This window comes from Methanosarcina baikalica (assembly GCF_031461075.1).
Lineage (GTDB): Archaea > Halobacteriota > Methanosarcinia > Methanosarcinales > Methanosarcinaceae > Methanosarcina > Methanosarcina baikalica.
In genome coordinates, this window is the sequence record NZ_JAVKPK010000006.1 from 1 (window position 1) to 57671 (window position 57671).

Genomic DNA, 57671 nt, shown 5'->3' on the forward strand with positions numbered 1-57671 from the left:
AGAAAAAGACTCTACCCTTCGATACTCCGATTGAATCCCAAATGCAAGCTCAAGGGCTTTTTCAATAAGCTCTTCATTTCTGGACCCATAAAGATGCGGGACAAGCGAGGAAAGGATCTGGAATTTTGCATCTCCGTACTTAAGGTGGGAGGCGAAGTCAAAGATATTTTCCATAATTTCTTCTTTTCCCTTCCCTCGCAGATGACTGGCAAGCGAAGAAAGAACTATGGCTCTTTCGTCTTCATCTTGAATATTGGAGGCAGAGTAAAGGGCTTTTTCTATAAATTCTACCTTTCTTGGCTCTTCCAGAATCGGAACAAGCAGGGAAAGGACATCTGACCTTATATCTCCATATTGAATCCGGGAGGCAAAGTTAAGAGCCTTTTCCAGAATTTCTTCTTTTTCGGGCCCCTCCAGCTGAGAGACAAGCGCCAAAAGGGCCTTTGCTCTTTGAGATTCTTTTTGAATTTCAACATCTATTTGTGTAATTTCTGCAATTTTTGCCATTCGTATGGCAATGGCACTACTATCTTCAGTTATAATTCTCTGGTCAAGTTGAATGTGCTTATAATGTTGATGTGGCTTTCCGGCACTAGCATCGTTTTCGGTTGTAATTCTCAGGTCCAGAGCAGTAGTTTCAGTATCCGAAGTTTTAAACCGCTCTAAATCCTGAACAGTACTGTTTTTTGCTATTAATTTCTCAAGAAACGTATTAAATTCTTCAAGCACTTTATTTTTGTCAATTGAGTTCTGTTTTGAGCTTTGTATTATAAGCTTGACCGAGCTATCCCCAGCCATCATCCTCTGTATTGCCTCATCTTCCATAAAAGGTGAAATTTCTCTAGTTAAATCAGGGTACTTTTCAAACGATCTTAGAATCTCCTGAATAAAAACCTGCTTTACTTCCGGATCAGAAGGTGCAACCACCATATCTCCTGCGGCTTCTTTTAACTCAGAGCATTCTCTAGAACACAGTTTTTCCCACAGTTTTTTCTTAATCTCCCAAACATCAGGCCCTACTTTTTTGCCAGCTTCCTCAGCTGCTTTTTTAGATCCGATCACCAGATAAGGAATTACAGGTTCGATAGAATCTGTTACTTTTTGTGCCAGTTGCTTCATTCTTACATCCTTTTGCCGCATTGCTTCAGCCTTCTATTTAACAAAATATTATTTTTTTTATTTATAGTTTAGTTCCAAAATATACTGATAAAAGCAAGTGTAATACCTGTATCCAATTGTAGAATTCATTAACTCTAAAATCAATTGAATAATTATATCAGTTCTTAATCAAAAAATTCCGAAACAACATAGATTAGAGAATAAATAATACAACAAATATAATGAGACAAACCCTAACTTTAAAAACTTTTCTGAAATACTTAGCAACATCCACTGGACGAAGACTGAAGCATGGACGCAAGCCATCTAAAAATTGGTGTTTTTTCCAGACAGTTTATCACCTCCTTTGGAGTAAATAAGGAGTGAAGGCGATTGAGCGCCCAAAACTTTCCAGGTGACTTTACTTCTCCGGCTTAACTCCGGATTCTTTTTTACTTCCGGCTAAAATACAAAATCAATAGATATAAGAGGAGACCTGCCAGATTGAGATACAGGAAATAAAAAGGGAATAGAATAGTGGTTGGTGGAAATTCTTGAGTGAGCAACCAGGGATACATGCTAGGACTTTCAGTCAGGCCTCAGATGAGAGGATAAAGGCTGCAAGGCAGCTGGGAGCTTTTTTTGAAGTTTTTCCTGACAGAATGCAGGCTTTTGAAGATCTGTTAAGGCTTTGTTCTGATGGAAAAAGCGAAGTCCGGGAAGAAGCTGTCAACTCCCTTACAACGGTTTTTCCGAATGTGCCGGACAGGCAGCTTGCATGGGAGAGACTTGTGAACCTTACGGCTTATCCGGAAGAGACGGTAATGACGGCTGCAGTCAATGCACTGGTCAGTGTTTTTTCCCTCATGCCGGACAAAAATCGGGCATGGAAAGATCTTGTTGAGCTGATAAACTCAAAATCAAGTATGGAGGATGTGAACAGGGGAATTCTCCGCTCGCTTTCTTATTTGATACACGAAGTCCCTGATAAGCAGCAGATGTGGAAAGATCTGCTTGAGATGGCGTCTTCGGATGATTCTTATGTGCGCGAAAAGTCGGCTTCGCTTTTAAGTATGGTTTTTCCGGAACTGCCAAATGAAGGAAAAGAAGAGGCCTGGGACGAAGTACTGGAGCTGGCCACCGAATCTGTGGATGGGAAGGTTAGGGAGCAGGCTGCACGGGCTCTCGGCGCTGCTTATCCTGATATGCCGGATGAAATGAAGGACGAGACCCTGGAGACTCTGCTGGAACTTGCAGTGTCAGAAAGCCCTGAGGTTCAAAAGGAAGCACTTCTGGCTCTTCCTCCTGTTTTTTCCCATATCCCGGATAAAATAGAAGCCTGGAATGATGTACTCAGGCTTACGGGAGACGAGAGCGAACATGTACGAAAACAGGCTGTAGATGCCCTGGTTTTTATATTTCCTGACATGCCGGATAAGAACAAAGTATGGGTTGATTTCTTGAGTCTCACCAGGGAAGGGGACGAGTATGTAAGGAATGTAGCAGCTGATGCGCTAGCATCTTTATTCCCCAGCCTGGATGACAAAAGTTCACTCTGGAATGAACTTATAAAACTAACAGAGGATAAGGACGAACACGTCCGAAGAATGACTGCTGATACCCTCACCAAGGTTTTTCCGTACATGTCCTACAGGAATGAGGTATATTCTGAGCTTGTGCGCCTGGCTGAAAAAAAGGATAGCTCTGTACTCAGGAAAGTTGTAAATACGCTTGCCTCTGTTTATCCCCAGTTGTATAATAAGAACGGAGTGAGTGAAGGGGAATTGGAAGAACTGGGAAAACACAAATCGGGAGAAGAAATAAGTAAATCTGGGGAAATAAGTAAATCTGGAGAAACAAGTAAGTCTGGAGAAACAAGCAAGTCTGGAGAAACAAGCAAGTCCGAGGAAATAAGAAAGTCCGGGGAAAAAGAAGGAACTGATAATATGCAGGTTCAGGATAAGGAAACTAGAACGCCTGTTTCTTATTTCTCCGATTTTGCGGTTGATAGCAAAGAGTACATACGAAAAGATATAGCAGAGCTATTTACCAGGGCAGACTCTGGCCTTCCGGACAAAAACGAAATTATAGAAAAACTTATCAGCCTCAGTTCGGATCCGGACCCCCAGATGAGAAGAGGTTCAATAGAGTCTCTGCTTTCTGCTTATTCCCAATACGGCAAAACACAGGATATCTGGAGCGAAATTCTCAGGATGGCAGGGGAAGACGACACAGGTGCCAGAAAGAACGCTGCAGAGCTACTTCACTATATTTTTTTAGCAGATGAGGGGAAATCCGCAGTCTTTTTCGACCTGGTCAGGCTCACTGAAAGCCAGGATGTCCAGCTTCGGAAGAGAGCAGCGGAACTTCTTGCCGTCGCTTTTGCTTATTCTGAAAATAAACAGGAAGCCTGGGACGAGCTTGTGAGGCTTGCATCCGTTGAGGACCGGGAAGTCCGGAAGGAAGCCGTTCTTGCCCTGTCGTCCGGCTATACAGAGGTTCCTGATAAGGGAAAAGCCTGGAAGGACATGTTCCAGCTTTCCGGTCATAGCGATAGTTTTGTGCAGAGGGTTGCAACACGGGCGCTTGGATCTGCCTTTTTCCACGTGCCGGATAAGACACAGGCCTGGAGAGACTTGAAGGCGCTTACTGATAACCCGTACGTTTATGTCCGAAAATATGCTTTCCGCTCCCTTGGAAAAGCTTCTCTCTGGAGGGCATTAAGGGCTGAGAACGAAGCTACTTACATTTTCGGGCTGAAAGAAGCTGTCAAATACTTTAAAGAAGCAGCTGAAACATCTGTTGGCTTCCATATTCCTGAATTCTATTTCCCCTTTTATGAAGCTCTCTTATTCATTCTTTTCAGCGACAGGCCTGGCGTAGTAAAACTTGAAAGTGATAGGTACCTCTCGAAAATAACTGGTGAGATCAGGGAGCAGAAAGAAAACCACAAACTTCTTAAAATTCTTGAACAATTTGCAGGGCTTCTAAGACGCGCAGGAAATCTGACTCCAGGTGACCTGTCTGCGCAGAAGAAGCTGCTTGAAACATGTATTCTAACTTTTGATAAATTTTCAAGTCTCTTTGAGGAGATAGAGGGTGAAGCTATTCTTGCTCAAAAAACCGTGAACAAAGAAAAGATTGTGAAAAAAGATTATTCTAAACTTGGAAAGGAACTTCTTGAACGGGTCGAGAAAAAGAAGTCATCCTTGATCAAAAAATCCTGAAGAAAGAATCTTCCGCCCTGAAATGAGAAGTTTGAAAATAATGAAGAAATGCTTTATGGATCGCCACTAAGGGAAGACTCGTTTTGTTCTGATCGGATTTATTTTTGTTCTGATCGGATTTATTTTTGTTCTGATCGGATTTATTTTTGTTCTGATCGGATTTATTTTTGTTCTGATCGGATCTATATCTGATGCCGGTGTCAATACGTCTTCGAGAAATTCAGGCAAGTAAATTGTCTCTGCACCTTGGAGTTTATATTCTATCCTGCTAATTTCTCTTTCATGTACAGGGCAGAAATTGAACTGACGGATGCGGACTTTGAATTTGCAAAGCCTCCTCTTTCAAAAAAATATATTTGTCTTGTGTTCAAAAAATATCAGCTTGATTTTATCGCTTATTTTGGTGAAAATATGTTCTATGTTTCAAGGCAGAATTCGCCGCCCCTCCCTCCCTTATATCCCAGTGCACGATATCCTGAAGATATCGAACTTGTACTTGATTTCATGGCACGTGAGAGAATCCGCAGGATCAGCTGGGAGAAGGGAATGCTCTTTCGGTCCGCAGTTCCGGGACTTTCTGCTAACGGGAAGTAAGTTTATTTTAAGAAAATGAAGCCCTGAGGAACTGGGACTGAGAGCAAGGAATCCAGAGAAAAGAAGCTCGGATATATCTGTATCGAAGACAAATACCGGATTGATTTTTTCTTTTTGTTCGGGTTATTTATAGTTTCATTTCAATATAAAACATTACAAAATTTATCTTTATCGTAACTGGAGGGGTATTGAAATGATACATCAATGGGAGTATGATTCTCGCAGGCTTGATGGTTTTAACATGCCACAAATGATGAGCGAACTCGAAAGAATCGGAAACGAAGGATGGGAACTGGTTTTGATCAAGAACGATATTGATGAAGAAGGCAACGTAACTGCGATTTTCAAAAGGGAAAAGAGCGACACGATATCTATATAAAAATTCACGTTTTAATTTTACTCCCTTTTTGCTATTTTTACTTTTTTACTGCTAATTTTGAATTTTATATTAATTGTATTGTGAACTTATTTCTTATTTTTCCAGTATTTAGAAAAGCTATGCGATAAATAACAGGGAAAAATAACTACAATTTTGGAGGGAGTGGGGATATTATGGAGAACATCCCTACAATAAAAATAAAAGGCAGAAAAAATCCCGTATGCCAGAACGGGGGGCAAGGTGGTGATATAATGACGTGCGGGGAGAATTGGCAAGTCAAATACTTATAAAAACCATATCTATTGATATAAATAATATTATTCACTGATCCAGGCCTTTGCTTTATCAAATTCATTATTACTGAAAACTTTCACTTGGACAGGAATAATGAATTTAAATACGTTGACAGAATCATTTATCCAGTGAACATCAGAAATAACCGCAACTTTTTCGAATGAAAGTGTATGCCATGACACCTTTGCATCTTCTACGTAAGCATCCAGTGCATAATGCATAAAGTCCTTGTTCAATTGATAAAGCATACGAATCTTCTTGTGCCTTTGCAGTTTGTCTTTCATTGCAGGAATTAGTACAGTGTCGTAGTCTTCTCCCGTTATCGTTCCACTACCAATGATACCCAGAACATTGTCTGGCAAACCTTGCATAAGTTCCATCATAATATTTTCCTCCAAAACGAACATGAAATTCTTCGAATAACATGCACAAATAAATGAAAGTACTTTTCACCTTACCTTTTTTGAGTATTGATTTCATCGTTACCCTTAGGTAGGAAGTTTGTACTAATGACGCATATACGAGACTAACAAATATAGCTATTTTTATACATCTATCCCGCTCTTCTACAGCGTATACCATATGACTTATGCACTTGAGACACTAAATCAAATACAACAGCTTTTATGGTTAGATTTGTGTTTTAGACAATTGAATGTTTAATACTGTTGAAATCTCAGTTCAACCGCGTAAGTCCGAGTTATAATCTCCATCAATTAAGAATATTTGAAAAAAGGAGTATTTTAAGGATAGCGGAATCTATCTTTAAAATCAAAGAATAATGAATACGAAAAGTCAAAAAGAGGAATTAAATCGAGAAATTAGAGGAAAATATTTGAAAAATTCATGCGAAGAAAAACGTCAGAGGTAAAATTAAGATCCATGCTTGTCATCTCTTAAAAGCAGAGATTTCCAATACTTTAATCACGCAATTGGCCTGTCACCATGCTACTCTATATCCAAAAACCATGTCCTGACATCCTTGACACAGCCCGGAACTCTCGAATTCCCTAATAAACACTTCGGTTCTGAATTCGTCTTCGTCTACTCTATCCGCACATAATGGACATCTGCACTCTTCAACCATCGCAACTTCTCTCCCAAATTCTAATGATCTTAGAAAGCTTTTTTTCTATGTTCATATGGCTCTGTAGAAATCCTCTGAAACAAAGAATCTCCATCAATTTGAATTGAGTGGCTTGATACATTTTTATTCGTTTTCAGCCTCTTGGAACTGATTTTGAGAAGTTTACTACGCAGCCAAAACATTAATCATGCACGTGTGAAGATTATCCATATCTCCAGGCATCCCGGATATGCATCGCATTCATCCCGAGGCTTTGAGGCGGATATATATCGTTTTCTGGTGTATCTCCAATGGAGAGCACTTCCCAGGGCTCAAGCCCAAGACGGTCGAGGGCCATCCTGAAGAGTCTAGTGTCAGGTTTCTTTATACAGTGATCAGAGGACATGATTACGAAATTAAAGCGGTCATATAATCCCAGGAAGCGAAGCTCCTGTTCCGTAAAAACTCTCTGAGCATTGGAGACAATGCATTTAGGGACATTTCTGTATTTTTCGAGCAGGCGCAGGCTCTGAGGATAGGCTTCCAGTTTTTTTAAAGATGCGGTCCTGAATACTTTGGCAGTTTCAATTCCAAGCCAGTAGGGATCGATATCCATAAAAGCGTTTTCGGCACAGATCTCGGCAAAAATCTCTTCTATACGGATATCCGGGTGCCGCTGACCTGAATTGCCCAGCCTACCTATGACTTTCCATCTATATTCTTCTCTGAGTCTGTCAGGTTCGATCCGTACTCCTTGATAGATCAACCACTTGCTTACCCTTTCATTTGTTTCCCTGCTATCTTCATCAGTCTTGATATCAATGAGAGTTTTATAACAGTCAAAGACTAAACCTTTTATTTTTCCTTTTTGAAGCATAAGGATTCCCCGTTTTAATTTATCCCAAACAGTTAAGGATTTTGAATTTGCCTACAATATTTCTCAATTACTAATGAGATTAGTCTTCAGTTATATAGATGTTTTGACAATACCTATAGTAGAGCTAAATACACATATGTAGCTCCGTATTTCTATATAAATCCCCTCAGCATCAATTCTGAACTGATATATTGAAAATGAAAGGGGTTTAACCTGGAGTGGTGTTTTCATTATCATGGTGGGACCATAATGATAGAAAAGTCCACTCATGAAATGTGTAATACACCAACGATTATCTTTCAGGCGTTTATCGGGGTTCAGGAACTTCTTTTGGTTTTTAGGTGGATTTGTAGGTATCATCGAGAAGGTCGTCAGTCTTTTCCTTATATTCTTTTTTAGGGCTTATCCCAAAAGACAATTTACTCTTAATCATTAAGAATTTTCAGGATTGCTTTCATAGTCAGGACCGTGAGTGATTATTTCAAATACAATATTCAAGAAGCAAACTTTGAGTTTTAGGTTCATTTTTGGAATAACTATCCCAAAAAAATGTTCTTGACCTAATTTTGTCCTATTCTTTGTATCCTCTTCAAATTGTATGGGTAAAAGTAAATTTCACATATTTGCCGAGAATTTAAAAATTTAATTAAGTCTCAAAAACAGCCTCAAACAATGCATTTAACTTTACAACTGTATGACAAAAATATACTTTAACTTAAATTTCAAGTTTATTTGTAATATAAATATCTGACTCTGCAGACATGTAAGTTAGGACAGAAAAATTGTAATGGTTATCCCAAAGATTAAAACAAAAAAGGTAATCATTCAGCTACCTCTACTCCGAATTTATTTTTCTGCAACATTTAATGCTGATTATTTTCATTTGGTTATTATAAAAATAGCCACTCGTGTTTTAAATGAAACGTGAAGAGATTTTATATTTATACAACTCGAATTTTTAGAACATCACAAGGAACGGATGCTTCCTGTATCAAAAAGGGAGTGATATGCAGAAATTAAAACTTATGAAAATGAAACATTAAACTCAGAGGGTTATTCTGCTTCACTATCATCCTGACACAAAGGAGGCAAGCAATAAATGACAGAAAAGAATCCGAATACTGGGGAGCGGGAGCTTGTCATCACAAGAATTTTCGATAATTCACGAAAGCTCATCTTTAAGGCGTGTCCTGATCCAGAATGCGTGAAGCGCCGGTGGGGGACGAAAGACTTCACATCATCTGTTTCGAAGAAGATCATAGCAAAAGAAATGAAAAAATGCAGATTACTTAAATGCAGATTACTTGTTTGTGTGATATTTGTCGGATTATATCTCATGACGGGAGGAGGCATGGCTGAAGATACACAGAGCGAATCAGATGCCGGAATTGTAAAGACCGAAAATGGATATATTTCAGGGATAAATGAAAGCGGACTCCGGATATATCTTGGAATTCCATATGCCGCCCCTCCTACAGGTGATCTGAGGTGGAGACCTCCTGAGGCTGTAAAACCCTGGGAAGGAATTCGAAAGGCGGATAAGTTCGGGCCGACATGTCCCCAGGTAGTTGCACCTGCTTTTGGATCTGAATGGTCCCCCGGGAAAATGAGCGAGGACTGTCTGTACCTGAACGTCTGGACGCCGGCAGTGGATTCGAAAGAAAAACTGCCTGTGATGGTCTTTATCTACGGAGGGGCATACGTGCGGGGATCAAGCTCTCTTCCACTCTATAACGGAAGTGCCCTTGCAAAGAAAGGCGTCGTCGTTGTCACGCTTAATTATCGGGTCGGTGTTCTTGGATTCATGGCACATCCCCAACTGTCAAAGGAGTCACCTCACAATACTTCAGGCAACTACGCGCTCCTTGACCAGGAGGCAGCCCTGAGGTGGACCCAGAACAACATAGAAGCCTTCGGAGGAGACCCTACCCGCGTTACGATCTTCGGGGAGTCGGCAGGAGGGGCCAGTATTCTCGCTCAACTCGCTACCCAGCAGAGCAGAGGGCTCTACAGCCAGGCCATCGTAGAAAGTGGTCCCATCTGGAAGAGAGGGCCAATATTACCTGCTTATAATACAAAAGCTGAAGCCGAAGAGTACGGCCTGAAATTTGCCGAAAGCCTCGGATATTCTGGGCAGGATGCGATTCAACAGATGCGCAATAGAAGTGCTTTTGATCTGGTCAATGAAACACCATATATATTGAATTCCACATTCTGGGGTTTCCACAATGTTGGCTTCAAGCCTACTATTGATGGATGGCTGATCACAGAGGCCCCTGAAGAAATCTTCAGGCAAGGGCGGGAGAATCCAGTCCCGCTCATCATAGGGATCAATGCCGATGAAGGCACCTTACTGGCTGCGAATACAAATATGACAGTTTCTCAGTACGAGCAGTTCATACGGGACAGCTTTGGGGAAAACGCCAGCCAAATTTTAGCCAAGTACCCGGCAAGTACAAAGGAAGAAGTACAGCATCAAATGGAGAGGATCACGACAGATATCGACTTTGCTTCGGCAGCAAAGTTTGTTGCTGGGTCCATGGCCGATCTCAATCAGAGCACGTATCTGTATAAGTTCACATATGTCCTGCCCGGGCAGCCTAATGGTGCATACCATACCAGCGAACTCTACTTTGTGTTCCGGCCCAGCTATTGGAATCCGGATCCCACCAGCAGCAAGGTCTCAGATTATATGATGGATCTCTGGATCAGGTTTGCTAAGACTGGAAACCCCAATGGAGGGATCAATGTAACCTGGCCGGAGTACAACACTGAGAAAGACCAGTATCTTGATATTGGGGTGACTCCTGTGGTTAAAACCGGATATTGACAGGTCTTCATTTAGCAATCCCTTGCGGCTGTTTAAGACGGGGAAGTGCTCTGCAGACCGAGCTCCCTCCATTTTTAGGCATACCAGATCGTTGCCTAATTTCGGTCTCTTGATGGTTATTTCCTTGATCTAATTTTTGAGATTGAATTTGATATATTGTATAGGTAACGAGCAAAATATCCTATAGTGCATAAAATATTATATGCCAAAAAGGCTAAAATGGAACAAAAAATCCCGACCTCCTTATTTTTCAGAGGTAACTGGGTTGAAAAATCAACAAGTCACAAATAATTTTGATGAGATTATTGCAGACTGTAAAATGATTTTTGACGAGAAAAGAAGGTTTCATGCTAAATGGAATTTATACTGTCAAACTAAGGTTATTTGGAGAAGAGATTGCGTTCCCACCTGAAAATTCTGGAAGTCCCGAAAGGCACTTATTAGGTCTTGTTTAGGAAGAGGTTTGGTACTGGACTCACGGGTTGCGAGCTCTTAATTTTATCTCTTCACTTCTATAATATATTTTTCGGAGTAGGCGTTGAAGTATTTCTTGTGGAATAGGTCTTTGCTATGTGGTCTTGGTAGATGAGAACGCAAATTATACTATGTTCTCACCCTATATAATATTTTTAACACATAATGTTATTTCGGATATATTATGTTAGTACATACGTCTAATTTACTTTCATTGGTTTAACTTTATAGCATCAATCTATAAATCCTGCACGTAATCCTGCACGTAAATATTTGCACCTGATTTGCCCAACGTTCGGTAACAAAGAAAAACATTGACAAGCGCGGAAAAATTCACTCAAGACTCTACAACCAGCTACAACATCTCTAGTGCATCGATTCTGATATAAATCCATTTTAGATTGTTATTCCACCAAGCTTGGATCTTTGGACAATGTTTGCAGCTTGATTTCTAGAACGACTTAACCTGGTCAGATAATCTAACTCTTTTTGAGTAAATGATAATTTAGGGCGACGGCTTATACGAGGCATAAAGGTTAGTTATTGAACAATTAATATAATTATTTTATGGATTTATATCAGAATCGATGCACTAGTAACAAAGTGGATACTATAAGGTATGTTTGAACTAGATCTTTTTTTGTCTTTGATTTCCTCTCCTTTATCTGCCTCTTTTTTGTTTTTTATTTCCCCCCTCATTTACCATATTTTCTAGATGTTCGTTCATGCATATATTTATATTTGTTGTAAATGATTTAAATTGTGCATCTGTTATGTTGCCTACTGATTCCTTAAAAATCCATTGAATTGAAAAACGGTTAAAAGTCGGATCCTGGTTTTCTCTTCGGAATCGAATTTATGAGTACATGCATCTGCCATATTTTTTACTATCCTCTAAACCAAACCTGCCAGAATTTCATACCTGCACATTTGACTCCTGACAAGTATAATACTGTCGCGCTGTCAGTTGCACGAAGGCGCTGAATACTTTTGCCCTGCATGTAGATACCAGGCTTCCAGTCAGCCTCAATTTTGTGATAGTCTGATACAAGGAAAAGACTCATTGAAATGCAAGGTAGACCTGTTTACAGGATATAAAATTTAATTGATATATTTATATATTAAAAGACTCAAGAAATACCAATAACTCAGGGAATCGGGAAAGTCATCGTAACACTTATACATGTCTTACGACATTTACTCGCAGGTTCAGATGATGAAAGCAGTACTAGGCTTAGAAGACGGAACAATTATTAGGGGCACCGGTTTTGGTGCTGAAGGCACAGCTTGCGGCGAACTTGTTTTTACCACTCAATTCACGGGATATGAGGAGGCTTTAACAGACCCTTCCTACAAGGGCCAGATTTTAATGTTCACTTACCCTCTTATCGGAAACTATGGTGTCAACGGGGAGCGCGTCCAGTCCGATAACATCCATGCGGAGGGGCTTGTTGTCAGGGAAGCCTGCAAGAAACCCTATCATTACAAATCATCACGTTCTATCCATAAATTTTTAGAAGATGAAGGGAAACCAGGGATTGAAGGCGTTGACACCCGGTCGCTTACCATCGGGGCAAGGGAACGCGGGACAATGCGGGCAGCCCTTATCACCGGCAGCGACGACGGGGAAGAAGCCGTGGAAGTGGCAAGGAACTTCCCGCAGATAACGGACGAGGAACTCATATCCCTTGTAACCTGTAAAGAGCCATATTTCATTCCCGGAGCAGAAGGCGCCTGGAAAGGCATCGGCAAGCGCAAACATGCGGTTGTAGTTGACCTTGGGATAAAACGCAATATTATAAACAACCTGCACAAGCGCGGAATTGACCTCACACTGGTTCCTGCAACTACTAAACCCTCGGAAATTGCAAGCTACGAACCGGATCTTCTTTTTGTATCAAACGGGCCCGGAGACCCGGAAAAAGCAATAGACGCGATCAATGCTGTAAAGGCCTTTGCGGGCACGATTCCAGTCAGCGGGATCTGTTTCGGACACCAGATTATCTCCCTTGCAATGGGAGCAAAGACTTACAAATTGAAATTCGGGCACAGGGGAGGAAACCAGCCTGTAAAGGACCTCATTGAAAACAGGGTTTTCATAACCTCGCAGAACCACGGATATGCTGTTGATGCGGATTCCCTGGAGGGCACAGGGCTATATGTAAAGTACCTGAACGCAAACGACAAAACCGTGGAAGGTGTTTCCCACAAAGACCTGGATATTTTCAGCGTGCAGTTCCATCCTGAAGCCCAGGCAGGGCCCACGGATACAGAAGAGACGTTTTTCAGCAAAGTTGTAAAGGTCCTCGGAGGTGAAATTTAATGCCCAAACGTGAGGACATAAAGAAAGTTTTGCTTATAGGTTCAGGGCCAATCACTATCGGTCAAGCTGCAGAATTCGATTTCTCAGGCAGCCAAGCCTGCAGGTCTTTAAAAGAAGAAGGCATCCGGGTTGTGCTTGTAAACTCCAACCCTGCAACCATAATGACAGATCCGGAAATGGCTGATTCGGTCTATATCGAACCCCTTGATGCCAGAATTGTGGAAAGGATCATCGAGAAAGAGCGCCCTGACGGAATTATTGCAGGCATTGGAGGGCAGACAGGCCTGAATATTACCAGTGAACTTGCAGAAATGGGCGTTTTCGAAAAATACGGGGTGCAGATCCTTGGGACTCCTGTTGAAGCTATCAAAAATACGGAAGACAGGGAACTCTTCAAAGAGACCATGCTCAGGATAGGGGAAAAGGTTCCTTTGAGCAGGGCAGTCAATACATTAAAGGAAGCCGAAGAAGTTGTTGAGGAGCTTGGCCTTCCTCTGATCATCCGCCCGGCTTACACTCTTGGCGGGGCTGGAGGCGGAATTGCCCGCACAAAGGAAGAACTTCTTGAAATCACGGAACGCGGGCTCAGGCGCAGCCGCATTTCCCAGGTGCTCATAGAAGAAAGCGTGCTGGGCTGGGCAGAGGTCGAATATGAAGTTATGAGGGATGCAAACGATACCTGTATCGTAATCTGTAACATGGAAAATATTGACCCCATGGGCGTTCACACCGGAGAATCCGCAGTTGTTGCCCCCTCCCAGACCATGAGCGATGCAGAACACCAGATGCTCAGGAGTGCCTCAATCAAGATCATCCGCGCCCTCAAGATCGAAGGTGGGTGCAATATCCAGTATGCTTTAAAAGAAGGCGATTATCGTATTGTCGAAGTAAATCCCAGGGTTTCGAGGTCATCAGCCCTTGCGTCCAAGGCTACAGGCTATCCGATTGCCCGCGTAACCGCAAAAATTGCAATCGGAATGACTCTGGATGAAATAATAAATAACGTTACCAAGAGCACCCCTGCTTCTTTTGAGCCTGCTCTGGACTATGTAATTACAAAGATTCCCAGGTGGCCTTTTGATAAGTTCACAACCGCAGACAAGACCCTGACCACAGCAATGAAGAGCACCGGAGAAGTCATGGCAATAGGCAGGACAATTGAAGAGTCCCTGTTAAAGGCTTTCAAGTCCCTGGATATAGACAACCAGCTGGGAATAAAACACTGGGAAGAACCTGAAATCAAGACCCTCCTCAAAACCCCGACAAGCGAACGTCTTTTTGTGATCTTCCATGCGCTTGAGAAAGGCATGTCTGTAAAAGAAATTGCCGAACTTTCGAGCATCAACCCCTTCTTTATCTCAAAGATGAAAAATATCGTTGACATGGAAAAACGCATCAGGGCAGAAGAGCTTACCCCGGAATTTCTGCGCGAAGCAAAAAGGATGGGCTTCCCGGACACTCGCCTTGCAGAACTGACCGGCAAAACCATGCAGGAAATAATCGATTTCAGGCACGCAGCCGGAATTGTGGCTACATTTAAGATGGTGGATACCTGCGCAGCCGAGTTTGAGGCAGCTACTCCTTATTATTATTCCACTTACGAAGACACCTGTGAGACAAAACCGTCTGACAGGAAGAAGATCCTTATCCTTGGGGCAGGGCCTATCAGGATAGGACAGGGAATCGAATTTGACTACTGTACGGTCCATGCGGTCACTGCGCTTCGGGAAGAAGGCATCGAAACTCATATCATTAATAACAATCCTGAAACCGTGTCAACGGACTTCGACACCTCGGACAAGCTCTTTTTTGAGCCCCTAACCCTGGAATATGTCATGAACGTGATCGAGCGTGAGAGGCCTGACGGGGTCCTGGTGCAGTTCGGAGGACAGACCTCGGTGAACCTGGCTCTTCCCCTCAAAAGGGAGTTAAAGCGCAGGACAGATCTTGATACCGTAATCATGGGCACTGCCCCTGAGGATATGGACCTTGCCGAAGACAGGGAAAAGTTCTATCTGCTTATGCAGAAACTCGGCGTCCCGCAGCCTGAAGGTGGATATGCGACTTCCCAGCAGGAAGCAATCGAGGTTGCAAAACGGATCGGTTTCCCTGTACTTGTTCGCCCCTCCTACGTGCTCGGCGGGCGGGCAATGGAAATCGTCTATGACGAAATCGACCTTGAACGCTATATGAAAGAGGCAGTAAGGGTTTCTCCGGAACACCCGATCCTTATTGACGATTTCCTTGAGGCAGCCTGCGAAATCGATGTGGATGCGGTCTGTGACCAGAAAGATGTGCTTATTGGCGCAATCATGGAGCATATAGAGGAAGCGGGCATACATTCAGGGGATTCGGCCTGTGTAATTCCGACCCAGTCTCTCTCGCCTGAAGTGCTTGACCAGGTCAGGGACTACACACGAAGGATCGCTCTTGGCCTCAGGGTCAAAGGGCTGATAAACCTTCAGATGGCAGAGAAAGATGGAAAAGTCTATGTGCTTGAAGCAAACCCGCGTTCAAGCAGAACAATTCCCTTTGTCTCAAAAGCCGTAGGAATTCCGCTTGCAAAGATTGCAGCCAAAGTCATTGCAGGGCACAGCTTAAAGAGCCTGGGTTACACGGACGAGCCAAAGCCAAAACATGTTTCGGTTAAGGAAGTTCTCCTGCCTTTTGATAAACTGCCGGGTGCAGACCCTGTCCTCGGGCCGGAAATGAAAAGCACTGGAGAGGTCATGGGTATTGACTACGATTTCGGAAGGGCATACTATAAGGCAGAGCTCGCAGCCGACAACCTCCTGCCTCTTACAGGAAAAGTCTTCCTGTCAATCCGGAATGCAGATAAACTCGAGCTTGTGGAAGTGGCAAGGAAATTGCAGGCTGCAGGCCTTGAACTCATGGGCACGACGGGCACTGTGAATCACCTTGCAGAACATGGGATCTTCATGGACACTGTAAAGAAGATACATGACGGAAGCCCGAATGTCATCGACATGATGCGCAGGGACGAAGTTGACCTGATCATAAACACTCCCACAAGCAAGCAGTCGCGTAAGGACGGCTCCAGGATCAGGCGGGCAGCCGTGGACTTCAAGGTTCCCTACATCACCACAATTCAGGCAGCAGTTGCTGCAGCCGATGCTATAGAGACCATGAAAAAAGGGCAGGACCTTACGATCAAATCTATTAACGAGTATCACAAAGAGATGGAACAGGAAAGCAAAATCGAACTGGCAAAAATAGAGTAAAAAGCCAGAAAGTCCTGAACCAGAGTTTTGCGCGGATATTCCGAGCCGAAAAGGGTGGCTTTTCTTCCATCCTCATACATTTATTTCGATCCGGTATTCATTTATTTCAATTTGGAATTCATTTATTTCATTCGAAATTCATTTATTTCATTCGAAATTCATTTATTTCATTCGAAATTCATTTCAAATTTTACTCTTATTTGTGTTAATCCATAAATTTGTTTTAATCCATAAATTTGTTTTAATCCATAAGTTACAAGGGGTACTAGAAACATGGCAAAGAAAGTTGCACTTGCATATTCAGGAGGGCTTGACACCTCGGTGTGCATCCCCATCCTCAAGGAAAAATACGGGTACGACGAAGTAATTACAATTTCGGTCGACGTAGGCCAGCCTGAAGAAGAGATCAGGAAGGCGGACGTAAAAGCTGCGAAGATCAGCGACAAGCACTACACGATCGATGCAAAGGAAGAGTTCGTAAAAGATTACATCTTCCCCCTGATCAAAGCCAACGGAAATTACGAAGGCTACGTTATGGGCACCTCGGTCGCCCGCCCGCTGATTGCCAAAAAGGTGGTAGAGGCTGCCAGGAAAGAAGGAGCAATAGCCCTTGCCCACGGCTGTACCGGAAAAGGCAATGACCAGCTCCGTTTTGAAGCCGTTTTCCGCCAGACCGACATGGACGTTATCGCCCCGATGCGGGAAATGAACCTGACCCGTGAATGGGAAATCAATTACGCAAAAGAACACGGAATCCCGGTCGAAGCCACGAAATCCAAACCCTGGAGCGTTGACGAAAATATCTGGAGCCGCAGCATCGAAGGCGGCAGGCTTGAAGACCCTTCCTTTGTCCCGCCGGAAGAGATCTACGAGTGGACAAAATCCCCAGAAAATGCCCCTGACCAGCCCAGGATCCTTGATATCGCCTTTGAAGCAGGAGTCCCAATTTCCCTTGACGGCGAAAAGCTTGGCGGCTACACTCTTATTAAGAAGCTGAATGGGATTGCAGGCGAAAACGGAGTCGGCAGGACTGATATGATTGAAGACCGCGTCCTTGGCCTTAAAGCCCGCGAGAACTACGAGCACCCAGCTGCAACCGTCCTCCTTGCCGCCCACGCCGACCTGGAAAAACTCATCCTGACCCGCGGCGAACTGAAGTTCAAGAAGACCGTTGAAGAGCAGTGGTCCGAAATGGCATACGGCGGCCTTGTAGACGACCCCCTCTTTGCCGACCTCAACGCCTTTGTCGACAAGTCCCAGGAAAGGGTCACAGGCACAGTGAAAGTGAAGCTCTACAAAGGCGCCCTCACAATCCTTGCCCGCAGCTCGCCAAATGCCCTGTATTCCGAAGACATGGTTTCATTTGACAGCCAGACCCTTGACCAGAAGGATGCAGAAGGGTTTGCGAAGTACCACGGGTTCCAGGCCAGGATGTACAGGAAGGTAATGGATAAGAAGTGAAGTTGAAGTTTTAAGCTCTTTTACCTGTCCTTTTGTTTTTCAAGAAGGGCAGGGGAATTTCCTCTTTTTTTCGCTTATTTTATGGACTGGTTCTGGATTTTTGATTGTTTTTGTACCTCGGGTTCCAGAGAGATTGATCACTTTAGATCTTTTCCGGATTGCTGGAATAGGCATCTTAACGATTATTGTCACCGTGCGCAGCACGGGCTTTCCAAGTAGTAAAAAATTGACTTTTTAAATTTAATTTATCTAAAACGGATTCAATTTAGAAACTTTTTTAAATTAGAAGTTTTTAGAATTAGTGACAAGTGGTGGAGATTTTTATAATTCATGAATGACGAAAATTGGAAACGTTCATTGGAAACATTTGAAATTGCGTATTGTGAATATGCTCCTGGTGCAAGACGTAATGTTATTCAACTTTTTCCTCAAGTTACTGACAAACAGAAGGCATGGGAAGAATTAGTGGCACTAACGGCAAAAATGTTGATCAACGAAGATTATAGAGTAATATCGTGCATGCCATTAATATTTAGTTTGGCTTTTCCACATGTCCCTAATAAAGAGAAAGCGTGGTTAGATATAACTAAATTAGTTGATTTTAAGGAAAGTAAAGCAGATGAAACAGTAAAAAACTCTATGATTTCTATTTTTTCAAATTCGCCAGATAAAGAAAAAGCTTGGGCAGATTTATTACGATTTACAAGAACTACAAATAAGAATAGTTTGCGTACTGCGGCCAAAATTCTTTGTTTAAATATTGTCAGTCGTGAAGATAAACACAAAGCTTGGGAATATCTTATTCGACTCATAAAGTATGAGGAGACTGAAGTAAAAACAATTTCTGCGAGCAATATTAATTATATTTTTCCAAATGTTTGTGATAAACATACAGTTTGGGAAGATCTAATAGAATTAATCCACGATAAAAATATCCAAGTTAAAAAAGATGCTTTAAATGCAGTTGTCTCTAATTATACATTAGCTCCAGAGAAACAAAAGGTTTGGGAGTCTTTAGTTAAGTTTTCTTTTGATAAAGACAGTCAAGTTAAAACGATTGCCGCGAATGGGCTTGTAAATAATTTTTTGTATGTTCCAGATAAACAAAAAGCGTGGAACGACCTAATTAAAGTTACCTCTGGAGATTACCAAGTAAGAAGAGTTGTAGCAAATTTCTTAAAATCTGCTATTTTGACGGTAGATAATAAGGAAGCAGCTTGGGAAGATCTTCTCACGCTCTCAGCACATAAAGATATAGATGTGAGAAACCATGTATCTTCTGCTTTAGTTTTTGCTTTTCATTTAATTTCAGATAAACAAAAACTTAGTCAAGATTTACACAACTATATGAAAAATGAGGATAGAAATATAAAAGCAACTGTGACATCGATAATTAGTTTTGTTTATTCTCAACTTCCAGATCGACAACAATTTTGGGAAGAATTGATAGAACTTACAAGTGACGAAGACATTGGTGTAAGGAGAAACGCTTACTATTCTCTCGGAAAAATCTCTATATTTAAAGCGTCCCAAGCAGAGAATGAAATCGATTACAGGAGAGAATTTGAACAAGCTATAAAGTTTTTCGAAAAAACGTCACAGGAATCTACTCTTTTTAATCCATCACAATTTTGCCTGCCATTCTACCGTTCATTCTACACAATAATTTCCGACGAAAAGCAGCAGACAAAAGGTGAAGTTGACAAGTATCTTACAGAGGCTAGAATCGCGATTAAAAGGTCAAAAAACAAACAACTACTCATCGAAGCTGTAGAAAATCTAGCAAAGGCGTTAGAAGAAGTCCAAAGCCTTGAAAATAAAAGTCTTGAAAGCAAAAAAGATGAACTCAGTCTTTACATGGAATACTGTGAACAAGCTGCAGATTTAATGTCCGAAACTGAACAAACATCCCCTTATGCTACAGAGGTTTTGAGAAAAGGGCTTCCCATCCTAAACAGAAAACTAAAATCCCTTCTCAAAGAAATTAAGGAAAAAGCAAAGATTGCGTGCCAAGAATCGAAAGGTACTGCTACAGAAGAAATCACATATACTGTCAGTCGAGAAGTCCAAAGATGGGAAATCAGTAGTCAGGAAGAAATGACACAAAAAGTGGAAGGTCTTATTTTTATTTTAAAGTCTAAAATACCAGACCTTCCAAAAAACGAATACATATTTACAAAAATTGATAATATTAAAGACGAAAAAGACATTTTAAAACAATATGAAAGCTTAGAGCTTATTATTGGGTCTATACCTACAATTCAAATTTCCGGTGTAAATGTGATTGTTGACTGCGAGCAAACAAAACCTACAATTGGAATTATTACTGCGTTGCCTAAGGAATTCACTGCAGTTAAAATCCTACTTGAGAATCAAAGAACGTATAAAGTAGATGGAAAAGGTGCAGGTAGAAGATATTGTTTGGGGGAAATTGCCTCTATATATGAAGAAAAATACAATATCGTTTTATCAACAATAGGTATGGGGAATAATATTGCTGCCTCACGTGCATCTCTTCTACTCGAACATTTTCCTAAAGTAGAATCGATTATTATGGTAGGTATTGCTGGTGGAGTGCCAGATCCTAAAAATGCTGATAATCATGTTCGTTTGGGTGATATTGTTGTATCAGGTGAAAAAGGTGTTATTCAGTACGATTTTATAAAAGAGGAAAGAGAAAAGATTGAATATAAATATTCTCCAAAACCTCCAAGTGCAAGTTTACTAGAGGCGGTAAGATATCTAGAAGCAGAAGAGATTGAAGGGAATTCCCCATGGATGAATTATATTAATCAAGCTTTATCTAAACTAAAAATAATCTCCCCTTCAGGAAATCAAGATCAGTTATACGGCTATGAAAATGGGGAAATTTCTCATCCCTTCGATTCTAAAAGAACAACAGGTCAACCCCGTGTCTTTATTGGACCTATCGCTTCCGCGAATAAGCTTTTAAAAAATCCAGTTTTAAGAGACGAATTAAGAGATAAGTTCAAAGTCAAAGCCATTGAAATGGAAGCTTCTGGTATCGCTGATGCGACATGGAATCACGAAGTTGGATATCTGGTAGTAAGAGGCATCTGCGATTACTGTGATTCTCACAAAAACGATGAATGGCAGCAGTATGCAGCTGTTGTTGCTGCGGCTTATACGAGGGCTTTGATTGAGTCGATGCCGTGAAATCTGAGTTTCGGTAATTGCTGAAGGAAGTAGTCACAACATGAAAAGTAATGATAGTAATACAAATAACGAGAAAAATCAGGATTATTTAGACCTGTTTAATATTCCCTCAGAAGTCAAGGAAGCAATAAACCAGTTCCATGAAGAGATTATAAATAATGCCTCCGATACCTTGAGAGAAAATTATGAAGAAATAGAGAATTTTAAGAAAAGAGTAAATAATTTTTGGAAAAAACCTCTGGATTTACTGGATTTACTTTTGATATATTCGCGACAAATGGGATCAAAATTTAACAAGGAAATGAGAACGCCTGCAGAGAAAGAAAACGACTATGTCTTTCTGGCATTAACCAGACTTCATGCTAAAGCTTGCCTTGTTAGTCAAGAAATTGCCATATTGATGAAACATGGATATGCATCTGGTGCACATGCTCGATGGCGCAGCCTTCACGAAATCGCAGTTACTGCATTATTCATAAAAGAGCATGGTAATGAAGTGGCAGAACGATATCTCAATTATCGGTATATAGAATCCTATTATGCAATGAGACAATATAAAGTACATGCAAAGAAATTGAATTATGAGCCGCTTGAAGAAGAGGAAGAAGAAAATACTACCAGTGTAAAGAATTTTTTTGTTGAAAAGTATGGAAGCTCTTTTGAAAATCCTTATGGATGGGCTTCAAAAGAGCTTAATAAGCCCAGACCAACTTTTGCTGACATTGAAAAATCTGTTGGTGTCGACCACATGCGTCCTTATTACAAGATGGCCAGTAATGCCGTTCATGCAGATTCAAAAGGAACTTTTTTTAACATAGGATTATCTGAATCCGATAAAGAAAAGATTCTTCTTGCAGGATCAAGTGACTCAGGATTAGCTGATCCGGGTTCAGGTACGGCTGTATCGATGAATCTAATTAATTCAACTCTTATAACTTCAAGGCCAAATGCAGAAAACTTAATTCTTTTGCAGGCAACATCGATATTAGTAAATGAAATTGACGAAGCATTTTTTGAAGCACATAGATTTATTGAAGAGCAGACTGAGGGAAAAGCTCTACATATTTAAACATTAGATCTTAAACAGCCCTTCAACAGAAAAGAAACATTTTGTATATGGTTTGGGATTTACGTGAATATAATAAATATAGTAAATATGGAAAGAAAGAAATAAATAGCATTCAAATTTCGCCTAGACTTTTCATACTGCAAATCAGCTTCTTGTGTACCATAATATTCATTGTAGACATCATCTTTCAAAGATGTTTTAACATGATTATCGTAAATCCAGATACCTATTCCGTATATCATAATTAGAAAAGAAGCAGATCTAAATTTGCCTATGTCAATATCAAATAAATTGGATGCAAATGAAGATAGAAATATGAAAGTTGAAATACAGATACCAAATTTATATGGTTGATTATCAAGAAGATTATGTATATCTGTAAAGGAATCCATATAGATCTTTTACACATTAACTTAATATTTTATAAATGTTTCATTCTATTTCTAATTTTAATTAGAAAACAGTTCTCTAAAAGAAAATTGATTAATAATAAAGCCCTGTGAAGTGCCCTTTTTGAAGCTGCAAAATCACGGCGTTTTTCAATTTCACTTTTCTTAACATTATCTTAACAAACGTATTCGGGGAAGATTTCAGCAGACCGCCGACAGGAAAAATAAATTTCACTTGTCTATTTCGCAAATGGGTGTAGTTACGGAGTTATTTTCAGACCTCGGGCTCTCAAATGGCGATGGGTGAGGGCAGCCTTCTAAGGCTCCAAACTTTTTCCACGAAAAAGTTTCTATATCTAATTGATGATGTCAATTACAATTACAAACTTATGGATGAAATAAATTAAATTAGGAGTGGATAAAAATGGTAATTAAAGAAACTGATTTCAGTCGATTAAATGAAAAACTGGTTGAGAATCCATCTGCAAAATTCTTCATTTGTATGCGGAATATCCCTGTGTATGTAAAGAATGAATTGATCGTGGAATGCCCTGTACTCTCACCCAGTAGTAAGCTGGCAAATAATTATAGACTAGGTTTAATAGATCCCTGTCAATTTTATACGAACTATTATAATGAACTGAAAAATCCAATTTGTCAAGAATTAATGAAATCTATACTAAGCATATCTAAAAACGACGATATTTATATTGTAAATATTAATAAAGACGCAAGGTTATTACTGCTGGACATATTGAAAAATATAGAATAATTTTACTTGTTACTGAATAAGTGTGGGCCCTTCCAAGTTATCTGAATTGTTACTTATTTTCTTAATAAAGGTATTAGGGGAATATTCAAACAGATCCTCGGCAGGATAAATATATTAAAACTGAATTAACCTGAAGAAAAGTTCACTTTCAATCAGAAAAAGCCCTCCCCAAAAGAAAAGAATCGCTTAATCAAAAAAAGCCCTGCAAAGTGCTTCTTCTCAAGCTGCAAAAATCACGGGTTTTCAATTTCACTTTTTTTAACTTTATCTTAACAAACGTATTCGGGGAAGTTTCAAGCAGACCGCCGGCAGGAAAAATATATTTTAACTAAGCTGAATGTATAAAAGATAATTCCCAATATCGGATAGTGCAAAAATTTGCCGATACCGATATATATCAGGGGGCATATATCGGATATGTTAAATTATGGCCAATACCGATACTTCTCTGATTCAAGAAGAACTTCTTGCAAGAATAAATGAAAAAATGAAGCAGTTAAACTCCATGCGGCCTATTCCTGCAGATGCTTTAGCAAGGTTACATGAAGAAATGAGGCTGGTTCATACTTATCACTCCAATGCGATAGAAGGAAATACGTTAACACTTCAGGAGACAAAACTTGTTCTGGAAGAAGGGCTGACTATCGGCGGGAAATCGCTCAGAGAACATATTGAAGCGACCAACAACGCGAAAGCTTTTGACCGGATGGAAGAGCTGGCAAAGAAAAAATGTTCAATAGACCATGTTACAATTCAGGAGATCCATGAAATTGTAACCAGAGGCATACTTGAGGATGCCGGAAGGTACCGCACAAGAAATGTTAGAATAGCAGGTGCAGTAAAGACTCCACCTGATTGGTCGAAGATAGTAAAACTGATGGATGAACTTATCGAAAAAATAGCTGAGAGTAAAGCACATCCCATTGAAACAGCTTCCTTTCTGCATCACAGATTTGTTGAAATTCACCCTTTCAGCGATGGAAACGGACGGGTAGCCCGGCTCCTCACAAACCTGTATTTGATCTCAAGGGATTATCCTCCTGTCGTGCTCAAAAAAGAGGACAGAGGAAAATACTACAAATCCCTTAGAGCTGCAGATGCTGGAAACCTTAGACCATTTGCCAATTTCATTGCAAAAGCCGTAGATGAAAACCTGACCCTTTATCTCTCCATCTCAGGAGGAAATGACGAACTTCTGCCTCTAAAAGAACTTGTCATGGGAACTCCTTATTCTCAGGAATATCTCAGCCTGCGAGCCAGGCAGGGGCTCCTGGATGCGGTAAAAATAGGGAAAACGTGGCACAGTTCAAAACGTGCGGTTGAACAGTATCTATCAGAGCATGGGAAAAAGGATGTTTGATTTCTGTATTCTTTATACATCTATCAGGAAAAGATTTAGGCATAATGCAGGCAGAATAAATATATTTTAACTGAGTTGGGAAATGGGGAGATTTTCATTTTGAATTCGGCAGTCCAATTTATTATAGTTCCCTTGATCCATAATTCACTTGAAAAATGTAGCTTGAATCAAAAAACCTCCCCGGAGGAAAAGAATCGCTTAATCTAAAGAAGCCCTGCAAAGCGCCCCTTCTAAAGCTGCAAAAATCACGGGTTTTCAATTTCACTTTGGTTTCATAAATGTACTCGGGGTAGATTTAAGCAGACCGCCCGCAGGAAAAATATATTTCAATTGAATTGGAATAACTGAGAGGATTTCATTCCCTATGGGATCCAGTTTCAGATGGCTCCCATGAAAACAAGATTCGGTTAACAGATTTTCAACTTAATCTGAAAACAGCCCAAGAAAGAAAAAAATCAATTTTAATGAATTGGTAAAAGGCAAGAAAGTCAATTATCCACCCAGTGTGATATCTTGATCTTGATAAAACTCTAGTGCATTGAATAAATGTTCTGGCTTAAAATCTGGCCACATTTCATCAACCACATATATATCCGAATATACCGTTTGAACCGGAAGCATTCCACTGAGTCTATTTCTTCCTCCCCAACGGATAAGTAAATCTATTCTTGGAATCTCTGCTGATGCAATATTTTCTATCATTTTTTTACCATCTGAAGAGTTCTCAAATGCATATGTTAAATCCCAGTACCAACCATAATTTACCAAAAAATTTATCCTTACTTTACCTCTCCCAAATTTAGTCCTCTTTGTATATGCGAGTAACTCTTTTGGAAACATGTCCGAATTGGTATTCCCTACTACAAGAAGTTCAGCATCATGTTTGGAAAGTTCTGTAACTGACTTTATACAGGCATCTACAAACGCTTTTCTTTGAATTTGAGGCCTTTTTGTGTTATCTTGAGTGAATCCAAAAAAAGTAACTTCGCCTATTCCTATTTTTACGCATATATCATATAGCTCCAGGCCTGGAACTATTCCATGTTTATATCCTTCATGCTTTTCTAAGCCTCTGTCTAAAGCCCATCTCCTGTTTCCATCCGGTATTATAGCTATGTGTCCTGGTAGTCTTTTAAATTTAGGTATATCCAGAAAATAACCCCCTATTTCTTTGCTTACAAATGCTATAAATAATCTTCACTGAACTCGGCTAATGAATTTTATGCCTAGAATTTAGTTGGAAGTCTTAACTTTAATCAGAAAAATCTCCCCAAGAGAAAAAAAAATCGTTTAATCTAAAAAAGCCCTGCAAAGTGCTCCTTCTAAAGCTGCAAAAATCACGGGTTTTTCAATTTCATTTTTCTTAACTTTATCTAAACAAATGTATTCGGGGAAGATTTAAGCAGACCGCCGGCAGGAAAAATATATTTAAAATGAATTAACAACAGGACTGGAAATTTCGTCCTCCCTTTTTAGTAAATATAAATACTACAACCGCAGAATACTATAACATATCAAAAGGACCAGATAGAGCCTGAAAAAATACTGGAAAACCGAAAAGAAGCTGAAATCTATATCCGGAAACTCCATGAAATGTTCCCGGAGCTTAAAGAAAAAATATCACGTTGGTTATCTGGGAGTTTTTGGGTCTTACGTTCGGGGAGAACAGAAACCAGGAAGTGACCTGGATATACTCATTGAATTTTCCAGAACCCCTACAATTTTTAAATTTGTCAACCTTAAAAACTATCTTTCGGATGTTCCGGGCGTTAAGGTAGATCTGGTCATGAAGACGCGTTAAAGCCAAATATAGGCAAGCATATCTGAGTAAAGTTGAAGAAGCTGACTGAAGATTAATATTTTTAGCTTGGAGGAGGAGAAATTTGTTCTGGAATGATGTATACAAGGGCACACCGCCATGGGATCTCGATCGCCCCCAGCCCGCTTTTCAAGCTCTTATACAAAGTGGGGAGATCAAGCCCGGCCGAGCTCTGGACATAGGGTGTGGTAGGGGTGAGAATGCGATAATGCTGGCGATGAATGGCTGTGACGCCACGGGTATAGACCTTGCTGAAAATGCCATATCCGACGCAAAAACGAAAGCAATAGAGCGTCATGTTAAGCTAAATTTTGTCGTAGGAAATGTACTGCAGATGGACCGGCTTTTTACGGAAGGCGAATTCGATGTCGTTATTGATTCCGGCCTGTTTCACGTGATGATGGATGAAGAGAGACCGGTTTTTGCGCAGCAGGTACACAGGATACTCAAGAACGGAGGCAAATATTTCATGCTGTGTTTCTCTGATAAGGAACCGGGCGAATATGAACTGCCCAGAAGAGTCTCAAAGGCTGAAATAGAGAGTACTTTTTCGCCTCTTTTTAATATAATTTATATAAAAGACGTAGCTTTCGATTCGCTGCTCAATCCGAGTAGCAGAAAAGCCTACCTTTTATCGGCTACAAGAAGTTAATTAGAACAAAAAAGTATTTTCTAAAAATATCGGTAAATTGTGAAATTGATCGGCTCTTCAAATTCCTCTCCTAAATCTGCAAAAATCACGGTTTTTTAATTTCACTTTTCTTAACAAACATGTTCGGGAGAGATTTAAACAGACCGCCGGCAGGAAAAATATATTTAAAATGAATTGTCGACAAGTCCCAGGAAAGGGTCACAGGCACAGTTAAAGTCAGGATCTACAAAGGTGCCCTCACAATCCTAGCCCGCTTCTCCAGTTACTTTTTTCCCAGCAATCAAAAGGTAAACCTGCCTTAACATTCTATCGCTTGCAAAACAGAGTTTTCTTGGAAAAACCCTGATTTTTCTGAAAAAATAAGAAATGTATATATATTTTGCTTCAGTTAGTAAGACTCAAAAATATTAATTTCATACTACTGCTTGAAAAATCAGGTTCCTTGTTTTTTCCTGTAAAGTGGGGGATTAACCCCCTTATCTTTAAGAGTCAGAGGAACCTCAAGTTATACTGATCATGATTTATCTCCACCAAAATGTCTGTTAAGATTCCAGAAGGTGAGCGAAAATGAGTGAAATTGACTGGGATTCTCTCGAAGGTGCCGAAAGGTATGACCGGAACTGTGATCATCAGTTCCAGAAAGGACATGTACTGATAGAAATGATGGGAATAAAAAAAGGGGATTTCGTGCTTGATGTTGGCTGCGGAACCGGGCGGCAGGCCCTGAACGTCGCTGAAATTATTGGACCGGCTGGCCAGCTCACGGGGATCGATCCTTCTTCATATCGCATTGAGCTTGCACGAAAAAAGTTTGACGGAGATTTCTCCGGCAATGTCCATTTTCTGGTAGGACAGGCTGAAGATCTCAGAGACGTACCGGATAACTCGATAAACCATGCATATTTCTGCTCCTCATTCCACTGGGTTGATGATAAGAAAACCGCCCTTAATGAAATATATCGGGTGCTCCGGCCAGGGGGCATGGTTGGCATGACAACACTTGACAGAGACAGCCCCAACACGATGGGGGCACTTGTAGACCCCATTCTCGCAAAATATGACATCGAAAGGCGCCATGAATGGCACAGGGGTATGAAAAAAGTAACTTCACCGGAACTCCACGAGCTGCTTTCAGGAGCCGGCTTTACCAGCATCTCAATAAAGCCAAGGGCCGTCCCATGGAAGTATAATTCTCCAGAAGAGTTTTTGCAGCACCTAGAAGAGAAGGACAGCCCCGAGGGAGTGTTGAAGGGCATTCCTGACGAGATCAGAGAAAAGATGAGAAAGGAAATTACCGAAGAATTCAGGAAAGTCCAGACTCTGGAAGGCACTGGTTTTGGGAATATTACGCTGTTTGCAATTGCAACAAAAGCGAAAGAAGAGATGTGAAGGATATAAAATCAATAAACAGGGATATTTTTCAAGGTTTTTCAAGGTTTAGAGCTTATCCGAAAAGTAGTTACCTACTATAACTTTTACAATATTCAATATTCAAAACCGGAATGGATGCTCTTATATTATAGACCTTTTGTGACTTTTCAACATGCATTACCGACTTTTCGGATAGGCTCTTAATGAAGGCTTTCCTTGACCCTTAATTCACTTTAAAAACGTCGCTTTTATCAGAAATACCTCCCCCAGAGGAAGAGAATCGCTTAATCTAAAGAAGCCCTGCAAAGAGCTCCTTATAAATATGCAAAAATCACGGGTTTTTCAATTTCACTTTTCTTAACAAACGTATTCGGGGAAGATTTAAACAGACCGCCGGCAGGAAAAATATAAGCTTATCCCATAACTCAAAACTTCTTCTCCGAATCTCTAATTCGGAATAACCAATGAGTTTCTAATTATGGAAAATAATTCTGAAACTGTTATTGATTTTGAGGATAGGCTGGGTTTGGTATAAGCTCCGTAAATAGTCATGTTTGAAGTATTCTTTGTTTTAAAGATCTAAAATCCGTGAGTATAATAATGCCCACATGGTATCTGCTGTTATAATACCGATCTTTTTATCAAAGAGCGTCGTTTCCGACTTCTGTCGTGCGTATTCTTATTACATTCTCCAGTGGTAGCACGAATATCTTGCCGCTTCCGATATAGCCGTCTTTATCTTTTGATCCTTTTTCTATTGCTTCAATTGTCGTTTGCAGAACATCATCTTTCACCGCAATTTCAATTTTGATTTTATCAAGCAGGTTTACGTCGTATTTATCAGTTTTAATTCTATCAATATCCAGATGTCCTCCTTGGGCACCATATCCAGAAACAGATGACACTGTCAGTCCGTGTGCTCCAATTTTTTGAAGCTCTTTTTTGACACTTTCTAGCTTTTCCGGTCTTATCATTGCGATTACATATTTCATTTTTATCATCACTCAGCATCCGATTTCCTGTTTTATTCTATTTATAGTCTTCATATTAAAAATTAAACGATCTCTCAGAAAATTATTAATGATGTCAGTAATTTAAAGGTATTTGAGTACAAGCTTATCCAAAAACCAATCTTATTTTCAAACTATACATATAAAAAATTATTTATCAGTTCACACCTTTAAATCAAAGCTGCGCTGGCGCACCCCGCTGCAAGCAACGGGGTATGTTCGCGCCCCCGCTCCAAATTCCGTTAAAGAAGACAATAACCCTAAATAATTTAGTTTGAGCAGAAGTTAACAGCCAAAAATGGAATTGATAAATCATATTATCAACGGTTACCGGGGAAGTTTCCATCCCCGCAGCAAGCTAGCGGGGTATTCGACTGAAATTAACTCAATTTCTGAAACCAGATTTAAAGAGAATAATAGTTCTTCTGGTAATACTGAGCCCACTTATAAAATTTATCTTTGTAGATTTTTAGGTTTAAGTATCACAGGCAGATCAGATTATAAAAATTGTGACGAATTATTATTGCTTACAAATGTAGGAATGGATAATTACAGTTATTGTTATTATGCAACTGAAGAGGATATACTTCGCTCCGGAAAAATTAAAATATTAAAGTAACTCTGGAAAAGCTCAACAAATATATTAAGTGGATCTTAAGGTAGACCGCCAGCAGGAAAAATATATTTGGAGCTTATCCCAAAACCAATTTAGATCTTCAGATTAATAAAATTTCAGAACCATTTTTCATAATAGGAAACTTGATTGATAATTCGGAATTTGAAAATTAAGAGATTTGTTTTGAGTTTTGGGATCAGCTCTATGAATATAGCTAAAAATGTAAAGCGATTAGTTAACAACGGTTATCGGCGTAGTCGTCCATCCCGCAGCAAGCTGCGGGGTATTCGACTGAGATAACCACTGTGATTCCTCCAGACAGGCATTATACGAGTCAGAAGAACACAGTCATTGCGTTCATTAAACTTGCTCAAAATGTTACTCTGCATCGCATATGTTACATTCTTCGCAATTGTCACAGGTGCCAGAGTCAGCATTTTGTATTATGAAATTTTTACCTGTTCTGTCAACCACGAAATCAATACTACCATCAGAAAAGCCGGCCGCCACGTCTGGTGACATGACGATTTTAATACCATTACTGTCCGTGATTACATCATATTCATTTATATTATCAGCAACTGCTAATCCATATTTAACATCTGCACTTGATCCAGTTATATAGATCCGTATCGCTGGTTGCGCGATCCCTTCTATGTCTAATAAATATTTAAGCTCTGCAGCAGCTCTGTTTGTTATTTCTATCATTTGTATACCCCCAATTTCCATATCTAAATTGCCAATCTCTTATCATACATAAATTGGTAATTTTTTATATATAAAATTATTGAAGCTATTATATAAATATCCGGTTTTGTAATTGAGTTTATCCAAAACCAATTTTGTTACTACACCTGTATGAGTCTTCAGACTCACTTCATAATCTGAAGCTCGATTTATTGTCCATAATTTGATATTTAATAAACAATTTTGATTTTGGGATCAGCTCGTAAATTGAGTTAGTGATGAGAAAAGATTTTCATATCGTATTCGGCGGTCCAATTTCTTAAAATTCATTAGATTCAGAATCAGTTAACAGTTTCACCATAATCTGAAAACAGCACTCCAAAAGAAAAGAATCGCTTAGATAAAAAGAAGCTCCGCAAAATGCTCCTTCTAAAGCTGCAAAAATCACAGGTTTCTGGTTCTTATTTCTTAACCTTTTCTTTAACAAATCTATTCGGGGAAGATTTAGCAGACCACTGACAGAAAAAATATATTTTAACTTAATTGAAAAAGGGGAAATACTGTCGGTTTGTATTTGAGATCCCGCTTTCGGATATATTCTAAAATCAGGATACACACGAAAAACAAGTGGTTGAACCCAGAGAAGTCTTACTTCAAAAGAGCTTCGGATTCTTCCACAGTCAGTCCTGAAGCTTTTATCAAATTCCTTAAAAGGCCCGGCTTCAGTTCTTTGTGCTTCGGGACAGTCAGCGTAACTTTTGAACCTTCTTTTCTCAGAACAACGTGACTTCCTACCTGCCGGTGAGGGAGCCAGCCAACTTTGGAAAAGGCTTTAATTGCCTGCATCCCGGAAATTACAGGAAGTCCAGACATTCAAGCAACCACATCAACTACTCTGCAGGAGGATTTCCCAATGCATTCCTGCAGTTCGTCTTCTGCCAGAGATTCCAGGGAGGCTTGAATCGCTTCTTTAATATTTTCAATAGCTTCTTCTACTGTATCTCCCTGAGAAAAACAGCCTGGCAAACCTGGGCAGCTGGCAACAAATCCCCCAATTTCTTCATCTTCCTCAAGGATAATTTTGAACCGCATAAGACCGATTATAAGGCTTTTTGCTTAAATTTGTATGGGTGAAAGGATTTAACATTTGGATAGATTACATGAAAACAGAATTCAGTTGACAGTTTTCACTTAAATCTGAAAGCCGCCCCCAAAAGAAAAGAATCACTTTAATCTATACAGCTCTGCAAAGTGCCCCTTCTAAATCTGCAAAAATCACGGGTTTTTGGTTCTTATTTCTTAACCCTTTTCTTAACAAACGTATTCGGGGAAGATTCAAGCAGACAGCCGGCAGAAAAAATATATTTTAACTGAATTGAATTGAAACTAAAATTCAAGTTTCCATCCTTAGTAATTATAAATACCACAACAGCAGATTAATATGCGGGTTACTATATAAAACGTTGAAAAATAATTATTTTGAAAAGGTTGGTGTAATAATATGAAAGGATTTGCAATGCTTAAAATTGGAAAAGTAGGCTGGATTGATACTGAAAGACCTTCAGCAGGTCCATATGATGCAATCGTGAGGCCTCTTGCGGTCGCGCCGTGTACATCAGATATTCATACTGTCTGGGAAGGTGCGCTTGGAGACCGCAAAAACATGATTTTAGGACACGAAGCTGTAGGTGTTATAGAAGAAATCGGATCAGAGGTCAAAGACTTCAAACCAGGCGATAAAGTAATTGTTCCTGCAATTACACCTGACTGGCGATCCATGGAGGCACAGGATGGAATGCCTATGCACTCAAATGGAATGCTTTCTGGATGGAAGTTTTCAAACTTCAAAAGTGGAGTCTTTGCAGAATGTTTCCATGTAAATGATGCAGATATGAATTTAGCTTTACTTCCAAAAGGAATGCCCCTTGAACAAGCTGTCATGCTATCAGATATGGCAACTACTGGAATACAGGGTGCAGAAATGGCAAATATTAAAACGGGCTCTACAGTTGCAGTCATAGGAATTGGTCCTGTTGGTCTGATGGCAGTGGCAGGTGCGTCTATTCTTGGTGCAGGTAGGCTCATTGCAGTAGGAAGTCGAAAAGTCACTGTTGATCTTGCTCTGGAATATGGAGCATCTGAAACTATTGATTATAGAAAGGGTGGAGTTGTTGAACAGATTCTTGAAAAGACAAATGGAAAAGGTGTGGATTCTGTAATCATAGCAGGAGGAAATGAAAACACAATTTCAGATGCAGTCAAAATTGTAAAACCTGGGGGCACGGTATCAAACGTCAACTACTTCGGAACCGGAGATATACTTCCTATTCCACGTATTGAATGGGGGTCGGGTATGTCTCATAAAGATATACGTGGTGGCCTGACAACCGGAGGTCGTCTGAGAATGGAAAGAATGGCAGACCTATGTACCTATGGAAGAATAAAACCAGAAAAAATGGTCACCCACGTATTCGAAGGATTCGACAAAATGGAAGAGGCTCTCATGCTCATGAAAGAAAAACCAAGAGATCTGATCAAACCTGTTGTTCTTCTGGATGAATAAGCAAGTTAACTACCCCTCTCTAAACTCTTCACAAAGCTCAGAGTTTTGAGGAAGAGGTATTCTCGCCTTATGGGATAAAGGATTGATCGGAAGGATTGGTCAGATAGATAGGATAGAGTCGTAAAAGTAGCTAATAGTTAGCCATCGTAAAATTTTCAGCGCCAAATTTGGAACTTCATTAATATACTCCAATTTTGGGAGGATTTTTCTAAAATGACTCATTCCTTTCATCCTTTTCTTTCAACTTTTCATTCTTCATACCTATTTTTAGGAGTTTATCGATAGCCTCAGCTACTCAATGTACATAATTTTTATATTGACCACAATTGCATTTATTATTGCTTATATGTTCATTTTAGGAAGTCCCCAATATTTTGCTCTTTGCAATTATCAACGGAGGTTAAGAATTCCTCATTTTCGGCGGTTTAAAATTCTCCAATCCTCAATCCTTGAGAAAAGTTCGAGGATTGTGAATCATGCTGAAAACAGAGGTTTCTGATAACTATTATTAGTCCATCATTCGCCTAAAAAACTTCGTTTGAATCCGAAAATCCCTTCCAGGAGAGAAAGAACCGCTTAATCTAAAGAAGCCCTGCAAAGTGTCCCTAAATCTGAAAAAATGACAGATTTTTCAATTTCACTTTTCTTAACAAACATTTTTGGGGAAGATTTCAGCAAACCGTCGGCATGAAAAAATTTTTCGAACTAACCAAAAGCCGGTTTGCCTTGAACCTTACAGTATTATAGATTTTCTTCACAATAGGAAGTAGAGAGATTCTCAGAGGTTGCATACCCACCGTTTCCGACCCAGATATTTAACGACCTGCAGACCTCGTCTGAGGGCAGCTCAGAGACAATTAATGATTTTTCTTTTAATATCTCGACTCTGGCTGTTATCTTACCAACTGTCTTCAACTGTCTTTTTTGCGCCAAAATTCACATAACCAATATAGGTTGCATTTATAGATTCACGTATATCTGCCTTTTGTTCCTGTAATCTCAAGCCCACTAATTTCCACGTCATCTGCTTGAAGGGAAAGCACATGCTTAAGCTTGGATTGAGTACAAAATACGAAAAATACGAGTAACTGAAGTTATGGTCGATACACCGAACAGTTGCATGTTATAAATCTAGTTTTAGTCCTAATTGTGTTAAAAAGTGTACTTAATTCGTGCGTTGACTAACAGTTTATTGAAAATACGGAATAAGTTCTAAATTTTGTAGAATTTTCTAAATAATTGATAAATGAAGGAAAAAATTAAATTTCAATGCGCCTGACAAGCTACTCATCAGGCAAGACTATACGAAAAAAATAAACTGACTATGATATTATTTGTCTATCACCCCTAGCTGCACCATATATCTTGAACCAACACTCACTTTGTAAAAGCTGCCGTCATAAGAAGAACGCGAGAATTGCAAGTATAATAAAAATTATAACGAGCCACTTTGCAATCTCCATAGAGAAACCGGCAATCCCCCGTGCGCCCAGTACATATGCAATCAGTGCTAGTATTAGAAAAACTACAGCGAGCCCTATCAAATCCGCTATGTTTCACTCCTCCAGTGATTATTTAACCAATAAATCAATTATTAAATTAAAGGTATTTATAATTTGACTGTCAAAGTAAGTTGCTTTCTCATAATATACATCCGTTTTTAATTGAAATCATCCTTTTCTACTCTATGCACCATTCGAGAAACTATAGATTGTATTTATCATTTGTATAAAAGAAAATTTGAAAGAAATGATAATAAGGAAAAAGTTATGGAATAATCTTTCTAACTTCGATATAATATCTCTTTTCATTTTCTTTCCCAAGAGAAAACGATTTTCTCGGAAGAATACCCTTCTTTTTTATGAGAGAAAAAAATTCGCTCTTTTTTAAGGACGGGAGAAAAAAACCAGTATTACCCTGCTTTTTTCCGAGCTTCTCTACGATTTCAGGGTCATGTTCATATTCAACTGAATAATCATCAATAATCTCATCAAGGATTTCGACCTCAAGGTCGTGCGCTGGATTATCAAAAACAAGTACACCGCACCTGTCTTTTGTAATAAACCCGATTGAATGCCCTTTAGCTGAAAGATCAGCAGTTAAATGAAAGGTCGGGACTTCTTCAATCCTTGCATTGAACCTTTTGAGCAACTCCTCAGGTTCAACTCCGCTTACAACCCTGTGAATTGGCTCAAAGGAAAGCCCAGGGTCATGAATATTTACAAGTTCAACCATTGCATATCTTGCAGGATGATTGTCCGGTAGGGTTTCTTTAATTTTCTCCCAGAAACTCTTTGCCGTAGCAAGGCTGTGATTTCCATCGCCAACAAGAAGGGTTCCCAGACTTAGAATCTTTTCCGAGATTTCCTTAATTGTTTTTTCATCACTGATCTTATAACCAGTAATATGGCCACCCTTTTCCATCAAATCAAAATCATATACCTTATTGCCTTGATAAACCGGATCATCCATAATTCTGGGAAGAACAGAAAAGTCGGGATCATCATACAATACTAAAATATGGGAAAGCTCCAATTCCGCATTTTCTCTGATCCTGACTCTTGCTGGAAGCCTTTCTTTAATAGTTCCTTCCGTTGGTTTAATAAAGGAATCTGATCCGTTGAATTCATATTTCTCCAGGTCGATTGCAGCCACAAACCCTGTTCTTTCCTTACCTTCGACAGAACGCTTTACAAGAATAAAGCAGGGGCCATAATCAACAAGAATTTTTTTGTAATTGCTTATAGCTTTATGAATTTTATTTACCCTTTGTTCATCTAAAGGTAGATATATTTCTGGATAAATAAGATTAAAAGTCGAAGGAGTATTTCCAATAAATTCTTCAACTCTTTTCCAGTACTCCATATCCTGAGTGTGCTGGTCACAGGCAATAACTGCCCATTTTTCCCAATTATCCTTTGGGAGGAGAATAGAAGGAGCATGTAAAATCATAGTTAGTTAAAAAAAGAAAGAGGATATAAAGATTTCTGTAGCCAGATATCAAAATTCCTTAATCAATTCCAGCGCAATTTTGATTTTTTATGAAGAGAGTTTTGATGCGATACAAAGAGTCAAATATTTTTTTGATTTCAAGCATCGGGTAAAAAAAGTGCATCGTCTTCCGTTATTCAGCATTTTTCCGTGCTGTCGGTGGTTTACCTGCTGGTCAATGCACCCCGCAGCAAGCTGCGAGGTATTCGACTGAAGTAAAAAAGGATAATTGAAAAATGAAAAAGTAAGTAAAAAATAAAATACAAAAAAATGGAAAAACTAAAGAATATAGATAACAGGATCCAGGAATAACTGAAGCCAATCCTGTTAACTTCTCATAATTTTTCCGCTTTAATATGCATTCATGCTTTTTATTTTGAATCTCCGAGAACTATTGAATATCCAAAAGTTTCCGTATTTTTCGGGAAAATTGAAAGTTCCCAATCTCCAATCGCACCGGGTATTGTATAGGTTTCGACATAGTGCTTATTGTAACTCTGATAGGTCGTGTTATCATCCATTGCCCAAATGGGGATACTGTATCCATTGTCTACATTTCCGCTTTGAGTTGTTTTTACAAGGGTCATATTAACAGGGCTGGAATTGTATTTCAGGTTCAATTCAAAAGATGGTTCTTCCTTTTTCGGTGAGATACGCGGTAACATATCCAGGCCATAAGTATCAGTCGAAACTTCAATCGTTATCGGATCGGTGGTCACGGTGTTAAAGGTTTTTACATACGGAACTGCAGGCTGCCGCTTAACCTTAAAGCTTAGACCTATTTGCGGGACGGATCCGTCATTTACTTTCCCGTCAGGGTTCATTTCGATGTACCCACTGTAAGTTCCTGTCGCATTTTCCGGAACAGGAACACAGATGCTCATGTTGACGATTTCGCCTGCTTTTATGATTGAAGGTGCAGAGATTTCTATTACATCATTAAAAGCTGATCTATAAAAAGAATCAATATATATGTTGTAGTTGGTTATTTTCGGATCAATAGTAACATCCTTATCTGCCACGTTTTTGATTTTTATCGCATACTCATATTCCTTTCCAGCCTCAATGGTATCAGAAATGTAATCTGTCTGAAGCTCAAGCTTCGGAATAATAGGAACTCCTATAGACAGGTACATTACATTGACATATTGGGCGGTATACGGATCAATATCATCTGTAAAGGAAATATAGGCTTCATATCTTCCGCCATCCTCATCTTCCGGGACGTTTATTCCGACAGCAAAATTCTGTTCTTCACCCGGATTTGCAGTCATATTTGTTGGGGATATGGTGATCCAGCTTTCGTTAAGGTTGCTATTAGTGTAAGGCACAGGCACAATTTTCGGTTTTATATCGAGAGTTTCATTACCATTGTTTTTGAAACTTACATTGAAGTTACTGCTTTTTCCCTGCTGTATGTAATTATCATAAGAAGAAGGATTTATCTCATGTACTATGGGACCCTCATTAATTACTTCTGATTCAGGAGTAACATTTTCGTAAGTCCCGTTTTCGTAAGTTACATTTCCGTTAAGCTCTTCCGGTTGAGCAAATGTGGCTGGCATTAATACCAGGCAAAGCAATACACATAAAAACTGGAATATTGTCTTCAATGATGTACTTTTACTCATATTTCTGGCTCCTTTCATTTAGTCCAAAATTAGAACTTTTTAACTGAAGCATTCAAGGTTTCCAGGCTCATGCAACATCAACAGCGTAAGATTATTTTATGTCCGAATCATATTTTTAACTGACTGCCACGAGGTAGATTTCTTTATAAAGTATGTCGGTTCTGTTAAATGTCCTCCAATAGGATACTTATTGATCTTCCAAATATTTGTAGATATCTCAAATCCACTCTAAAAAAATTGATTCTCAAACTAAAATTAGCCTATTTAAATTTCATTTAATAATCTAAAAAAGTAATGTAATTCAAGTGTTCTTTGTAGATCAAACTATAAAACTACCAACAGAAAGCTGGACACCCACCAGTTTAGATGGCTTTTGCTACTCGGCAATCAATTCACTATATAGAACAAATTTGTGGATTTACAGTCAGAAAAACAACCTATTGAACTATCCTGCCGAGTTATTCAGGTACCTTTAATGGGTACCGGAGTATGAAATAGATATCCCTATATACAATACCTGCTTGCTGCCAATGTATTGGAATGTCTTTTGTGAAAAAATATAATTCCGATTAATATACCGGCTTGCTCAAGTTTAGAGACATAATTTTATACCTGTTTTTTTCAGGGCAACCTTTTAAAAATATTTCTCTTTTTTTCCAAAGTTGCCCATAACTTCTCGCATTCATCATCTGTCAGCCCTATATGTTTGACCAGATACTCTTCCGTTTTTTGGTTTTTTACCGTGTCTTTTATCAGATGGCTTATTGTATCCCTGTGGTGCTCTGTTATCCGTTCGATACTGCGTATCCCATTTTTTTCAAGAAAAAGTCGATATATTAACTTTATTTCATCGCCGGACAGATGTTTGCGATAAACAGCGGTACCTACCGTGTCCATGAAAAATTTCCCGCAATGTTTACAATAATACCTCTGGTGTCCGGTCTTATATTTTCCGCGTTTTATGATAGCTTTTCCTTCCACCTTGAGATAATATTCACATTTAGGGTTTGGGCACACAACTTCAGATATTTTATCAACTGACATAATTTAATCAATAAGTTGTAACTTTACTAATATATTTATTTTTCTCAAGCAGGTTTCAAACACTTCGTTCCAGATATTTTTCATTAAGAACAAAGACAAATGTTATTCAAACACATTATTATCTTAACAAATCTAATTATATAAATATTATTTGCATTATATTTATTATTTATGAAAATTGGAAGAATATTGATACCGTATTACAACCTCTCGCAGACCATTGACCATCAAGATCAATGGTTCTCTAACACGTGAAGACGTTTTTCGTACCGGTGTGAGTATGGCAGTCAACAGGAATTCTATTCACTCTGTCACCACATAGTATCAGGATATTGCTTGCGAAACATCTCTCTGATACCACATCTTAAGAAACTAAACATGGACGAACTGATCAAATCGAATGAAAAGATTCTGCTTCACGAACTTTGCGCGAATACAAAATGTTATTGACAGAAATGTTTGAATTTTTGCAAAATAACAAAGTTTTGCACATCGTTTCAGTTCTTTTTCCTGCTAAAAAACATCTGGCTATACCTTCAGAAGAAACATTTTACAATCGTCAAAAGAGGTTCTCATCTTATTATATTTTGCAATAAATAAAATAAGGAACAAAGTTTTTTAGGGATTATTACTGATAAAATATATATACAATAAATTAGTTACGTCAGGACATAATTATCCCCCATCTTAGTAAAAATCCCCCGTCTTAGCAAAACTAAGCTGATCACATATAGGCAATTAACACTTGGTAGACAATTAATAATTAGTCTAATTTTGCCTTTTCTGGAAAAATGGAAAAAATTCAGCTCTAATTTTGATAAAACTCTGAATTCAATGGGTAGTCTATATAGCCCATATGTAAGATCGTCAAATAAGAGGATATTCGAAATTCTTTGAGATTTGCTGACAATGAATTAAAAGGAGGAATACGCAGTGACGGTTCTGCCCCCACAAAACAATGTCATCGCGTTTGTGCCAGCACATAATGAGGCGAGCGTAATCTGCTCAACCATCGAGTCCATTCTTACTCAAACATTCAAGGTCGATATTGTTGTCATTAATGATAACAGCACAGATGATACTGCGAGTATAGTGAAAAGTATAGCTGTCATTAATAACCGCGTAAGCTCGATAGAAACTGTAGATAATAAATTTAAAAAGTCAGGGGCATTAAATACTGCCTATCAAAGTGTCGATCTGGATCCGTATGATTACGTATTATCAGTTGATGGTGATACAATCATAGCCCCGGATCTTGTTGAGCAAGCATTAATAGAATTTCAGCTGGATCCCCTACTTGGTGCAGTGTGTTCTCGTGCGGGTGTAGTCAAACAGACAACTAAAACCTTTTTTGAAAAGCTAATATATCACTGGCAGTATGTCGAATACGCCGAGTTCGACAGAAGCCGAATAGGACAGGGTACATGCATTAAAGTTGCACATGGAATGTGCACAATGTATAAAGTAGAAGCAATAAAAGCAGTCATGGAGAGACGTAAAGATATTGGAAAACTTGATTGCACTGTGTACGATGTGCATAACATCACAGAAGACTACGAGTTGACGATAACTCTGAAAGAACTCGGTTACCATATCACTGCAGGTTTTGGGATGTATGCCTGGACAGATGTTCCATTAAAGCTAAAAGATTTGTGGAAACAGCGAGTTCGATGGCTTCGTGGTGGGATTGACACATTGTGGGAGCATGGCTGGAATAAAAGCACCAGAAAAGACATCCTTAACGCTGGACTTTTCTGGGTGATGCTGTTATTTCAGGGTATTTTGCTAGGTTATACTTTAATAGATATATTTAAAGGCGTCTTTCATTTCAATGCTATGGTCATGCTGGTAATGGGCATAATGTATGTGGACTGTGTTTATACACTGCGATACGTGCAGGATCCCAAAAAGTGGGACTATATTATCAGAGTGACATTTATTCCACAGCTGTTTTATGCATGGTTTACTATTGCTCAGCTAGTCTATGCATATTATCTCTTCCTCTTTAAACCGAATCAGGAGTGGTAATATGTTGTTGCTGCAGTATTTGCAGACGATTGTCACAACAATGATTTCGGGCAGTATAATCGTGAAACTATCACAGGACATATACAAAACAAGAGAAAAACAGAAAACTAGAGATGGATTATTAAAATTAAACTGGACAATCTTTAAGATCAGAAATACAACAAAAGAAAAAAACAATCAACAGTACCAACCCCACTTCCTAAAACAATATTTCTCCAAGAGTGAATTGAATAAGGACGATTAATACGGCATTAATAACAGCTTTACTTACGTTTGACTTTTTGGCGTTGCCTCTGCTGTACAATCATATTTACATTGATCTGCGGCATAATTTGTGACTTAATATCAGCTAAATGGCGATACACAATATTTTGATGTTTAACTATCTATACAAGTTACAAAAAGAGTTTAGTGGCATTTAAGCCACTTTTGTAATTGAAGCGTTAGTAATTGAAAAATCACTGATTGTTAACTCAATGTTTTTCTCATTGGATGGAGGAACCATCAACCATAAATTCATTATGACGCTTTCGGGCTGTTGCGGAATCCCAAAAACATTTGTATAATTATAGTCTGCTATGACTTTTCCATTTTTCTGCATGGAATTGAACCTTACATACGTGGGTTTCCATTCAATTCTGTAAATTGTGTTTGTGCCTTTAATGCTCGATGGAATCAGATATCCTCTACTATTTCCTTCACTGTAGACCTACAAATGGAAATCGAGATAGATGGCAGTGCTCGTTTTTCTGAATTGATCCATGACTCCTGTACACCAGATTTCTTAACCGAATACAAATGAGATCATGTATAATTCGTAAAACTGGCGCATGCGTAATTCGCTCTCATGAGTGCTTCTTCAGCCTTAGTACGCTCAGTAAAACATCTCTTATAATAGCTATAGACACAAGCTTTCCAGTGATGTAAAAAACCAGAAAAAAGCTACTGAAATATTTATCAGTAGCATTGTCTTTTATAACTAAGTGTAAAGGCTCTGTGTGAGTTGTAGGTACACCCGGAGAGCTTTGATCTTGTGCTGTAACTTTGCTATATTATTGGAGTAAAGTTTAGTCTGGAATCAAAGTTCTATAAAGTCTTCAGGAACTCAACACTATTATAAAGATAGATTCGACTTTTCAGAGATCAATAGATTGATAAGTGGGATAACTGCAATTAAATTCAGCGATACCGAACAATGAGTCCGAGACAAGCAGAACTTAGGTACTACCCTCAAATTTCTTTCGGTTAGCTATAGAGGAAATGATTCATAATGTCAAGCAAGACAACATTCGAAATAGAAGATAAGTATCTTCCGCCTTTCTTCGTGAAGCAGAAAATCTCCATTGAAAAAGGAGAGGGAATTTATGTATGGGATGAAAAAGGGAAGATGTATATTGATTTCACATCAGGTTGGGGTGTAACATGTATTGGTCACGCTAACCCGGCCATTGTTGATGCTCTGATTTATCAGGGAAGAAGGATAATTCAAAACCCCAATTCAGGACTTACATATTCTCCGGCACGTGCACGTCTACTGTCCTTACTGGCAGGAATCCTGCCTCCCAATCTTACAAGAGTATTCTTCACAAATAGCGGAGCTGAAGCAAACGATGCTGCCATTAAACTTGCTCGAAAGGTAACAGGCAGACCCGATATAATTTCTACAGATCAAAGCTTTCATGGGCGTACGATAAGTACAACATCGGCCACAGGTCAGGCCAAGCATAGGGATAGGTATAGTCCTCTGATGCCCAATTATCGGTTCGTTCCCTATGATGACCTAGAGGCTATGAAACGTTCTCTGGATGAGAATGTTGCAGCGGTAATTATTGAACCTATTCAGGGAGAAGGTGGAGTTCGTATACCATCTGAAGGATACCTGAAAGAGGTAGATAACCTGTGTAAGAAGAATGGCAGCCTGCTGATCGTAGATGAGATCCAAACTGGCTTTTTTAGAACAGGGTCAGCTTTTGTTACAAATTCCTGTGGTGTGAGAGCAGACTTTATGACTATGGCAAAAGGAATTGCAGGTGGTTTTCCATTCGGTGCTTTTGCCTTATCTGAGGCCGTCGCAAAGAAGCTCGAAATAGGTGATCATGGAGGTACATACTGTGGCAACCCTCTTGGTTGTGCCGTTTCCTACGCCGTGATAAAATACCTGATAGATAACAACATTTCCAGAAATGTAGAAGAAATGGGTTGTCTTGCCCTGAAAAGGATGAGCTTGTGGCCGAAAATTTATGGAAATGCGATTGCCGACATACGGGGAAAAGGACTTCTTATTATGGTCGAATTCCAGAGAGAAGACATTGCTACAAATGTCAAAAATGAGTGTTTGGCAAGAGGCTTATTTGTCACTCAAACTCAGGGTAATGGAATTAGGATATTTCCCGCGCTAAACATTAAGACGGATGAGTTAGAGAAAGGCCTTTTAATTATCGAGGACGTGATTAAGGCAATTAACCTTACCCTTTAAATGCTCCATTATAGCTGTCTAAGCTCGTTTCTTATGAAAAACTATCAAAGAAAGTATGCTAACTGGATGGATTCGGGATGTATTAAAAATATACATTAAAACTTTACAACTGGCTTAGACAGCTTAATTTGTATTTTTTTGTTTCTGCTTTAATTATATATTTCTTTTATACTGGTGAGATTAAAATTCTCCATATATAAGTGACAAAAAAGTATTTTCGCTTGCGCTAAAACTTTATCATAAAACTAAAAATCCGAGTCCAAAAGTCGATTCAAAAAGCCGCTCCGAAATTATAATAGAGGGATTTTTCGTTTGTATCAGCGACAAAGACAAGTATTCGAAATTTATGCGGTTGAACTGAAAAATCACTATGCTTTAAAACCTTTAACTCTCCAAAACACACATTTAACCTCAATTTTTATTGTGCTTGATTTTATACCTCATGTATGGTAATTTCTAATTATTTATTAGGCCTGCAGAATCTCTTCATCAGCTCAAGACAAGGCTCAAGCCTCCATATTTTTAATACTATAATAAGATCTAAGCGCTACATTTCATATCAATCTTTTTTGATACCTGGCCTGTGGGTTTTTAAAAAGTAAATTCATATAAATTAAGAGAATTGAATTTCATATTTAAAGAAGAAGTTTCCGATATTATGTCAGAAAATGAGTTAAATTTTGTAATTCTCGTAGGTGTTAAAAATGCCTGGAAATCCTAATGAAATAAAGCTGGTAAACAATGCTATGTCCAATGCTACCCGACGAAATATAATGAACTTCTTATCGTCAGGAGACAAAAGTACCGAGGAAATTGGAGGAAAAGTAGGGAAGACCATGCTTGATTTCCATCTCAAGCTTCTGCAACAGGCAAGCCTGATTGAGATAGAAGAAGGGGCTGTGAAGCTAAGCGAATATGGTAAGAATTTCCTTAAAGACAAAGAAGAGAAAGGTACGGATAAAACTGCAGACCTCTCTAAGGTAAAGCCTGTAGAGGTTACCGAAGTCCGACAGCTTTTGCCCTGTATAGCAGATTCTTCGAAATTCAGGGTAATTGCAAATATGGCTCCCCCGCTTGGCGGAGCCCTCAAGGTTCTTGAGCCCCTCTTTCCCAGAGGCAGATACTCGGACAAGATAAACGCTCTGATAATACAAAAAGGAGAAGTTATCACAACGGTTTATGGTGCTGGAAAAGTTACCATGACAATGATTAAAAACGAGGGCGAGGCCAGAGAAGCGCTTGATAACCTTAGAAGTACCATCAATGAGGCTATTGCAAAGGGAGTCGCCCCGGCTCCTAGGGAAAAGGTTAGGGTCGAACCCATGGAGCTTTACAAATACCTGCCCCAGACCAACTGCGGTAAATGTGGCGACCAGAGCTGCTATACTTTTGCCATAAAGCTCATGAGTGGAGAAGCTTCCCTTGATAAGTGTACACCTCTTACAGAACCGAAATATGCACTCAATCAGGAACATCTCCAGGTTTTAACTGCTTATATTTGAGCTACCGTTAATTAAAATATACAACCTGCGTAATCAAAGATTTAAAATTTTATATATCAATATTTTTTAATATTTGGCTTTTGGGTTTTTATGGATATGATCTCATAACTAATCGTAAGAATAGTTTGAAAGAGTTAGGTTCTACTCTCAAAACAGGCTTGTTGATGTTCTGAGTTATGAAAAGCAGAATTGGACTACAACAGGGCTGGGGGATGTAAAGATGCCGGAAGGTACAAGTGAGACAAAGTTGGTGAATTTCGCTATGGCCAATAAGGCTCGAAGGAAAATAATTAATTTCCTTGCAAACGGCGATAGAGATATTGAGAAAATCGAAGAGATAGCTGGTAAAAAAACGCTTGAGTTTCATCTCAAGATTTTGCAAGATGCGGGACTTATCGAATTAGAAGGAAGGAATGTTAAATTAAGTGAATACGGCAAAAACTTCCTGAAAGGTAAGAAAGAAAGTGGTACAGAGGAAATTAAAGATCTTTCTCAGGTAAAACCTGTGGAAATTGCAGAAATCAGGCAACTTTTGCCCTGTATAGCAGACTCCTCAAAATTCAGGGTAATTGCAAATATGGCTCCGCCTTTGGGTGGAATCTTAAAAATTCTTGAGCCTATCTTTCCTAAAGGAAATTATTTGGATAGAAAAGATAGCTTGATAGTTAAAAGTGGAGAAATTATTACAACTATTTATGGTAGTGGAAAAGTCAGCATGAGAATGGTTAAAAACGAGGATGAAGCGAGAGAAGAGCTTGAAAGCCTGAAGAACACTATCAATGAAGCTATTTTAAAAGGTGTTTTCCCTGTTCCAAGGGAAAAGATCAGAGTCGAACTCATGGATATCTATAAATATCTGCCCCGGACCAACTGTGGCAAATGCGGCGAACAGGGCTGTTACAGCTTTGCCATAAAGCTCATGGCTGGTCAGGTCACCTTGGAGAAGTGTACACCGCTTAAAGAGTCGGAGTATGCCTATAACGAGGAGCAACTGCAATTTCTGGCTGTATATCTTTGAGCCTCTGTTACATAAGCACAAATTATTCGGAGGAAGCTTTGAAGACCCTAACAATAGTACTTACCGATGGCCCTTACATTTCCGAATATGCTGAGATTGCCTATAAACTCGTTCAGACTGCACTTAAACATTATAAAGTAAACATATTCCTGTACTTAGACGCGGTGCATATTCCTAAAAAAGGTCAGAATCCATCCTTTTTTACGAATGCAGGACAACTTTTTTCCGGACTTGCTGAAAAAGGAGCTGTAGTCCGAGCCTGTGCACGATGTGCTGCTGCAAGAGGGTATTTTTCAGAAGAGGAGATTATAGAAGGAAGTAACTGTAGAGATTATTTTTCTGGAATAAAAATTACCAGCCTTTATGAACTATCGGAAATGCTGAGTAAGAGTGATAGAGTAATTTCATTGTCAAGATAAGGTTTTTAATGAGAAACCCATTTTTTGGGAGGTTCACACCAATGAAATCCGTCTTTTATCTATTAGATACCACTCCCTACGGCAGTGAAAAAGCATTCGGAGCATTGAATGCGGCTGCGGTAAGCCTTAACAGAATGAATGTTATCCTCGGCCTTCATGGGGATGGAGTTTATCTTGCAATTGCCGTCCAGGACAGCAGAAATCTTGGACTACCAAACCTTGCAGATATTCTCTACGCATATGGAGAATTGAGAGTGCTTGTGCATGAACCCTCACTGTTACAGAGAAGTCTTTTCGGTGAAACATTGATAGAAACCCTGGAACTGACAGACGAAGAAGATTTTTTCGAAGCGATGGAAGGCTCGGACTGCGTTATCTCGTTTTAATACTAACTGCTAATTAAGGATTAATCGGATGATAATATGAGACAAGAAAAATTGGATGTGTTCCTGCTGACAAAGCCTCCCTTCAGCCCAAGATCGGAGTTATGCCTCAAACTGGCTACCCGCTCTGGGAAAGCCAGAATCTACCTTGCAGGAGACGGAGTCTATCACCTGCTTGCCGGAATAGAAGAATTGCCAGAGTGCGAAATTTATGCATGTAAAGAAGACCTTGAAGCCAGAGCTATCAAAGCAGGAGAAAAAGTGACAGTTCCGGATGACTTTTACGCCGATTTTATAGAGAATATAATGGAACATTGCAGACACGAGTATACTTTTTGAATATCTGACATTATGAATTTAAGATTGTACTCTTCGATTTACAACTAGAAGTGTCAAGTTGTACTTTTATACGTTCAACAACTTCATAAATTTATTGAAACTAAGCTGAGCCGGATCAATTCCTATGGTCGAGAGTATCCCGCGCGAGATAGTAAAGGACCTGCAATCTGTCTGCCAGTTGCATGAACAGGCAGTCTGTAACCATGACAAATGCAGGGAGTTTAGTGAAAGCTTATCAGGACTTCTAGTCAAACTTGAGGATCTGAAGTTTTACCGGATTGCTGACAGACTTATGAGTATTCTTTTAAACTGCAAGCCAAAAGAGGCTTCTCACTGTGAAAAAGCGAACCTCGTCGGAGAGATGATGAAAGAGATAACAAAAGAGACACAAAAGGCAGCCGGAAAATGAGAACTGAAGCTTTCTTATTTGCGAAGACAGCGATTAAATACTGCCTGAAATAAATATCTCAGCTTTTGTCCGTAGGTGCAACTATTAATGCGGAACATTTTTACAAATTGCATGTTCTGAAAACATGAAGCTTCTTCCGCACTGCGAAGTAGCTCAAGATCTTTTGGAGTTAAGGGACGAGATAAAAGGCTGGATCTCCCAGATGTTTGGAGGAGAATGCCAGGTTTTTGATCTGTTGGCCTGGTATTATTTTTGATTTTCTTTTACATTTTCCATGAGTGGATCTAGTAAATTTTGGAATCAATATGTTAAGCATTAAAAATATGGTCTTGATGGCGTGCTTTCCAGAAATTATCCCAATTTTTATCGTTGCATTTTATTACTATGGGAGTGCAGAGGGTCACGAATACCCTGACCTTTACAGGCTGTCTGACAATTCAATTTCAGGGCAAAAACATGTGAAAAATAAGGCATATAAAGCCTTTAAATTGAAAAAGACGGAACCTGTTTATTACTGGAAGTAATTGCCGGACAGCCTGTTTAGGGTGGGGTGGCCGCCCGCAATTTGATTTCAGGGCGCTTCTATAGACTTTTGATTGATGAGTATTTGAGCCTGCAGCATTATGAAGTGAAAACTCGCATCAGAAAGTTTTAAACATAAACAATCCTGAGAAAAATGGTATGCCGATCGGGTCTAGGTGACGAGTCTAGTACCAATCGGCATTAAAGACAAAATGCTGCCAATATTAGCTAATTTTCAAGGTGCCTGACAATATTTAATATTGTTTTGTCATCTATATCAACGCTTTCAGACTAAAAAATATACTAATTATAACAGGCCTTTCACACATTACCAAAATTTCCACCATGGTTTATTCTCGATGATTTCTGGCAGAAGCTTAATGTTTACCGAGAAAAACCACTAGGTAAACAAATCCGAACTTTCCAGCTGAACGCGGAAAATGAGGCAACAAATGTAATAATAGATTTTTACAACAAAATCAACCAGATAATAGATTAAGTTTATAAGAAGCATGGGAAATTGAAATTCGAGATTGTACAAAATTACTGATCTTTCTTTCCAAGCTTTACATAGATATCGAACTTGCGTATTGTAGGCTAAAAATATCTTTTTAGAGCTATGCGATTGCCTGTTTTGCAGACAATCACATAAGTTCTATCCGTAATTAAATGTGGGATCTGTTTTCTCTAAAAAATAAGTCTACTTAGCCGCGATTCTTCAGCAGATTTTGGTCAGACCCGTTTTAGGTGGACGGTATTCTTTTGCTCCAAGTTTCGCTTCATTTTCAAGGAACTGACATGCTTTTTCTATGTCATCGATGATAATTGCTGCCATATCCAGAGTGAAATTCTCTCTTATGACAATGCGCATTATTTCAATATTCTCCGCATTTTTTGGTAGACTGTAAGCGGGAACTATCCAGCCTTTTTCCCTCAGCTTATGCGAGAGCTGCAGCAAAGAATATTCAGTCTCTTTCTTTTGCCTGAAAGCAATTATAGGAAGCCTTTCTCCTATGTTCAGCATTTCGAACCGGCCCAATTTGTCAAGTTCTTCAGCAAGATCCCGGGAAACTTTCAGAATATTCTTCATTATCCCGGTATAGCCAGCCCTTCCGAACCTTAATATATTGTAATATTGAGCCACAACCATTGCACTACTTCCTGAAAAGTTCAAAGTGTATGTCTCCTCCTGCTCTCCAAGGTAGTCTACAGTGAAAATCAAGTCTTTTGGAAGGTCTTTTTCATCCCGGAAGATCAGCCAGCCAAGGCCTGGATAAGTCAATCCGTACTTATGCCCGGAAACGTTTATTGATCTTACTCTATCCAGTCTAAAATCCCACTCAAAATCAGGTTCTGTAAAGGGCAATATGAAGCCGCCGCTTGCAGCATCTATATGGATGGGTATATCCCAATCTTTTTCTGTTTTATATTCCAGAAGTAAATTATTAATGTCTTTTATAGGGTCTATTTCTCCTGTAAAAGTTGTGCCTAATACGCAGCCGACACAAATTGTGTTTTCATCAATATGCTCTGAAACAGCATCTGCAGTAATTGTACGCGTCTCCTTGTCTATAGGAATTTTTACAGCATTGACATCGAAGTACTTGGCAAACTTATCCCAGCAAACGTGAGCATCCTCTCCAAAAACTATGTTCGGTTTTCCTGTCCCACGCCCTGAATTTTTCCAGCTCCATTTGTGAGCCAGCAAACCCAGCATTATGGCCTCGGAAGAGCCTGCTGTCGCCGTACCCATGAATTCGGTGCTATGTCCATTAAAAAGGCGCCCAAGCATATTCACAATATTCTTATGAATAACCTTGTCAGTTTGTGGATATTCGAAGATATCTATGATATTTTTGTTGATGTTTTCCATGACAAGCTTATCTGCTTCCGGTTCCATCCATGTGTTGACAAAACTTGCCAGATTAAGGAAAGGGTTACCGTCAAGACTTAGCTCATCATGTACTAGCTGATAAGCAGCTCTTGGGCTCATTCCCTTCTTAGGAAACTCATACTTTGGAATTCCTTTTTCTATGACTTTTTGAAGATATCTGGCACTGTATGCACCAACACTGTATTTTTTAGACTCTTCTAACTTTTCCAGATTTACTTTCTTCGAAATCACATTTTAACCCCTATATCTATAGTTGCAAAATTCTCCTGTCATCCACATATTCAAAATACTGGTTTTACAGCAATAGCATGATATTTCTGATCTTTGAACTTAAGAAATAGTGATTGATTAAATTTTTTATGGAATTCCTTGCTTTCCTGGGTATATTATGGGATTCAGGCCAATTACTTTTTTCTACTCACGAGCAGGAATCTTGACATACTTAACGGTAATAACTTACATATCCCTGGCTCTTTATATGTTCCTAAATGAAAACAGAAAGCAGAAAACTAATTAAACCAAGTTTCGCTCCACGATTAATCGCTAATTTTCAGCAGGCATTGGATACACATAACACCAGCCAGGTAGACCAATCTACTCTTCTGATATTAGGCTTCGCCAAAACTACGATTTTTATGAGGTGAAACCCAATCATTCCTTTTGGTGAAATGCTTCAGCATGCTAATGTCGATTTGAAAACCAAAATTGAGATCCCATCAAATTTGAAGGAAGTACTCTATAACTACCTACGACATGGAAACCAATTCCTTTTTAGTTAGCCCTCTTGAGCGAAGCGAAAAGGGCCCCGTGCTCCCGAAGTGGAACTCGGGAAGCAGAACTCGGGAAGCGGAACTCTGGCTTTAGAGCTATTATTTAAATATCGAGGATTATATGTAATATTAAGATGATCGACGAAGCGCTAAGGGTTTTTAAGGAGCTTAACTCAAAGGATTTCAGGATCCTGACTGGCATCGAGACCGGGATGAAGCATTTTGAATGGGTGCCCCTGGACGAATTGAATAAATACACCAAGCTGCCCTTCGATAAACTGGAATACAGGTTAAAGAAGCTTGTGCGGGATAAGCTTGTGGTCAGGACCACCCAGCCCTATGAAGGTTTCCAGATTTACTTTGAAGGATACGATGTCCTTGCCATGAATGCCTTTGTCAAAAGAAAAACTATCAGTGCAATAGGGGATGAAATCGGGGTAGGAAAGGAATCAGTTATCTTTGAAGCAATTCGGCAGCCTGAACTTGCAATTGGGGGACCTATTCCGGTTATAATTAAGTTTCACAGGGAAGGCAGAACCAGCTTCAAGCAGATAAAGAGAGTACGTGAGCACATAGGAGAAAGAGAACACTTTTCCTGGATTTATGCTGCCCGGCTTGCTGCCCATCGGGAATACGAGATTATGACCACGCTGTACCCTAAGGTCTCAATCCCGAAACCCTTTGACCAGAACAGAAACGCGATAGTAATGGAGCTTGCAAAAGGTAGCCTCCTCTCAAAAACAAGACTTCTTGACCCTGAATGGTATCTCGATGAGATACTCAGGCAGGCAAAAATCACCTATTCGATGGGAATCATCCATGCCGATTTAAGCGAGTACAATGTATTTGTTTCAGAAGACGGCGTCCAGCTTATTGACTGGCCCCAATACATCACTCCGGAACACCCTCAGGCGGATGAAATTCTCGAAAGGGATGTTTCGAATATCCTTACTCATTTCTACCGGAAATACGGAATTAAAAGGGAACTTAATGAAACGGTCAGTGAAATTAAAAGTGGGGCAGAGAAAAGCGCAGAGGATAAAATAGGAGATGCAGATAGTAGGAGCGAAGGCGGTACTGTAGAGAAAGGGGCTTTCAAAGAAGAGGGTCTTGAAGAATATAGCTCTGAAGATGAGGGTTTTGAAGCAAAGTATTCTGAGGCAGAAAATTTAGAAGCAGAAGATTTTGAGGCCGAAGAATTTGAAGCTGAAGAATTTGAAGAAGATATTGAAGCAGAGGATATTGAAGCAGAAAAAAATGGGCACAACTGTCAGTAACCCTGTTAAGAAAAGATGACAGGTAGCTGTACTTCACAGCAGAAACTCCCGGATTCTCGTTCTTAGAAATAACAGGGAAGCAGGGAAAGAATCAGGGACTGAAGTAAAACCTGAAACTAACACTCAGGACATTGGACAAAAAAGCAAAACGCCGGAAGTTGAACAGGAACCAGAGCAGGCAAAAATCACAAGCATACCAGGATGTGGAATGATTTCCGGAATAGTTTGCCTTCTTACTGTATTCCTGCATAAAAGAAAATCAGGTCGTGTCCATGAGTCATTGATTAATTCCGAAAAAGCAAGTACACCCTCCACATTTGAATAAATTCTAGATAAATCCTTCTGCTTATGGTTTTCAATAACTCGCGTCCACTACCCAATTTTGAACAGGTTAGTATCTGCGGGACTGAATTGAAACTTGCTTAATTATATTTACTCGATTTTTATTTTTCAGTGGTGGGAATAATTCGAAATACGTCTATCTTTTCTTATGTATCCTTTTCTTAAGTGGGTGGAAAACAAATCTAAAAAGACCTTATTAATAAATAGATTTAAGTGATAAAAACGGATTCAGTTAAATATATATTCTATAAAAAATAAAATATAGATATTCATGCAAAATAGGATTATATATGGAATCGATATTTCTCGGGGCTCCCCCCGGGCAAGGGAACTTCCCAGGTATGCGCTTGCTATCCTTAAGGAGGGTGAAGTCTCCCATCAAAGTATGCTCCGTCGCCAGAAGATCCTTAATATGATCCAGAAGGACAGGCCGGAGATGATAGCCGTTGACAACATTTTCGAGCTTGCTGCCGACAGGCGCGAGCTTCTTTCTCTTATGGAACGCCTCCCTGAGGGCGTTAAACTTGTCCAGGTCACAGGCGGGCTCCATCCTGAACCGCTTGTCAGGATTGCACGAAAGCACGGGTTTTCTTTCGACCCCGTAAATCCGAACGATGAAGCTGAAGCATGCGCCCGCCTTGCAGACCTTGGGGTTGGGCATGAGGTTTCTCTCTTTGAAGATATTACAAAGATCAAGGTCAGCAGAGCCCGTTCTCTGGGTCGGGGGGGCTGGAGCCAGAACCGGTATTGCAGGAAGGTACATGGAGCTGTGTTGCAAAGGAGCAGAGAGATTGAAAATGTCCTTAAAGATCTCTCGCGGGAAAAAGGCATCAAATTCGAAGCAGTAAATGTAAAAGGGTTCGGAGGATATGTCAGGTCTGAATTTACTGTCTATGCAAAGCGCGGAGAGATACCAATACATCCTGCGGCAAGCAACGATGCTCAGGTAAGTGTAAGAAGCGTCGAACGCGACAAAATTCGTTATGTTCCCCTTAAACAGAAGAACCCAAGACGTAAATTCACAATCGTGGGAATTGATCCCGGAACAACCGTGGGCATAGCCATTCTTTCTCTGGATGGAGACCTTCTCTATCTGAAAAGCTTTAGGGGAATAGCTCCAGATGAAGTTGTCAAGCTTATTGCCGAATACGGAAAACCTGCAGTTATTGCCAGTGATGTTACTCCGATGCCAGGCTCGGTTGAAAAAATCAGGCGGAGCTTTAATGCAGTTCCTGCAAGCCCTGGAATTGAGGTTTCTGCCGAGGAAAAAATTGCTCTTGGAAAGACTTTCGGCTATTCCAATGACCATGAAAGGGATGCATTGACTGCGGCTCTTCTCACCTACAGAAGCTACAAGAATATCTTTACGCGGATTGAAAAGAAAGCTCCACAGAACTCAGACCTTGAGCTGATAAAGCTCCATGTAATCAGCGGAGACTCGATAGAAGCTGCAATCGACAAAGTTCGGGTATCAGGTGAGGCTGAAAAACCAAGGGCAAGAGAGCGTTCCGAAAAGCCAGAGGAAAGGACGGTTGACGAATCCCTCTTGAAAATGAGGGAGACTATCCACCGGCAGGGAGAACATATTCAGAACCTGCAGGAATACCTTGAGGATTTAAAAGAGGAACTTGCTGCAAAAGACCGGAAAATTTCAAAACTTGCATCACGACTGAACAGCTTCAAAAAAGAAGCTTACAGTGAAGTCCGAAAATCAAACGAAATCCAGATCAGAGAAAGTACTATAGAGAGCCTGAAAAAAGAGCTCAGCCATAAAAATAAAACTGTAAAGGAACTCCGGCGCAGGAGCAATAAGCTGCGCAAAATCCAGAAAATGGAAGTCCGGGGTGAAGGTACTGCTGTAAAGGTTATTGCCGCTTTTACGAAGGAATCAATTGCCGAAACAAAGGAAAAATACGGGCTCAAGGAAGGAGACGTAGTTTTCCTGGAGGAACCAAGCGGAGGCGGGGCTGCAACAGCCCAGATCCTTGTAGAAGCATCCGTTCGGGCCGTACTTATCCCTGAGGATATTTCGCATGCGGCAGAGGAAACCCTCTTCAAAGGGAATGTGCCGGTCTTAAGGGGCATTTTGCTTGAACGGGCTGAGGATTTTGCAATGGCAGAGCCGGAAAGCCTTGAAGTTGCAATCGCTGCCTGGGAAAAAGAGGCTGAGAAAAATCGACACAAAGCCAAGGAAGACGAACTGCAGAGTCTTTTTGAAGAATACAGAAGTGAACGGCGCAGGGGCCTGGTTTAAGGCTCCTCTTAAAACTCATCTGCTCTTTTCGCAGCGCTTTGCCTGCAGAACCCTTACGTCCTCCAATACAATAGTATGTCCACCTATACCGAAGTTTCAGCTCTTTATTTCCTGTCAAAGAAAATATTTTTCCCTGTTATACTCAACGGAATTCCGAAAATAACATCCGCATCCAGCAAGCCAGAAACCCTTGCAGCTGCACCAACTGAGTACATGACCCTGTTGTCAACGCAGCAGTCCTTGGCTTTTGCAGCGGCTGCGCCAACAGCTATTCCTAGGTCTACATATTTGAGCATACAGTTCGGACCCTTGAAATCTACCTCTACTTTCTGCCGGTTCAGCATCTCAGTACAGGTTTCAAAGCCACAGGCTCCGCAGTTCAGGCCTGCAGCCCCGCTGGTTTTAACGCCTATAAGTACAGCAGCCACGGCATTTCGGAGATTTACAGCGTCTCTTTTCAGAAAAACGAAGCCTGCCCCTTTTTTATCTGCCAGCTTTTCCATAGCCGAGGCAAGGACTTCAATGTCTTCTTTTTCGGCAAGGGCAGTTATTACATCATCTATTCCTTTGGCTTTCGGGGCAGTCCGTGCAGCCAGAAGGATAGTCTGTGCAAGTGTTTCAAGCACTTCGGATTCAGGATTGAGGATCATACCAGCCAATTGGAACTGTATGAGCTTAAGCATTTCGCAGGCTTCTGAAAAAGCTGCTTATTTTTTTTCTTCTTTAAAGGCAAATAATTCCCCGTTTGCAGGTGCATATGCATCCACGCCGATTTCCTCTGAAATCCACTGCGCGAAGATTTCGGTTTTGTCTCCATGCATGACAAAGACCCTTTCAGTACCTTTCCTGCATAAATATTTTACAAGTTTTTTGAGTTCACTATCTCCACTGTGAGCGGAAAAGTCGTACTGCTCTATTCTGGGCTTGAGGGTGAGGACAGCTCCATCTGTTTCGATTACTCCGTGCTTTAAGGCCAGCCGACCGTTTGTGCCTTCGACCTGGTAGCCTGTGAGCAGGATTTTTGATTTCGGGTCTTTGTAAAGCCGGCTCAGATAATGGAGTGCCGGTCCCCCGTTTAGCATTCCGGCTGTAGTGACAATGACTGAAGGCTCTTTAAGGATAGAATCCCGCTGCCTGTCTTTTACGGAAATTGCACGTCCGAAAGCCCTATCCAGAAGTTCCGGATTTCTCAGGTACTCAGGATATTTTTGGAGGATTTTGTACACATCCCTGCCCATGCCGTCCACATAAGCCCTGATTCCGTGAGCGTCAAGAAGCATAAGCATCTCCTGGGTCCTGCCTATTGCAAAGGCAGGGATAAGGGCAGTGCCACCCCTATCCAGAGTCTCCAGGACAGATTCGATAAACCTTTCTTCGGTTTCTTTTCGCGGGATATGGTCTTCCCCGAAATATGTGCTCTCGAGCACCAGCGTGCCTGTTTTGGGAAATTTGGCTGCTCCGGGCACAAGCCTCGTTTCCTCAAGATTAAAATCTCCGGTATAGAACAGGCTTTCTCCGGATTCGGATTCCAGAAGGATTCCAGACGCTCCGGGAATATGGCCCGCATTATAGAAGCAAGCCCTGTAGCCATGGGTCTTGAAGGTCTCACCGTAATCCATAGTTCTTGTTCTTTGGCTAAGCTTCTGCAGGTCTTCAGGGTCAAAAGGGGCTACACCTGACAATGTGCTCTCTGCGAGTTTGAGGGTATCTCTCCCTAGAAGAGAAGTAAACTCTGCAGTCGGCGGGGTCATGAAAACATCAGGGTCCAGGTACATAAGGTTAGGCACAGCTCCGCAATGGTCAAGGTGCCCGTGCGAGACAAGCACTGCTTTCGGCTCCATGCCATTAAGAGGATATTCTGAAGGATCTCCTGCTTTTATACCATAATCGAGCAGAATTTCCCCATTTACAAGCAAACCCGAACGTCCGACTTCCCTGCATCCGCCTTTAAAGGCAAGCTCCAGAATAAAAACTCCTTAAAATCTATTAAAATCTTACTATAATATTCGCTATGATATTTGTTAAATACTTCTGTGAGCACAGACAGCCAGAAATTTCTTCAACGTCTAAATACTCTCTACAGACTACCTGAATACTCGCAGTAGACCAATAGTATTAAGCCAAGAGATAAATCTAAAAATATATTGGCAGACTTTAAATTAATCATCCTTTATTTTTCTCAAAGCTGTGATATTCTGGTTTAAGGAATAATATCAGAAAAGGTTTTGATAGTATGGAAACTGTCTCAATAAACAATTAAAATTCGGTAAAATAATATATTAAGTTAAATTACATATATTGTTATGAATGATGAAAAATTTATAACAGCGCTCTCTGAACTAATAAACGGTCGACATAAAAATCCATTCAATTTTTCTATTGATATCGTTTTTTTCAGAACTTTTGAAATTCAATTTAAATCAAAAATTACTAAATGTTAACCATAACACAATTAATATATATTTACAATAAATGAGCTAAATGACAAATAATGTTAGATATATAGTCCGTATGATACTGGTTTTTAAGTGGACCTGCAAAAAATAACATTTAAGGATATTTAAATGTTAGAATGTGCTTGTTGCCGAATGTAGGTTATATGATAAAGATCGTATAGAAATTGTACGCTTTCAAATGTTTGCAGAAAGTATTTTAAAAACTAGTGCTGTGATTCCAAAGTATGTCATAAAACCTTGGTTTTTTATTTCAGTCGAATACCCCGCTAGCTTGCTGCGGGGATGGAAAACTTCCCCGGTAACCGTTGATGATAATATTATTTATCAATCCCATTTTTCGATTGTTAACTTCTGCTAGAACTAAACCTATTAGGTTTATTGTCTTCTTTTACGGAATTTCGAGCGGTGGCGCGAACATACCCCGTTGCTTGCAGCGGGGTGCGCCAGCGCAAATTTGATTAAGAGCCTATCCGAAAAGTACACAATAATATAGTTGCAAAGTTACAATATGTCGCAACATTTTCCTTATAAACTTTTACCAATCTGCTTTTTGTTTAAAAAAGAGA

The 57671-nt window shown here is 39.8% G+C and carries 46 protein-coding genes and 2 pseudogenes; 31 read left to right on the plus strand and 17 right to left on the minus strand.

All coding sequences use genetic code 11. The annotated features are described in order from the left end of the window. Positions 1-1140: hypothetical protein (locus RG963_RS02445; protein ID WP_310574691.1), on the minus strand; the 1140-nt coding region annotated here is incomplete at its 3' end. Positions 1141-1652: 512 nt separating this feature from the next. Here RG963_RS02445 and RG963_RS02450 point away from each other — a divergent pair. From RG963_RS02450 to RG963_RS02460, 3 genes are all read left to right on the plus strand, one after another. Next, positions 1653-4325, plus strand: a complete 2673-nt coding sequence (locus tag RG963_RS02450) for a HEAT repeat domain-containing protein (protein WP_310574692.1) — start codon at positions 1653-1655, stop codon at positions 4323-4325. 246 nt (positions 4326-4571) lie between these two features. After that, positions 4572-4919, plus strand: coding sequence for a hypothetical protein (locus RG963_RS02455; protein ID WP_310574693.1), 348 nt, complete (start codon positions 4572-4574; stop codon positions 4917-4919). 193 nt (positions 4920-5112) lie between these two features. Continuing rightward, the gene (locus tag RG963_RS02460; protein WP_310574694.1) at positions 5113-5298 is read left to right on the plus strand and encodes a hypothetical protein; all 186 of its coding nucleotides are present in this window, start codon (positions 5113-5115) and stop codon (positions 5296-5298) included. 317 nt (positions 5299-5615) lie between these two features. Here the strand turns inward: RG963_RS02460 and RG963_RS02465 are convergent, their stop codons facing one another. Next, positions 5616-5975, minus strand: coding sequence for a SpoIIAA family protein (locus RG963_RS02465; protein ID WP_310574695.1), 360 nt, complete (start codon positions 5973-5975; stop codon positions 5616-5618). Between the two features lie 906 nt (positions 5976-6881). Further along, positions 6882-7535, minus strand: coding sequence for an HAD family hydrolase (locus RG963_RS02470; protein WP_310574696.1), 654 nt, complete (start codon positions 7533-7535; stop codon positions 6882-6884). A 1099-nt stretch (positions 7536-8634) separates the two neighbouring features. Here RG963_RS02470 and RG963_RS02475 point away from each other — a divergent pair. The 8 genes from RG963_RS02475 to RG963_RS02510 all read left to right on the plus strand — a co-directional run bounded on the left by RG963_RS02475 (position 8635) and on the right by RG963_RS02510 (position 24632). Next, positions 8635-10365: a carboxylesterase family protein gene (locus RG963_RS02475; RefSeq protein WP_310574697.1), complete on the plus strand. Its 1731-nt coding sequence runs from the start codon at positions 8635-8637 to the stop codon at positions 10363-10365. Between the two features lie 1690 nt (positions 10366-12055). Beyond that, positions 12056-13162, plus strand: a complete 1107-nt coding sequence (carA, locus tag RG963_RS02480) for a glutamine-hydrolyzing carbamoyl-phosphate synthase small subunit (RefSeq protein ID WP_310574740.1) — start codon at positions 12056-12058, stop codon at positions 13160-13162. Then, positions 13162-16404: a carbamoyl-phosphate synthase large subunit gene (carB, locus tag RG963_RS02485; protein WP_310574698.1), complete on the plus strand. Its 3243-nt coding sequence runs from the start codon at positions 13162-13164 to the stop codon at positions 16402-16404. Before carA ends, carB begins: the two co-directional genes overlap by 1 nt. Before the next feature lie 273 nt (positions 16405-16677). Continuing rightward, entirely contained in the window at positions 16678-17865 is a 1188-nt protein-coding gene (locus RG963_RS02490; RefSeq protein WP_310574699.1) for an argininosuccinate synthase, read from the plus strand. A 330-nt stretch (positions 17866-18195) separates the two neighbouring features. Then, entirely contained in the window at positions 18196-21042 is a 2847-nt protein-coding gene (locus RG963_RS02495) for a phosphorylase family protein (protein ID WP_310574700.1), read from the plus strand. Positions 21043-21082: 40 nt separating this feature from the next. After that, positions 21083-22111, plus strand: a complete 1029-nt coding sequence (locus tag RG963_RS02500) for a DUF5677 domain-containing protein (protein WP_310574701.1) — start codon at positions 21083-21085, stop codon at positions 22109-22111. An 813-nt stretch (positions 22112-22924) separates the two neighbouring features. Beyond that, positions 22925-23272, plus strand: a complete 348-nt coding sequence (locus tag RG963_RS02505; RefSeq protein ID WP_310574702.1) for a hypothetical protein — start codon at positions 22925-22927, stop codon at positions 23270-23272. A gap of 427 nt (positions 23273-23699) precedes the next feature. Further along, complete coding sequence (locus tag RG963_RS02510; RefSeq protein ID WP_310574703.1) at positions 23700-24632, plus strand: Fic family protein; 933 nt, start codon at positions 23700-23702, stop codon at positions 24630-24632. A 492-nt stretch (positions 24633-25124) separates the two neighbouring features. On the opposite strand, the gene RG963_RS02515 is transcribed toward RG963_RS02510, so the two are convergent. Continuing rightward, positions 25125-25820, minus strand: a complete 696-nt coding sequence (locus tag RG963_RS02515; protein WP_310574741.1) for an undecaprenyl diphosphate synthase family protein — start codon at positions 25818-25820, stop codon at positions 25125-25127. Between the two features lie 400 nt (positions 25821-26220). Here RG963_RS02515 and RG963_RS02520 point away from each other — a divergent pair, with 400 nt between their 5' ends. The 4 genes from RG963_RS02520 to RG963_RS02530 all read left to right on the plus strand — a co-directional run bounded on the left by RG963_RS02520 (position 26221) and on the right by RG963_RS02530 (position 28492). Next, positions 26221-26433 (plus strand): nucleotidyltransferase family protein, encoded by a 213-nt coding sequence (locus tag RG963_RS02520; protein WP_310574704.1) that lies wholly within the window; start codon positions 26221-26223, stop codon positions 26431-26433. A gap of 82 nt (positions 26434-26515) precedes the next feature. Next, positions 26516-27103, plus strand: coding sequence for a class I SAM-dependent methyltransferase (locus RG963_RS02525; protein ID WP_310574705.1), 588 nt, complete (start codon positions 26516-26518; stop codon positions 27101-27103). Between the two features lie 173 nt (positions 27104-27276). Beyond that, positions 27277-27405, plus strand: a complete 129-nt coding sequence (locus RG963_RS16530) for a hypothetical protein (RefSeq protein ID WP_396654686.1) — start codon at positions 27277-27279, stop codon at positions 27403-27405. Positions 27406-27670: 265 nt separating this feature from the next. Next, positions 27671-28492 (plus strand): class I SAM-dependent methyltransferase, encoded by an 822-nt coding sequence (locus RG963_RS02530; RefSeq protein WP_310574706.1) that lies wholly within the window; start codon positions 27671-27673, stop codon positions 28490-28492. Positions 28493-29115: 623 nt separating this feature from the next. Here the strand turns inward: RG963_RS02530 and RG963_RS02535 are convergent. Continuing rightward, the gene (locus RG963_RS02535) at positions 29116-29466 is read right to left on the minus strand and encodes a P-II family nitrogen regulator (RefSeq protein WP_310574707.1); all 351 of its coding nucleotides are present in this window, start codon (positions 29464-29466) and stop codon (positions 29116-29118) included. A gap of 316 nt (positions 29467-29782) precedes the next feature. On the opposite strand from RG963_RS02535, the gene RG963_RS02540 reads away from it, so the two are divergent. Further along, positions 29783-30103 carry a hypothetical protein gene (locus RG963_RS02540; RefSeq protein ID WP_310574708.1) on the plus strand — a complete coding sequence of 107 codons (321 nt, stop codon included), beginning with the start codon at positions 29783-29785 and terminating at the stop codon, positions 30101-30103. A 375-nt stretch (positions 30104-30478) separates the two neighbouring features. On the opposite strand, the gene RG963_RS02545 is transcribed toward RG963_RS02540, so the two are convergent. The 3 genes from RG963_RS02545 to RG963_RS02555 all read right to left on the minus strand — a co-directional run bounded on the left by RG963_RS02545 (position 30479) and on the right by RG963_RS02555 (position 31879). Further along, complete coding sequence (locus RG963_RS02545) at positions 30479-30808, minus strand: HesB/IscA family protein (protein ID WP_310574709.1); 330 nt, start codon at positions 30806-30808, stop codon at positions 30479-30481. A 627-nt stretch (positions 30809-31435) separates the two neighbouring features. Then, on the minus strand, positions 31436-31660 hold the full coding sequence (locus RG963_RS02550) for a type II toxin-antitoxin system HicA family toxin (RefSeq protein ID WP_310574710.1): 225 nt from the start codon (positions 31658-31660) through the stop codon (positions 31436-31438). Next, on the minus strand, positions 31661-31879 hold the full coding sequence (locus RG963_RS02555; RefSeq protein ID WP_310574711.1) for a type II toxin-antitoxin system HicB family antitoxin: 219 nt from the start codon (positions 31877-31879) through the stop codon (positions 31661-31663). Between the two features lie 409 nt (positions 31880-32288). On the opposite strand from RG963_RS02555, the gene RG963_RS02560 reads away from it, so the two are divergent. Continuing rightward, entirely contained in the window at positions 32289-33350 is a 1062-nt protein-coding gene (locus tag RG963_RS02560) for an NAD(P)-dependent alcohol dehydrogenase (protein WP_310574712.1), read from the plus strand. 741 nt (positions 33351-34091) lie between these two features. Here RG963_RS02560 and RG963_RS02565 read toward each other — a convergent pair. The 5 genes from RG963_RS02565 to RG963_RS02585 form a co-directional block, all read right to left on the minus strand. Then, positions 34092-34283, minus strand: coding sequence for a PGF-pre-PGF domain-containing protein (locus RG963_RS02565; RefSeq protein WP_310574713.1), 192 nt, complete (start codon positions 34281-34283; stop codon positions 34092-34094). A gap of 464 nt (positions 34284-34747) precedes the next feature. After that, entirely contained in the window at positions 34748-34894 is a 147-nt protein-coding gene (locus RG963_RS02570; protein WP_310574714.1) for a DUF1328 domain-containing protein, read from the minus strand. Positions 34895-35117: 223 nt separating this feature from the next. Continuing rightward, entirely contained in the window at positions 35118-36302 is a 1185-nt protein-coding gene (locus tag RG963_RS02575) for a DUF1015 domain-containing protein (protein ID WP_310574715.1), read from the minus strand. A 410-nt stretch (positions 36303-36712) separates the two neighbouring features. Continuing rightward, positions 36713-37972 (minus strand): COG1470 family protein, encoded by a 1260-nt coding sequence (locus RG963_RS02580; RefSeq protein ID WP_310574716.1) that lies wholly within the window; start codon positions 37970-37972, stop codon positions 36713-36715. A gap of 621 nt (positions 37973-38593) precedes the next feature. Next, positions 38594-39016: an IS1/IS1595 family N-terminal zinc-binding domain-containing protein gene (locus tag RG963_RS02585; RefSeq protein WP_310574717.1), complete on the minus strand. Its 423-nt coding sequence runs from the start codon at positions 39014-39016 to the stop codon at positions 38594-38596. A gap of 188 nt (positions 39017-39204) precedes the next feature. On the opposite strand from RG963_RS02585, the pseudogene RG963_RS16665 reads away from it, so the two are divergent. Both RG963_RS16665 and RG963_RS02590 read left to right on the plus strand, forming a co-directional pair. Next, positions 39205-39457, plus strand: a pseudogene (locus RG963_RS16665) (ISH3 family transposase); the annotation flags it as partial. A gap of 531 nt (positions 39458-39988) precedes the next feature. Beyond that, positions 39989-41044 (plus strand): glycosyltransferase family 2 protein, encoded by a 1056-nt coding sequence (locus RG963_RS02590; protein WP_396654685.1) that lies wholly within the window; start codon positions 39989-39991, stop codon positions 41042-41044. 418 nt (positions 41045-41462) lie between these two features. Here the strand turns inward: RG963_RS02590 and RG963_RS02595 are convergent, their stop codons facing one another. Continuing rightward, positions 41463-41645: a hypothetical protein gene (locus tag RG963_RS02595; protein ID WP_310574719.1), complete on the minus strand. Its 183-nt coding sequence runs from the start codon at positions 41643-41645 to the stop codon at positions 41463-41465. 669 nt (positions 41646-42314) lie between these two features. Between RG963_RS02595 and RG963_RS02600 the strand changes: the two genes are divergently transcribed. The 10 genes and pseudogenes from RG963_RS02600 to RG963_RS16535 all read left to right on the plus strand — a co-directional run. Further along, positions 42315-43520 (plus strand): aspartate aminotransferase family protein, encoded by a 1206-nt coding sequence (locus RG963_RS02600; protein WP_310574720.1) that lies wholly within the window; start codon positions 42315-42317, stop codon positions 43518-43520. A gap of 704 nt (positions 43521-44224) precedes the next feature. Next, the gene (locus tag RG963_RS02605) at positions 44225-45022 is read left to right on the plus strand and encodes a (Fe-S)-binding protein (protein WP_310574721.1); all 798 of its coding nucleotides are present in this window, start codon (positions 44225-44227) and stop codon (positions 45020-45022) included. 220 nt (positions 45023-45242) lie between these two features. Then, on the plus strand, positions 45243-46040 hold the full coding sequence (locus RG963_RS02610; protein ID WP_310574722.1) for a (Fe-S)-binding protein: 798 nt from the start codon (positions 45243-45245) through the stop codon (positions 46038-46040). A gap of 38 nt (positions 46041-46078) precedes the next feature. Then, positions 46079-46459, plus strand: coding sequence for a DsrE/DsrF/TusD sulfur relay family protein (locus RG963_RS02615; RefSeq protein ID WP_310574723.1), 381 nt, complete (start codon positions 46079-46081; stop codon positions 46457-46459). 41 nt (positions 46460-46500) lie between these two features. After that, positions 46501-46845 carry a DsrE family protein gene (locus tag RG963_RS02620; RefSeq protein WP_310574724.1) on the plus strand — a complete coding sequence of 115 codons (345 nt, stop codon included), beginning with the start codon at positions 46501-46503 and terminating at the stop codon, positions 46843-46845. A gap of 36 nt (positions 46846-46881) precedes the next feature. Continuing rightward, complete coding sequence (gene tusB / locus RG963_RS02625) at positions 46882-47181, plus strand: sulfurtransferase complex subunit TusB (protein ID WP_310574725.1); 300 nt, start codon at positions 46882-46884, stop codon at positions 47179-47181. Positions 47182-47305: 124 nt separating this feature from the next. After that, positions 47306-47590: a hypothetical protein gene (locus tag RG963_RS02630; RefSeq protein WP_310574726.1), complete on the plus strand. Its 285-nt coding sequence runs from the start codon at positions 47306-47308 to the stop codon at positions 47588-47590. Between the two features lie 124 nt (positions 47591-47714). Then, positions 47715-47846, plus strand: a complete 132-nt coding sequence (locus RG963_RS02635) for a hypothetical protein (protein WP_310574727.1) — start codon at positions 47715-47717, stop codon at positions 47844-47846. Between the two features lie 22 nt (positions 47847-47868). Next, complete coding sequence (locus tag RG963_RS02640; RefSeq protein WP_310574728.1) at positions 47869-48114, plus strand: hypothetical protein; 246 nt, start codon at positions 47869-47871, stop codon at positions 48112-48114. A 386-nt stretch (positions 48115-48500) separates the two neighbouring features. After that, positions 48501-48611: pseudogene (locus RG963_RS16535) on the plus strand (MarR family transcriptional regulator); the annotation flags it as partial. Positions 48612-48830: 219 nt separating this feature from the next. Here RG963_RS16535 and RG963_RS02645 read toward each other — a convergent pair. After that, the gene (locus tag RG963_RS02645) at positions 48831-50237 is read right to left on the minus strand and encodes a glutamate decarboxylase (RefSeq protein ID WP_310574729.1); all 1407 of its coding nucleotides are present in this window, start codon (positions 50235-50237) and stop codon (positions 48831-48833) included. A 673-nt stretch (positions 50238-50910) separates the two neighbouring features. On the opposite strand from RG963_RS02645, the gene RG963_RS02650 reads away from it, so the two are divergent. Both RG963_RS02650 and RG963_RS02655 read left to right on the plus strand, forming a co-directional pair. Beyond that, on the plus strand, positions 50911-52053 hold the full coding sequence (locus RG963_RS02650; RefSeq protein ID WP_310574730.1) for a serine/threonine-protein kinase RIO2: 1143 nt from the start codon (positions 50911-50913) through the stop codon (positions 52051-52053). Between the two features lie 607 nt (positions 52054-52660). Further along, positions 52661-54649 carry a DUF460 domain-containing protein gene (locus RG963_RS02655; RefSeq protein WP_310574742.1) on the plus strand — a complete coding sequence of 663 codons (1989 nt, stop codon included), beginning with the start codon at positions 52661-52663 and terminating at the stop codon, positions 54647-54649. A gap of 104 nt (positions 54650-54753) precedes the next feature. Here RG963_RS02655 and RG963_RS02660 read toward each other — a convergent pair whose 3' ends face one another. Together RG963_RS02660 and RG963_RS02665 are read right to left on the minus strand one after the other, a co-directional pair. Beyond that, complete coding sequence (locus RG963_RS02660) at positions 54754-55299, minus strand: ferredoxin domain-containing protein (RefSeq protein ID WP_310574731.1); 546 nt, start codon at positions 55297-55299, stop codon at positions 54754-54756. Positions 55300-55356: 57 nt separating this feature from the next. Beyond that, positions 55357-56565: an MBL fold metallo-hydrolase gene (locus tag RG963_RS02665; RefSeq protein WP_310574732.1), complete on the minus strand. Its 1209-nt coding sequence runs from the start codon at positions 56563-56565 to the stop codon at positions 55357-55359. Positions 56566-57671: the final 1106 nt, after the last annotated feature.

Excerpts from the sequence above, each read along its gene's own strand:
- RG963_RS02460 (WP_310574694.1), top strand. The coding sequence starts at position 5,113 with ATGATACATCAATGGGAGTATGATTCTCGCAGGCTTGATGGTTTTAAC.
- RG963_RS02465 (WP_310574695.1), bottom strand. The coding sequence starts at position 5,975 with ATGATGGAACTTATGCAAGGTTTGCCAGACAATGTTCTGGGTATCATT.
- RG963_RS02470 (WP_310574696.1), bottom strand. The coding sequence starts at position 7,535 with ATGCTTCAAAAAGGAAAAATAAAAGGTTTAGTCTTTGACTGTTATAAA.
- RG963_RS02475 (WP_310574697.1), top strand. The coding sequence starts at position 8,635 with ATGACAGAAAAGAATCCGAATACTGGGGAGCGGGAGCTTGTCATCACA.
- carA (WP_310574740.1), top strand. The coding sequence starts at position 12,056 with ATGAAAGCAGTACTAGGCTTAGAAGACGGAACAATTATTAGGGGCACC.
- carB (WP_310574698.1), top strand. The coding sequence starts at position 13,162 with ATGCCCAAACGTGAGGACATAAAGAAAGTTTTGCTTATAGGTTCAGGG.
- RG963_RS02490 (WP_310574699.1), top strand. The coding sequence starts at position 16,678 with ATGGCAAAGAAAGTTGCACTTGCATATTCAGGAGGGCTTGACACCTCG.
- RG963_RS02495 (WP_310574700.1), top strand. The coding sequence starts at position 18,196 with ATGAATGACGAAAATTGGAAACGTTCATTGGAAACATTTGAAATTGCG.
- RG963_RS02500 (WP_310574701.1), top strand. The coding sequence starts at position 21,083 with ATGAAAAGTAATGATAGTAATACAAATAACGAGAAAAATCAGGATTAT.
- RG963_RS02505 (WP_310574702.1), top strand. The coding sequence starts at position 22,925 with ATGGTAATTAAAGAAACTGATTTCAGTCGATTAAATGAAAAACTGGTT.
- RG963_RS02510 (WP_310574703.1), top strand. The coding sequence starts at position 23,700 with ATGGCCAATACCGATACTTCTCTGATTCAAGAAGAACTTCTTGCAAGA.
- RG963_RS02520 (WP_310574704.1), top strand. The coding sequence starts at position 26,221 with ATGAAATGTTCCCGGAGCTTAAAGAAAAAATATCACGTTGGTTATCTG.
- RG963_RS02530 (WP_310574706.1), top strand. The coding sequence starts at position 27,671 with ATGAGTGAAATTGACTGGGATTCTCTCGAAGGTGCCGAAAGGTATGAC.
- RG963_RS02535 (WP_310574707.1), bottom strand. The coding sequence starts at position 29,466 with ATGAAATATGTAATCGCAATGATAAGACCGGAAAAGCTAGAAAGTGTC.
- RG963_RS02540 (WP_310574708.1), top strand. The coding sequence starts at position 29,783 with ATGGAATTGATAAATCATATTATCAACGGTTACCGGGGAAGTTTCCAT.
- RG963_RS02545 (WP_310574709.1), bottom strand. The coding sequence starts at position 30,808 with ATGATAGAAATAACAAACAGAGCTGCTGCAGAGCTTAAATATTTATTA.
- RG963_RS02550 (WP_310574710.1), bottom strand. The coding sequence starts at position 31,660 with ATGTCTGGACTTCCTGTAATTTCCGGGATGCAGGCAATTAAAGCCTTT.
- RG963_RS02555 (WP_310574711.1), bottom strand. The coding sequence starts at position 31,879 with ATGCGGTTCAAAATTATCCTTGAGGAAGATGAAGAAATTGGGGGATTT.
- RG963_RS02560 (WP_310574712.1), top strand. The coding sequence starts at position 32,289 with ATGAAAGGATTTGCAATGCTTAAAATTGGAAAAGTAGGCTGGATTGAT.
- RG963_RS02575 (WP_310574715.1), bottom strand. The coding sequence starts at position 36,302 with ATGATTTTACATGCTCCTTCTATTCTCCTCCCAAAGGATAATTGGGAA.
- RG963_RS02580 (WP_310574716.1), bottom strand. The coding sequence starts at position 37,972 with ATGAGTAAAAGTACATCATTGAAGACAATATTCCAGTTTTTATGTGTA.
- RG963_RS02585 (WP_310574717.1), bottom strand. The coding sequence starts at position 39,016 with ATGTCAGTTGATAAAATATCTGAAGTTGTGTGCCCAAACCCTAAATGT.
- RG963_RS02595 (WP_310574719.1), bottom strand. The coding sequence starts at position 41,645 with ATGCAGAAAAATGGAAAAGTCATAGCAGACTATAATTATACAAATGTT.
- RG963_RS02600 (WP_310574720.1), top strand. The coding sequence starts at position 42,315 with ATGTCAAGCAAGACAACATTCGAAATAGAAGATAAGTATCTTCCGCCT.
- RG963_RS02605 (WP_310574721.1), top strand. The coding sequence starts at position 44,225 with ATGCCTGGAAATCCTAATGAAATAAAGCTGGTAAACAATGCTATGTCC.
- RG963_RS02610 (WP_310574722.1), top strand. The coding sequence starts at position 45,243 with ATGCCGGAAGGTACAAGTGAGACAAAGTTGGTGAATTTCGCTATGGCC.
- RG963_RS02620 (WP_310574724.1), top strand. The coding sequence starts at position 46,501 with ATGAAATCCGTCTTTTATCTATTAGATACCACTCCCTACGGCAGTGAA.
- tusB (WP_310574725.1), top strand. The coding sequence starts at position 46,882 with ATGAGACAAGAAAAATTGGATGTGTTCCTGCTGACAAAGCCTCCCTTC.
- RG963_RS02630 (WP_310574726.1), top strand. The coding sequence starts at position 47,306 with ATGGTCGAGAGTATCCCGCGCGAGATAGTAAAGGACCTGCAATCTGTC.
- RG963_RS02635 (WP_310574727.1), top strand. The coding sequence starts at position 47,715 with ATGAAGCTTCTTCCGCACTGCGAAGTAGCTCAAGATCTTTTGGAGTTA.
- RG963_RS02650 (WP_310574730.1), top strand. The coding sequence starts at position 50,911 with ATGATCGACGAAGCGCTAAGGGTTTTTAAGGAGCTTAACTCAAAGGAT.
- RG963_RS02660 (WP_310574731.1), bottom strand. The coding sequence starts at position 55,299 with ATGATCCTCAATCCTGAATCCGAAGTGCTTGAAACACTTGCACAGACT.